This window comes from Parahaemophilus parainfluenzae, from assembly GCF_001053575.1.
GTDB lineage: Bacteria > Pseudomonadota > Gammaproteobacteria > Enterobacterales > Pasteurellaceae > Haemophilus_D > Haemophilus_D parainfluenzae_S.
Window position 1 is genome coordinate 1 of record NZ_JVSL01000038.1, and the last position, 44630, is coordinate 44630.

38 protein-coding genes, 2 tRNA genes, 2 rRNA genes and 1 pseudogene are annotated in these 44630 nt (G+C 39.2%); 10 read left to right on the forward strand and 33 right to left on the reverse strand.

Annotation, left to right across the window (positions count from 1 at the left end):
* The 5 genes from AC979_RS08250 to AC979_RS08270 all read right to left on the reverse strand — a co-directional run.
* On the reverse strand, positions 1-887 hold an 887-nt coding region (locus AC979_RS08250), incomplete at its 3' end, for an Imm49 family immunity protein (protein ID WP_049373797.1).
* 200 nt (positions 888-1087) lie between these two features.
* Positions 1088-1591 carry a contact-dependent growth inhibition system immunity protein gene (locus AC979_RS08255; protein ID WP_049373798.1) on the reverse strand — a complete coding sequence of 168 codons (504 nt, stop codon included), beginning with the start codon at positions 1589-1591 and terminating at the stop codon, positions 1088-1090.
* 261 nt (positions 1592-1852) lie between these two features.
* On the reverse strand, positions 1853-2221 hold the full coding sequence (locus tag AC979_RS08260) for a hypothetical protein (protein WP_049367587.1): 369 nt from the start codon (positions 2219-2221) through the stop codon (positions 1853-1855).
* Between the two features lie 124 nt (positions 2222-2345).
* A complete protein-coding gene (locus tag AC979_RS08265) occupies positions 2346-2729 on the reverse strand; it encodes a hypothetical protein (RefSeq protein ID WP_005694761.1) in 384 nt (127 codons plus the stop codon).
* Between the two features lie 102 nt (positions 2730-2831).
* Positions 2832-5144, reverse strand: a complete 2313-nt coding sequence (locus AC979_RS08270; protein ID WP_049373799.1) for a Tex family protein — start codon at positions 5142-5144, stop codon at positions 2832-2834.
* 106 nt (positions 5145-5250) lie between these two features.
* Between AC979_RS08270 and greB the strand changes: the two genes are divergently transcribed.
* Complete coding sequence (gene greB / locus AC979_RS08275) at positions 5251-5727, forward strand: transcription elongation factor GreB (protein ID WP_005697419.1); 477 nt, start codon at positions 5251-5253, stop codon at positions 5725-5727.
* A 63-nt stretch (positions 5728-5790) separates the two neighbouring features.
* Here greB and deoD read toward each other — a convergent pair whose 3' ends face one another.
* The 5 genes from deoD to trpS all read right to left on the reverse strand — a co-directional run bounded on the left by deoD (position 5791) and on the right by trpS (position 10161).
* The gene (gene deoD, locus AC979_RS08280) at positions 5791-6507 is read right to left on the reverse strand and encodes a purine-nucleoside phosphorylase (RefSeq protein ID WP_049373800.1); all 717 of its coding nucleotides are present in this window, start codon (positions 6505-6507) and stop codon (positions 5791-5793) included.
* Positions 6508-6635: 128 nt separating this feature from the next.
* On the reverse strand, positions 6636-7883 hold the full coding sequence (locus AC979_RS08285; RefSeq protein ID WP_049369746.1) for a NupC/NupG family nucleoside CNT transporter: 1248 nt from the start codon (positions 7881-7883) through the stop codon (positions 6636-6638).
* Positions 7884-7989: 106 nt separating this feature from the next.
* Positions 7990-8778 carry a 4Fe-4S cluster-binding domain-containing protein gene (locus AC979_RS08290; protein WP_049373801.1) on the reverse strand — a complete coding sequence of 263 codons (789 nt, stop codon included), beginning with the start codon at positions 8776-8778 and terminating at the stop codon, positions 7990-7992.
* 32 nt (positions 8779-8810) lie between these two features.
* Positions 8811-9101 carry a YfcZ/YiiS family protein gene (locus AC979_RS08295; protein ID WP_049373802.1) on the reverse strand — a complete coding sequence of 97 codons (291 nt, stop codon included), beginning with the start codon at positions 9099-9101 and terminating at the stop codon, positions 8811-8813.
* A gap of 55 nt (positions 9102-9156) precedes the next feature.
* A complete protein-coding gene (trpS, locus tag AC979_RS08300) occupies positions 9157-10161 on the reverse strand; it encodes a tryptophan--tRNA ligase (protein ID WP_049373803.1) in 1005 nt (334 codons plus the stop codon).
* A gap of 140 nt (positions 10162-10301) precedes the next feature.
* Between trpS and hflD the strand changes: the two genes are divergently transcribed.
* The gene (gene hflD / locus AC979_RS08305) at positions 10302-10925 is read left to right on the forward strand and encodes a high frequency lysogenization protein HflD (RefSeq protein WP_049373820.1); all 624 of its coding nucleotides are present in this window, start codon (positions 10302-10304) and stop codon (positions 10923-10925) included.
* A 16-nt stretch (positions 10926-10941) separates the two neighbouring features.
* On the forward strand, positions 10942-12309 hold the full coding sequence (gene purB / locus AC979_RS08310; protein WP_049373804.1) for an adenylosuccinate lyase: 1368 nt from the start codon (positions 10942-10944) through the stop codon (positions 12307-12309).
* A gap of 89 nt (positions 12310-12398) precedes the next feature.
* On the opposite strand, the gene AC979_RS08315 is transcribed toward purB, so the two are convergent.
* Both AC979_RS08315 and AC979_RS08320 read right to left on the reverse strand, forming a co-directional pair.
* A complete protein-coding gene (locus AC979_RS08315) occupies positions 12399-12824 on the reverse strand; it encodes a PACE efflux transporter (protein ID WP_049365721.1) in 426 nt (141 codons plus the stop codon).
* A 61-nt stretch (positions 12825-12885) separates the two neighbouring features.
* The gene (locus AC979_RS08320; protein ID WP_049373805.1) at positions 12886-13941 is read right to left on the reverse strand and encodes an extracellular solute-binding protein; all 1056 of its coding nucleotides are present in this window, start codon (positions 13939-13941) and stop codon (positions 12886-12888) included.
* Positions 13942-14099: 158 nt separating this feature from the next.
* Here AC979_RS08320 and AC979_RS08325 point away from each other — a divergent pair, with 158 nt between their 5' ends.
* On the forward strand, positions 14100-15395 hold the full coding sequence (locus AC979_RS08325; RefSeq protein ID WP_049373806.1) for an NAD(P)/FAD-dependent oxidoreductase: 1296 nt from the start codon (positions 14100-14102) through the stop codon (positions 15393-15395).
* A 54-nt stretch (positions 15396-15449) separates the two neighbouring features.
* Here AC979_RS08325 and asnC read toward each other — a convergent pair whose 3' ends face one another.
* Positions 15450-15902, reverse strand: a complete 453-nt coding sequence (gene asnC / locus AC979_RS08330) for a transcriptional regulator AsnC (protein WP_049367595.1) — start codon at positions 15900-15902, stop codon at positions 15450-15452.
* A 156-nt stretch (positions 15903-16058) separates the two neighbouring features.
* Between asnC and asnA the strand changes: the two genes are divergently transcribed.
* Positions 16059-17051, forward strand: coding sequence for an aspartate--ammonia ligase (gene asnA / locus AC979_RS08335; RefSeq protein WP_049365717.1), 993 nt, complete (start codon positions 16059-16061; stop codon positions 17049-17051).
* A 63-nt stretch (positions 17052-17114) separates the two neighbouring features.
* Here the strand turns inward: asnA and AC979_RS08340 are convergent.
* The 4 genes and pseudogenes from AC979_RS08340 to glpA form a co-directional block, all read right to left on the reverse strand.
* Positions 17115-18206, reverse strand: a pseudogene (locus AC979_RS08340) (ElyC/SanA/YdcF family protein).
* A gap of 70 nt (positions 18207-18276) precedes the next feature.
* Positions 18277-19554: an anaerobic glycerol-3-phosphate dehydrogenase subunit GlpC gene (gene glpC / locus AC979_RS08345; protein ID WP_049373807.1), complete on the reverse strand. Its 1278-nt coding sequence runs from the start codon at positions 19552-19554 to the stop codon at positions 18277-18279.
* A gap of 9 nt (positions 19555-19563) precedes the next feature.
* Positions 19564-20853, reverse strand: coding sequence for a glycerol-3-phosphate dehydrogenase subunit GlpB (gene glpB / locus AC979_RS08350; RefSeq protein WP_049373808.1), 1290 nt, complete (start codon positions 20851-20853; stop codon positions 19564-19566).
* Complete coding sequence (gene glpA, locus AC979_RS08355) at positions 20843-22534, reverse strand: anaerobic glycerol-3-phosphate dehydrogenase subunit A (RefSeq protein ID WP_049373809.1); 1692 nt, start codon at positions 22532-22534, stop codon at positions 20843-20845. Before glpA ends, glpB begins: the two co-directional genes overlap by 11 nt.
* A gap of 291 nt (positions 22535-22825) precedes the next feature.
* Between glpA and glpT the strand changes: the two genes are divergently transcribed.
* The 3 genes from glpT (at position 22826) to glpQ (ending at position 26373) form a co-directional block, all read left to right on the forward strand.
* Positions 22826-24265, forward strand: a complete 1440-nt coding sequence (gene glpT, locus AC979_RS08360) for a glycerol-3-phosphate transporter (protein WP_049373810.1) — start codon at positions 22826-22828, stop codon at positions 24263-24265.
* Positions 24266-24358: 93 nt separating this feature from the next.
* Positions 24359-25270, forward strand: a complete 912-nt coding sequence (locus AC979_RS08365) for a hypothetical protein (protein WP_049365712.1) — start codon at positions 24359-24361, stop codon at positions 25268-25270.
* A 17-nt stretch (positions 25271-25287) separates the two neighbouring features.
* Complete coding sequence (gene glpQ / locus AC979_RS08370; RefSeq protein WP_005697412.1) at positions 25288-26373, forward strand: glycerophosphodiester phosphodiesterase; 1086 nt, start codon at positions 25288-25290, stop codon at positions 26371-26373.
* A 77-nt stretch (positions 26374-26450) separates the two neighbouring features.
* On the opposite strand, the gene AC979_RS08375 is transcribed toward glpQ, so the two are convergent.
* The 3 genes from AC979_RS08375 to purL all read right to left on the reverse strand — a co-directional run bounded on the left by AC979_RS08375 (position 26451) and on the right by purL (position 32360).
* The gene (locus AC979_RS08375) at positions 26451-27410 is read right to left on the reverse strand and encodes a cold shock domain-containing protein (protein WP_005697357.1); all 960 of its coding nucleotides are present in this window, start codon (positions 27408-27410) and stop codon (positions 26451-26453) included.
* Positions 27411-27648: 238 nt separating this feature from the next.
* On the reverse strand, positions 27649-28278 hold the full coding sequence (locus AC979_RS08380) for a YkgB family protein (protein ID WP_005697450.1): 630 nt from the start codon (positions 28276-28278) through the stop codon (positions 27649-27651).
* Positions 28279-28466: 188 nt separating this feature from the next.
* The gene (gene purL / locus AC979_RS08385; RefSeq protein WP_049373821.1) at positions 28467-32360 is read right to left on the reverse strand and encodes a phosphoribosylformylglycinamidine synthase; all 3894 of its coding nucleotides are present in this window, start codon (positions 32358-32360) and stop codon (positions 28467-28469) included.
* 174 nt (positions 32361-32534) lie between these two features.
* Between purL and AC979_RS08390 the strand changes: the two genes are divergently transcribed.
* Positions 32535-33332 (forward strand): SAM-dependent methyltransferase, encoded by a 798-nt coding sequence (locus AC979_RS08390; RefSeq protein WP_049373811.1) that lies wholly within the window; start codon positions 32535-32537, stop codon positions 33330-33332.
* A 46-nt stretch (positions 33333-33378) separates the two neighbouring features.
* On the opposite strand, the gene AC979_RS08395 is transcribed toward AC979_RS08390, so the two are convergent.
* The 8 genes from AC979_RS08395 to AC979_RS08430 all read right to left on the reverse strand — a co-directional run bounded on the left by AC979_RS08395 (position 33379) and on the right by AC979_RS08430 (position 42066).
* Complete coding sequence (locus tag AC979_RS08395) at positions 33379-34053, reverse strand: phosphoglycolate phosphatase (RefSeq protein WP_049373812.1); 675 nt, start codon at positions 34051-34053, stop codon at positions 33379-33381.
* Between the two features lie 12 nt (positions 34054-34065).
* Entirely contained in the window at positions 34066-34737 is a 672-nt protein-coding gene (rpe, locus tag AC979_RS08400) for a ribulose-phosphate 3-epimerase (protein ID WP_049357791.1), read from the reverse strand.
* 163 nt (positions 34738-34900) lie between these two features.
* On the reverse strand, positions 34901-36565 hold the full coding sequence (locus AC979_RS08405) for a bifunctional metallophosphatase/5'-nucleotidase (protein WP_049373813.1): 1665 nt from the start codon (positions 36563-36565) through the stop codon (positions 34901-34903).
* A gap of 132 nt (positions 36566-36697) precedes the next feature.
* The gene (locus tag AC979_RS08410; protein WP_049373814.1) at positions 36698-37027 is read right to left on the reverse strand and encodes a DMT family transporter; all 330 of its coding nucleotides are present in this window, start codon (positions 37025-37027) and stop codon (positions 36698-36700) included.
* A 38-nt stretch (positions 37028-37065) separates the two neighbouring features.
* Positions 37066-38211, reverse strand: a complete 1146-nt coding sequence (locus tag AC979_RS08415; protein ID WP_049373815.1) for an anaerobic sulfatase maturase — start codon at positions 38209-38211, stop codon at positions 37066-37068.
* Positions 38212-38232: 21 nt separating this feature from the next.
* Positions 38233-38820, reverse strand: a complete 588-nt coding sequence (locus AC979_RS08420) for a Crp/Fnr family transcriptional regulator (protein ID WP_049373816.1) — start codon at positions 38818-38820, stop codon at positions 38233-38235.
* Positions 38821-38858: 38 nt separating this feature from the next.
* Entirely contained in the window at positions 38859-40304 is a 1446-nt protein-coding gene (locus AC979_RS08425; protein ID WP_049373817.1) for a sulfatase-like hydrolase/transferase, read from the reverse strand.
* A 49-nt stretch (positions 40305-40353) separates the two neighbouring features.
* The gene (locus tag AC979_RS08430) at positions 40354-42066 is read right to left on the reverse strand and encodes a solute:sodium symporter family transporter (RefSeq protein ID WP_049373818.1); all 1713 of its coding nucleotides are present in this window, start codon (positions 42064-42066) and stop codon (positions 40354-40356) included.
* A 213-nt stretch (positions 42067-42279) separates the two neighbouring features.
* On the opposite strand from AC979_RS08430, the gene AC979_RS08435 reads away from it, so the two are divergent.
* Entirely contained in the window at positions 42280-43074 is a 795-nt protein-coding gene (locus tag AC979_RS08435; RefSeq protein WP_005694806.1) for a sulfite exporter TauE/SafE family protein, read from the forward strand.
* Between the two features lie 37 nt (positions 43075-43111).
* Here the strand turns inward: AC979_RS08435 and mazG are convergent, their stop codons facing one another.
* The 5 genes from mazG to rrf (AC979_RS08460) all read right to left on the reverse strand — a co-directional run bounded on the left by mazG (position 43112) and on the right by rrf (AC979_RS08460) (position 44462).
* A complete protein-coding gene (gene mazG / locus AC979_RS08440; protein ID WP_049373819.1) occupies positions 43112-43900 on the reverse strand; it encodes a nucleoside triphosphate pyrophosphohydrolase in 789 nt (262 codons plus the stop codon).
* 98 nt (positions 43901-43998) lie between these two features.
* Positions 43999-44074 (reverse strand) — tRNA-Trp (locus tag AC979_RS08445).
* A gap of 15 nt (positions 44075-44089) precedes the next feature.
* Positions 44090-44166, reverse strand: a tRNA-Asp gene (locus AC979_RS08450).
* Between the two features lie 14 nt (positions 44167-44180).
* Positions 44181-44296: ribosomal RNA gene (gene rrf / locus AC979_RS08455) — 5S ribosomal RNA — on the reverse strand.
* A 50-nt stretch (positions 44297-44346) separates the two neighbouring features.
* Positions 44347-44462: ribosomal RNA gene (rrf, locus tag AC979_RS08460) — 5S ribosomal RNA — on the reverse strand.
* Between the last annotated feature and the right edge of the window lie 168 nt (positions 44463-44630).

The following is a 44630-nucleotide window of genomic DNA, read 5'->3' on the forward strand; positions in this document are numbered from 1 at the left end:
GCTTCTTCCATTCTTTGTTTGACATAATTTACCCAAACTTGATGGGGCGCATCAAAATCAAATAATTTCATAAAATCATAAGGAATTTTATATTCTGCTAATGGATTTATATCAATCAATTCTTTGGGTGCTATAGGGCTATCAATACCCAAATCAAAACCGTGGATTGCTGCGATTTTGGCATACATTAAAACTTGCGGTTGCAAGTAAAAATCAAAATGTAAAAGGGTGTCTTTTGCTGCTCGTTTAGCAAGCTTAAGTTCGAGTAATTTATCTAAAGCCTCTTGCATTCCTTTTATATTTTTATCTGCTAGTGTCACATAAAATTCATGATCAGGAATGCGCTTTAAATCACCACGGGCTTTTTTCTCATCATTTAAGAATGTGAGTGCGCGTTCTTTTAATAATTGCCAATCGCCACTTAATGCCAATAAAGTGTTCGCATTAAAAAAAGGTCTCGTATCAGTTCGTTTATAGGGGACTGAAATATCCACAATTTCATCACGATGTTTAATTAAATAATCAATCAACTTTTGATTATCTGAAAGCAAACTCATAAAAAAGAAATTTGTATTAATTCCGTTGTACGCCCATTGAAAATCATATTCAGACAAAATACCTAAGAAACCCGCAATAGAAGCATTTTCTTTAAATCCTAAAATATCATTTTCTAATAAATGCTTAGAGGCTAATGCTACATGATAATCTTTCAGCCAAAATATCAATGAAAATACATTTCCATTGAACTCTTCTATATGACTCAATACTAGTTTCAATTTTTTATTGTCAAATTCTACATATTCTTCAACCCTATCCAAAGTGAATTTCTTTGCATCACTGTAAGTCTTTGCAATATCACTACCTAAAAAAACTTTATACTTTTCCATATTTACACCTCTTACGACTAATTATTATTAGGAACTCTAACTGGTAATAACACAACTTTACCATTTGATTTATCTACACCTGCTATAATAGTTGATTCACTTAACATAAGCATCGTTGAAAATACGAAAGTGCGGTCAGTTTTTGAGAGGTTTAAAAACTCTTTGGAAATTGACCGCACTTTATATTTTGAGGAAATATATTACCGATAAATACTCGTACAATACGTCAGGGCTTCTCTTACAGCTTTTCCTAATTCTTCATCTGAAATATTCTTGTCATATTTAAATTCTAATGGTGAATTATCAGGAAGTGAAATTCCTGAATACCCACCAAGAGAATCCTGGTGAAGTGGCGCTATAATTATAAAACTAGCTTCTTGTTCTAAAGATAAAAAAGACATATCCTTATAGATCGATTTTTTATTTTTGTATCCATAGCGTTTTTTCATCTCCTCTTCGAGATTTTTTTGTAATCCTTTCATTTTTTCAGAATTAAAGATAGCCTGAAACTCTTCGAACGAAATTTCTTTACTTTCATTAAGCTTTTCTTTAATTAACTTTCCTAGATCTAAATCAGAAATATCAACTTCATTAAAAATAAAATCTTGATCTGGATCTGTCATTGCAATCATTCCTCTAATAAAAGAGGTAACTAATAAGAAATCTTTATTAATTCTAACAAAAGCAGCTTTAGGTTTGGTCATATCAATTTACCTTATTAACAATAATATTAGTTCCTTTCGATCTAGTATACATTAAACAATTACCTAATTTACCACTTTGACTTGTTATTCTATCTATAGTGATATTTCTACAGAAAAGTGAATGTGAAATTATAAGGTTTACTTAGAATAATCATCTTTGGAAACAAAAGTGCGGTCAAAATTTCTTATGTTTTTGACCGCACTTTTATTTGAAAAGTACTACATTTTAATTTTTACGTGAGTATTAACTCGCTTAAAACATCACTTACATACTGAAGAATCATATTCATAATGAAATTCAATATTAGGAAAATTGTGGTGTAATGTAATCAAATTACCATTTTTACAGTAAACATTTTCTCTAATTTCGGAATAACCTCGTTTAGACACAAAATCCTTATAATCACTTAACTCACCGAGCAGATGCAAACTAACCTTAACATACCTGAAGTCTACATTTTGATATTGAATTTTATCTTTAAATTGAAGGTTTATTGCCGTATAAAGACGCTCTCCCTCTTGTTTTCTAGTATAGTTTTTAGAAATTCCTCCTGACAAAACTCCATAAGCAAGTATTCCAAGATAAATAATTATAAATAAAGATATGAGATACTTATTCTTTGCTATCATCTTTTACCTTAAATATAAATTTATAGAAAATAATAAAACAGCCATATTTTATAGAAATATAACGTCATCCAGGAGAATATTTTTTAATATTTAAAATTATTGTTCACACTTGGATTTAAATCTATCAACTATACTGCTGCCGATACTTCTCTAAATTATCTTGAAAATGCTGAATATAGTACTCGATATCTTTTTCTCGGTAACCAAGAATTCGGCCAATTTCACGCTCCACTTTTGGATCGAAACCATTCACAGTGCTTGCAGGAAGTAGCACTTCCATTTGTTCAGCGAGTGCAAGAGATTGAGGTAAATAGACAATAAAATCAGTTAAGCAAACATCATTTACATGACGTTGCACCGTTTTTGAATGAAGCATTCCTAGCTCAAGATAAGGGAGAAAGGCGTCAGGAATACCGAGCTCCTGATTAAATAATGCCACTTGCTTTTCGCCCCTTAACATTAATTCCAGCTCCTTGCCTTCATGCGGCCCAAGAATACCTTTTTCCATAAGAATATTCCTTTCGTTGAAATAAAAAAGGGGATTGGATGATTGACCAGATCCCCTTTATTGTACGCCTATTTGGCCACAATGTTCATCTAAATGACGAAATTATTTTTTCCAATTTTTCAACGCATCGGCAAAGGCATTACCCATCGCACTATTTCCTCTTGGATGACGATCTTGGCGAGGTGCATTACTTCTTGGTTTGGCACTTAAAGTGCGGTCAGATTTGCCGTCATTTTTGACCGCACTTTCATCTAATCGCATCGTCAACGCAATACGTTTACGCGGCACATCCACTTCCAACACTTTCACTTTCACGATATCGCCGGTTTTCACTACTTGATGTGGATCTTCTACGAATTTATCGCTTAATGATGAAATATGTACTAAACCATCTTGGTGAACACCAATATCCACAAATGCACCGAAGTTAGTCACATTGGTGACGGTACCTTCTAAAATCATACCTGGTTTTAAATCGGTGATTTCTTCCACGCCTTCTGCAAATACAGCGGTCTTGAATTCACCACGCGGATCGCGCCCTGGTTTTTCCAATTCTTTGAAAATATCTTTGACGGTCGGTAAACCAAATTGCTCATCAATGAATTGTTTTGCATCAAGCTGACGTACCACACCGGCATTACCCATTAAATCTTGAATAGATTGCGCGGTGGCTTGCAAGATTTTTTCCACCACAGGGTAAGCCTCTGGGTGAACACCTGAAGCATCAAGTGGATTTTTACCTTCTGCAATACGCATAAAGCCCGCACATTGCTCAAAGGCTTTTGGCCCTAAACGTGGCACTTTTTTCAATTCGCTGCGGCTTTCAAAACGGCCATTTTCATCACGGTATTCCACAATGTTTTGCGCTAAGGTTTTTGTCATTCCAGCCACGCGAGCAAGCAATGGCGCGGATGCTGTATTCAAATCTACACCTACTGCGTTTACGCAGTCTTCCACCACCGCATCTAACTTACGCGCGAGCTGGCTTTGGTTTACATCGTGTTGATATTGCCCTACACCAATGGCTTTCGGTTCGATTTTCACTAATTCCGCCAATGGATCTTGTAAACGACGCGCAATAGAGACCGCACCACGCAAAGATACATCTAAATTCGGGAATTCATTTGCCGCAAATTCAGAAGCAGAATACACAGATGCACCCGCTTCGCTCACCACGACAGTTTGTGGTTTATTTTCTTTAATTTCTTTAATGACTTCTTTCGCAAAACGTTCGGTTTCACGAGAAGCAGTACCGTTACCAATAGCAATTAATTCCACATTATGCTTACGAATCAAGCTGAAAATCACCACTTGTGCTTCAGCTTCACGCCCCGTGTGTGGATAAATGGTGGTAGTGTCTAATAATTTACCTGTGTTATCCACCACCGCGACTTTCACTCCCGTACGCAAGCCTGGGTCCAAGCCCATGGTGCTTTTCGCACCAGCCGGTGCAGCCATTAAAAGTGCGGTCAGATTTCGAGCGAAAACATCAATAGCCTCTTCTTCCGCTTTTTCACGTAAACTTGCCATTAATTCCGTTTCTAAATGCAACGACACTTTGATTTTCCATGTCCACGCAATCACTTGCTCACGCCATTTATCCGCAGGCTGCCCCGTGAAACGTACATCTAAATAATCACGAATAATCTCTTCACAGTAGCTTTGGCGACTTCCCTCTTCCGCATCAGGATCAGCATTTAAGCTTAATTGTAAAATACCCTCATTACGTCCACGGAACATCGCTAATGCACGGTGAGAAGGCACATTTTTCAATAATTCTTGATGGTCGAAATAATCTTGGAATTTTGCCCCTTCCGTTTCTTTACCTTCGATCACTTTGGATACGATAACGGCATTTTTTGCTAAATAATCACGGACTTTCGCTAATAAACCCGCATCTTCAGCAAAATGCTCCATTAAAATATAGCGTGCGCCATCAAGGGCTACCTTAGTATCTGTTACGCCTTTATCAGCGTTCACAAATTCCGCGGCTGCCGTTTCAGGATCATTTTTCGGCTCATTCCAAAGTAAATCAGCCAATGGCTCAAGACCTGCTTCAATCGCAATTTGACCTTTGGTGCGACGTTTTGGTTTGTACGGTAAATATAAATCTTCTAATTCGGTTTTGCTTTGTGTCGCATGGATTTTGTCACGCAATTCATCAGTCAATTTCCCTTGCTCTTCAATAGATTTCAAAATGGTTTGACGACGATCTTCTAATTCACGTAAATAAATTAAACGGGTTTCAAAATGACGAAGTTGGGTGTCATCCAAGCCACCCGTGGCTTCTTTACGATAACGGGCGATAAATGGAATGGTGTTGCCATCATCTAATAATTGAATAGCGGCGAGGATTTGTTGGGGTTGAACGGTTAATTCTGCCGCAATAATTTGGCTAATTTGTTGATTTAACATTGTCATACTTCTTTGTTATTAAAGGATTCGATAAAAACGGGGATAGAATACTGGTTTTAGACAACAGGCTCAAATATAATTCAAAAAAATTTCTTTTATTTTTATTATGGCAAAATCAAATTACATTACCCGTCAAGGCTGGCTTGCGCTTGACCAAGAACTGAAATTTTTGTGGAAAGAAGAACGCCCAAAAGTTACCCAAGCGGTTTCAGATGCCGCGGCGCTTGGTGACCGCAGTGAAAACGCAGAATATATTTATGGCAAACGTCGCTTACGTGAAATTGATCGCCGCGTGCGTTTTCTTTCCAAACGATTAGAAGTGCTACAAATCGTGGATTACCACCCGAAACAAGAAGGCAAAGTATTTTTCGGTGCATGGGTTGAGCTAGAAGATGAAGAGGGTGAAGTGAAGCAATATCGCCTTGTCGGCTGCGATGAATTCGATCCCGCTAAAAACTGGATCTCCATTGATTCTCCCGTCGCGCGCGCTTTAATCGGGAAAGGCGTTGATGATGAAATTCATGTGGAAACACCCTCTGGTAAAGTTGTGCTCTATGTGAACCGAATTTGGTATGAGAAATAGTTACTCTCAAAACAAAAGAGCGGTCAAATTGACCGCTCTTTTTTATTCTATTAATCGGAGCAATTATGCTTTATCACCAATTAATACAGACTCTAACGCAATCTCAATCATATCATTGAAAGTTAATTGACGTTCTTCTGCAGTGGTTTGTTCGTGTGTACGAATATGGTCTGAAACGGTACAGATACAAAGTGCTTTTGCACCATATTCTGCTGCTACGCCATAGATACCCGCTGCTTCCATTTCTACGCCTAAGATGCCGTATTTTTCCATCACATCAAACATGTCGAAATCTGGCGTATAGAATAAGTCTGCAGAGAAGAGATTCCCTACGCGAACTTGCTTACCTTTTTCTTTCGCTGCTTGAACCGCTGCTTGTGCCATATCAAAATCAGCAATTGCAGCAAAATCGTTATCTTTGAAACGGATACGGTTTACTTTTGAATCAGTACATGCACCAAGGCCGATAACTACATCACGTAATTTAACGTCCATACGTACAGCACCACAAGAACCAACACGAATAATTTTTTTCACGCCGTATTCAGTAATTAATTCTTTCGCATAAATTGAGCAAGATGGGATACCCATACCGTGACCCATAACAGAGATACGGCGACCTTTATAAGTACCGGTATAACCCAACATATTGCGAACGTTAGTCACTTCTTTCGCATCTTCTAAGAATGTTTCAGCAATATATTTTGCACGAAGCGGATCGCCTGGCATTAATACAACATCTGCAAATGCGCCTTCAGGAGCGTTAATATGTGGAGTCATTGTTTTTTCCTCTTGTTGATAAATAAAAAATCATTTAAGCAAACGTTTTCGCCTGCTTTAAAATACAACACCACGAATGATTCGTGGTGTTGAGAGATAAAGTGCGGTCAAAATTCACCACATTTTAATTACATTGCTACGCCGCTTAACTCGATGAATAAACCTGCGATAGTCGCACTCATTAAGTTAGCTAATGTACCCGCTACAACTGCTTTTAAACCTAAGCGCGCAACATCACCACGACGATTTGGTGCCATACCACCGATACCACCGATTAAGATTGCGATAGAGCTGAAGTTAGCAAAACCACATAATGCGAAAGTAATGATGGCTTTAGTTTTTTCACTTAATACAACTGCTGTATCTGGTTGTAAGTATTTCGCGAACTCTAAGTAACCCACGAATTCATTTACGGCTAATTTCATACCAATCATTTGACCCGCGATTGCAGATTCATCCCAAGATACACCAATTAAGTAGGCTAATGGTTTGAAGATCCAACCAAAGATTGATTGTAATGTTAAATCACCGTAACCGAACCAGCCGCCTACACCACCTAAAATACCATTAACTAAAGCAATTAAACCCACGAACGCGATTAACATCGCACCTACGTTTAACGCTAATTGCATACCGGCACTAGCACCACCCGCCATGGCCTCAAGCACGTTGGTTGGTTTTTCGCTATCATCCGTTTCAGGTTGTTTATCGTTAAATTGTTCAGTTTGTGGGAATAAAATTTTCGCAAATAATAAACCTGCTGGTGCAGCCATGAAAGATGCTGCGATTAAGTAAGTCAACGGCACGCCCATTCCTGCATAACCTGCCATGACTGAGCCCGCGATAGAAGCTGTACCACCCGCCATAATAGCGAACAATTCAGATTGGGTCATATTTTTAATGTAAGGACGAACCACTAAAGGTGCTTCAGTTTGACCAACGAAGATATTCGCTGCTGCAGACATTGATTCTGCTTTAGATGTACCTAACGCCGCTTGCAATGCACCACCAATCACTTTGATGACAACTTGCATAATGCCTAAGTAATAAAGCACAGAAATTAAACCAGAGAAAAAGACGATGATTGGTAACACTTTCACCGCAAAGATAAAGCCGGCATTTGAAGGATCCGCTAAGCCACCAAAGACGAAGTTAATCCCTTCATTACCATAGGCGATAACATTTGATACACCATTTGCTGTCGCTTGTAATGCATCGCGACCAAACGGCACATACAAAATAAGGGCCGCAAATCCGATTTGGATCGCCAAAGCCCCTAATACAGTACGTAAATTAATCGCCTTACGATTATTTGAAAATAATACGGCAATGATCAGTAATACGACAATGCCTAAAACGCTACCTAAAATACCCATTTTTTTCCCCTAGGTTGGTTAGATAAGTAAGTGAATAAAATTGTCCTATTCTACTTGTTTTTCGGTAAAAAGTCGGAATATTTTTACTCCTTTTTGTCATGTTTGCTTATAAAATGGTCACAATTTTGGTCAGACCACAAGATTTCGCATAGTTTTCAAGCGTTTGGGTCTGTTCAACAGTTGGGACATAAGGCGTGAGTCCTTCGGCATCTCGTGCACCTTTTGTGTGCATTCGAATAATTTTCAACAAGACATCCGGATAGTCTTTCAATAAGGCTGCGACCTTTTCCACCAATTTTTCTGCATCAAAAAAATTCACCACATAAACTAACCGCACTTCTTCCACTTTATTCAATGGTAATAATTGCGCCAAGTTCTTCAAATTGCGATCTAAGTTTTCTTGCTTGATATGTTGATGAGTGGGGATGATGTTTTTCGGGACAATGCCTTGACGATTTTGTCTATCAAAGCACAAATGTTGTAGGCCAAGTCCTTCTCCTTTCAAATCAAAGAGAAATTTGTCTGTAACCTCAATTAAAGGACGAATTGCGTCAAATTCAAAGAAACCACTGCTATCTAAATAGCAAGTTAGCCCTTCCTCACGTAGTTTTTGAAACAATGGAACAAGCTTTTTATGATGAATAGTAGGTTCCCCGCCAGAAACTGTCACACCACGAATGAAAGGAACTGCATCCATTACTTGCTCATACAAATACTGCAGGCTGACTTGATGAGCGCCTTCTGCATAGCGAGGAATGGTTTCTGGATTATGGCAATAAAGGCAGTTTAACTTACAACCTTGTAAGAAAATACTGGTGCGATTCCCCTGCCCTTCTACATTAGAAAAAGGAATAATACGATGCAGGGGAACATAAATATCAGAAAGTGCGGTCACAAAAAACGCTATTTTCTAAAGTAAGTTATCACTTACACAAGTTTCATTTGGAAAATCACTAATTCCGCTTGGCAGCAGAATGTGAAAACCGCTTTAAGCAAGTATCCATCTTCAACCTGTTGAATTTCAGACTGAATTTGACAAGGTTCACTTTCGATATCACGTGCTTTTAACGTGAAATATTCCAATGCACCTTCTGCATCTTGACGAGTGGCGTAAAACTGTTCGATAGGTAAACTACAATCGCTGTTATCAAACAATGATTTCATATCGAAAGTATTACAACCTACACATTCAATTGGTTTTTCAGTTTGAATAGCCATATTTTTCTCCTTATCTAAAAAAGCCGTGACAGAACACGGCTTATTAAGTTTAAAATTATTTTGCTGCAACAAAGCCGACGGCTTCGTACACTTTATCAAGGGTTGCTTTTGCTCTTACGCGGGCTTTTTCCGCACCTTGACGTAAAATCTCGTCTAAAAGTGCTTCATCATTACGATATTGATAGAAACGTTCTTGTAAACCAGTAAGTAAGTTTGACACTTCATCTGCAACGGCTGTTTTTAAGTGGCCGTACATTTTGCCTTCAAATTCTTTTTCAAGCTCTGCCACAGATTTATCCGTTACTGCAGAAAGGATATCTAATAAGTTAGACACACCCGCTTTGTTTTTTACGTCATAACGTACAACAGGTGGTTCATCAGAATCTGTTACCGCACGTTTAATTTTTTTCGCCACCGATTTTGGATCTTCAAGCAAGGTCACCACGTTATTACGGTTATCATCTGATTTTGACATTTTTTTATCAGGATCTTGTAAAGACATAATACGCGCGCCTGCTTTGCCTAAGAAAATTTCAGGAATCGTGAAAATATCACCATAAAGGGCATTAAAACGAGCCGCAATATCACGGGTAATTTCTAAATGTTGTTTTTGGTCATCCCCTACCGGCACGCTTTTTGCTTGATAAAGTAAGATATCTGCCGCCATTAAAACCGGATAATCAAATAACCCCACGTTAATATTTTCGGCATAACGTGCTGATTTATCTTTAAATTGAGTCATACGGCTCATTTCACCAAAATAGGTGTAGCAGTTTAATACCCAGCTTAGTTGAGTATGTTCTGGTACATGAGATTGCACGAAGATCGTGCTTTTATTCGGATCAATGCCACAAGCCAAATAAAGGGCGAGCACATCAAGAGTTGCCTTGCGAAGTGCCGTAGGGTCTTGACGTACAGTGATGGCATGTAAATCCACCACACAGAAAATACACTCATAATCGTCTTGCATTTTCACCCAGTTGCGAAGTGCACCTAAATAATTCCCGATAGTTAATTCGCCGGAAGGCTGCACGCCACTGAATACAATTGGTTTTGTCATTGGTTATCCTTTTATTCTATAAACTGAATTGGCGCTATGATAACAAAAGATAGGGCGTTTTTTAATGATTGAGTTCAAAACAATGTGTAAAAATGCTATATTACGCCAAAAATTTCTGCAGCTCACAATTTATAATCCCAATGAAAAATTATAATGATATGGCTCTGGCACTTGCCGGTGTTTGTCAATCAGTCTTATTAATCAGTCAATTAGCTCAAAAAGGCGAAGTTGATAACCAAGATGCATTCCAAACCACCATTCATTCTCTTCTCATTACTCAACCCGAAGATACATTAGCCGTATTTGGCGGTGATATTCAACATCTTAAAGTGGGATTAAACACACTTATCGAGCAACTCACCCAATTGAATGACAAAAATTTATTAAATTATTGGGGCAGCTTGTTAGCGTTAGAGAGCAAATTAAACAAACAACCTGAAATTAAACAAGAACTTGGCCGCCGTATTGCTCGTTTACCGGAACAACTTGCTTATCACGACAATCAATTTGATGATGAGATGTTTTCTATCATGGCAAATATTTATGTCGATACGATTAGCCCTTTAGGTAAACGCATCCACATTATTGGTTCGGCATATCATTTACAGCAACAAAACGTGCAAGACAAAATTCGTGCGTGTTTACTTGCCGGCATTCGTTCTGCCGTTTTGTGGCGTCAAGTCGGCGGCAGCAAATGGCAGCTGTTATTTCATCGTAAAAAATTAGTGCAAGCGGCACGACAACTCTACTTAACTTTAAATTAATCCTTGGAGAACTCTTATGCAACTTTCCGCATTAACCGCTCTTTCCCCGATTGACGGTCGTTATCAAGATAAAACCACTGCATTGCGTGGTATTTTCAGTGAATTTGGCTTGCTCAAATTCCGTGTCACCGTGGAAGTACGTTGGTTACAAAAATTGGCGGCGACCGCTGAAATCCAAGAAGTTTCTTCTTTGTCCAAAGAAGCAAACGATTACCTTAATAAAATTGTGGAAGAATTCAGTCTTCAAGATGCTGAACGTATCAAAGAAATTGAACGCACTACGAATCATGACGTAAAAGCGGTTGAGTATTTCTTAAAAGAAAAAAGTGAAGCTTTACCAGAATTAGCCAAAGTCTCTGAATTTATTCACTTTGCTTGTACCTCGGAAGATATTAACAACCTTTCTCATGCCTTAATGTTAAAAACGGCGCGTGAAGAAGTAATCTTACCGGAATGGCAAAAACTGATTGATGAAATCACCCGCCTAGCAAACGAATACAAAACCATCCCATTACTTTCTCGTACACACGGCCAACCTGCTTCACCAAGTACTGTGGGTAAAGAAATGGCGAACGTGGTTTACCGTTTAAAACGCCAATTCAAACAACTCCAACAAAATGAAATCTTGGGTAAAATCAACGGTGCTGTGGGTAACTACAATGCGCATTTATCGGCTTATCCAAATATCAACTGGCACAAATTCAGCGAAGAGTTTGTCACCTCATTAGGTTTAGATTGGAACCCATACACTACTCAAATTGAGCCACATGATTACATTGCTGAATACTTTGATGCCGTGGTTCGTTTTAATACCATCATCATCGACTTCGACCGTGACTTATGGGGCTACATTGCGTTAAATCACTTTAAACAACGCACTATCGCGGGTGAAATTGGTTCATCTACCATGCCACATAAAGTAAATCCTATCGACTTCGAAAACTCAGAAGGTAACTTAGGTTTAGCCAATGCCGTGATGACTCACCTAGGTCAAAAATTACCAATTTCTCGCTGGCAACGTGACTTAACGGACTCCACTGTATTACGTAACTTAGGTGTGGGTTTAGGTTATTGCTTAATTGCGTATGCCGCAACGCGTAAAGGTATCAGCAAATTAGAAGTGAATGAACAACATCTCCGTGATGAACTCAACCAAAACTGGGAAGTTTTAGCTGAGCCAATTCAAACCGTGATGCGTCGCTATGGTATTGAAAAACCATACGAAAAATTAAAAGAGCTTACACGTGGTAAACGTGTTGATGAAAAAGCAATGCGTGAATTCATCGAAAAACTGGATATCCCAGCCGATGAAAAAGCACGTTTACAACAACTCACTCCTGCAACCTATATTGGCGCAGCCATTGAGTTAGTGGAAAAACTTTAATAAAGAAAAGGGCAGTTTTTCATGCCCTAAAAAGTCAAAGTGCGGTCAAAAACATCTTAGATTTTGACCGCACTTTTTTCTTTCTTCTCTTATCTATTGCATCCTTCTCGCTTAATAAACAGCAATCGCGCGTGATCATATACCCAATTAAAAATAAAGGTATAAACGGTCACCATCACCGTTAAGCTGAAATCCATCATAAAAGCTGTAATCCAATCCACTTTTAAAAAGTAAGCAATGATCGGCACGGTGAAAATAAGCAAACCGCCCTCAAATGAAATGGCATGTAAAGTACGAAATATGACACCTCGCTTTTCTCGCGGTCCCGTAAAGACTTTATCAAGAAAATAATTAAAGACGAGGTTCCATAGCATGGCGGTTAAGGAAACCAGTACCATGGACCCAAAGAGAATAGAAACACTTTCTTCTGTAAAGAAATACAAAGCGAAAACAGAAAGCAACACAACCGTGGTTTCAAACAAGATTGCGTGAAAAAGTCGCTCAAGAAAACTCATTTGTCATCCTTTACAAAGCAAAAGTGCGGCCAAATTCACCGCACTTTTCATCAATATTTGATTAATTGGTTTTTAATTTATTCCAATATTTTTCGTAAATGTCCACTGCTTCCCCCACATCGCCTTGCATAATGCCTTTTTCAATGTTTTCAGCAGATGGGAACAAGGTCGGGTTATTCGCCATCTCTGGTGAAAGTAACGCTTTCACGCCTTCATTTGGCATTGAGAAGCCCATTTTTTCAACCACTAATTTCGCATTTTCAGGACGAAGTAAGAAGTCGATAAATTTATAAGCGCCCTCTGTATTTTTCGCACCTTTTGGAATCGCGTAGTTATCCATCCAGAAAATCGCGCCTTCTTTTGGATACACAAATTGGATACTTGGATTTTCTTTGTGTGCTAAATAAGCCGAACCATTCCATAACATACCGATAGAAGCTTCACCTTGAACAAACGGCACTTCTGGCGAGTCAGAGTTAAAAGTCACCACATTTGGTAACAATTTCACTAAGCGCTCGTAAGCCGCTTTAATGTCTTCTTCATTCTTGGTATTGGGTGATTTTCCATCTAATATCAATGCAATGTGGAACACTTCACGCGCATCACTGGTTAATAATACCTTACCTTTAAATTCCGGATTCCAAAAATCAGCCCAACTCGTAATTTTGCTTGGGTCAATATCATCCGCATTCACGCCGATACCGGTTAAGCCATAAACGTAAGGCAGAGAATATTTGTTATTTGGGTCAAATTCCTTGTTTAATAAATTTGCTGGAATTTGTTTAAAATTACTTAATTTGCTGTGATCAAGCTCTTGTAACATGCCTTCTTTCGCCATTTTGTTGACGTAATAGCTTGATGGGAAAACTAAATCATAACCACTACCTGTACTAGAGGTCAGCTTCAATTTAGCATACATTTCTTCATTACTTTCAAATGTTGAATAAATCACTTCAATGCCGGTTTCTTTGGTAAATTCCGCAACCAAATTAGATGGCACATAGTCAGTCCAGTTATAAACATAAAGTTTTTCAGCAGCAAATGCCGCAGAGGTTGCGACGAATGCGACGGCAGACAGACAAAGTGATTTAATGTATTGAACAGCATTTTTTTTCAATTTATTGACCTCCTCAGGACAATCAAAATAAACCTTAAGCAATCGTTTACTTATGTAAACTTAAGGAGTATAGCACCTTTTTTGCAAAAGGTTTGACATATTTTCCCATCAGGGTAAGATTCCCTCAATTTCAATTTTATGTTAATTAGGCATCAATCATGCTCGAATTTGCTCATCAAGAACATATCAAATCTTATTATTTCGACAGTCGAAACCAAACCTTCGAATTGCCCCCTCTCACTCAGCAAGAAGAAGCGGATGTTTGTGTTATTGGTGCGGGTTTCTTCGGTTTATCCGCAGCCCTTGAATTAGCAGAAAAAGGCAAGAAAGTCATTGTGTTAGAAGGTGCAAGAGTAGGATTTGGCGCTTCCGGCAGAAGTGGCGGTCAAGCTATCAATGGTTTTGAAGAAGGCATTGATGAATATATTGCTCAAGTGGGCTTTGATAAAGCGAAAAAACTTTGGGATATGTCGCTAGAAGCCATTGATATTATTGATGAACGCATTGCGAAATATGGCATTCAATGCGATTGGAAAAAAGGCTATGCCACATTGGCGTTAAATGAACGTCGTATGGATGATCTCATTGAAATGGAAAAAGCCAGCCACGCGACTTTTGGCTATGACAAAATGCAACTTTGGGATAAAGCCAAACTGAAACAACATCTAGGCAGCGATATTTATGTAGGCGGTTTATACGATAGCAATTCAGGCCACTTACACCCACTTAACTATTGCTTAGGCTTAGCAAAAGCCTGCTTAGATTTAGGCGTGCAGATTTACGAACAATCGCCCGTTGTGGATTTAATAGAAAAATCAGGTTGTATTGAAGTTAAAACCGATAAAAGTGCGGTCATTTCTCAAGACGTTATTTTAGCCACCAACGCTTATATTGATGCACTACCGAAATCCATTCATCACGGCATTAATCGTAAAATTTTGCCAGTCGAAAGCTTTATTATTGCAACCGAGCCATTAGATCAAGCCACGGCTGATTCCGTAATCAATAATGGCATGTCTGTTTGTGATAACAATATTTTGCTCGATTACTATCGTTTGAGTGCGGATAACCGTTTGTTATTTGGTAGCGATTCAAGCTCCGAAAAAGATATGGTGCAAATTATGCGCCGCAATATGCTGCATGTCTTCCCACAATTAGAAAACGTCAAAATTGACTATGGCTGGGCTGGACCGATTGATATGACAATGAACGCTACCCCACATTTCGGGCGTATCTCACCGCACATTTATTTTGCTCAAGGCTATTCTGGACACGGCGTCGCACTCACTGGACTTGCTGGACGCATTATTGCCGAAGCAATTTTAGGCAATGACGAACGTTTGAGAATTTTTGAAGGGTTGAAAGTGCCTTCGTTTTACGGTGGAAAATCCCTCAAAAACTTAGCCACCAAGATCGGCACACTCTATTACAAATTCCTCGATCGTTATCGTTAATCAAAAAAAAAGCAAAGGCGTGTATCAAACACGCCTTTATTGTTTCGATGACATTTAAGGTTTAATGTCTCGTAAAATTGGATTTTGCATGGAAATCAAGGTTTCCGTTGATTGAATTTCATCAATTAACTGGATCTTAGTCGCCAACACGGAATGTAATTCAGCAATGGTGTGTGTCATCACTTTGATAAAAATAGAATAATTTCCCGTGGTGTAATAGGCTTCCACCACTTCATCAAAGGTGTCGAGCTTTTTAATCACTTTTTCGTAATCTTTTGCGCTTTTCAAAATAATGCCAATAAAGCAGCACACATCATAACCCAGCTTACGCTCATCAATAATCGCTTTTGTGCCTTCAATCAAACCAGACTGACGCATTTTCTCTACACGAACATGAATCGTACCTGGGCTCACGCCAAAGCTTTTCGCCATTTCGGCATAAGGTGTACGCGCATCTTTAGTCAGCACACGGAGAATTTGGCGATCAAGTGTATCGATATTGTTCATAAAACACTCCTTATTAGATCTTTTTCAAAATATCTTCTTTATTTTTGATAATATTCAACATTTAAAACAATGTAAAGAAATTACTTGAAATAATTTGTCATTTTATTGAATAATACGCAACAAATCTTACCAGTTATTATAAAAAGAAGGATAAATATGAAAAAGACGTTTATTTTACAACAACAAGAAATTAGCTTTGTGAAGAACACCTTTACTCAAAACTTGATTGAACAACTTGGCATTATCGAAGTACAAGGTCCAATCCTTAGTGAAGTTGGTAACGGTATGCAAGATAACTTATCAGGCATTGAGAAAGCGGTTCAAGTAAACGTGAAATGTATCCCAAATGCGGTTTATGAAGTGGTTCACTCATTGGCTAAATGGAAACGCCATACTCTCGCTCGTTTCCACTTCAAAGAAGGGGAAGGCTTATTTGTTCATATGAAAGCATTACGTCCAGATGAAGATTCATTGGATCAAACTCACTCTGTTTATGTGGACCAATGGGACTGGGAAAAAGTGATTCCTGAAGGTCGTCGTAACTTTGCTTATTTAAAAGAAACGGTACGTTCTATCTATCGTGCAATCCGTTTAACTGAATTAGCGGTAGAAGCTCGCTTTGACATTCCATCAAGCTTGCCAAAAGAAATCACTTTCGTACATAGTGAAGATTTAGTTAAACGCTATCCGGATCTTTCTAGCAAAGAGCGTGAAAACGCGATTTGTAAAGAATATGGTGCGGTTTTCTTAATCGGTATCGGCGGTAAATTATCAGACGGTAAACCACATGATGGTCGTGCACCAGACTACGATGACTGGACAACTGAATCTGAAAACGGCTACAAAGGCTTAAACGGCGATATTTTGGTGTGGAACGCTGAGTTAGGTAAAGCGTTTGAGCTTTCTTCAATGGGTATTCGTGTGGATGAATCTGCGTTACGTTTACAAGTTGGTTTAACCGGTGATGAAGATCGCTTAAAAATGGATTGGCACCAGGATTTATTAAACGGCAAATTACCTCTCACCATCGGTGGTGGTATCGGTCAATCTCGTATGGCAATGCTTTTACTTCACAAAAAACACATTGGTGAAGTGCAATCAAGCGTATGGCCGAAAGAAATGTTAGAACAATATCAACACATTCTTTAATCGAAAGAGAAAATAAAAAAGTGCGGTGAAATTTCACCGCACTTTTGTTTTTGGAAAGATTAATTAATCTTGCAATGGCCCGCTGTTAAACATTGGTAATCCCATGGTTTTTAAGCTGTCACGATAAATACCCAGCAAGTCTTTCTCCGTAATTTTTTGTAACTGATCTAACGGTTTATCTAACGCAGCGACAGTTTCAATTACAAGACCTTGTGGACCAGATTCTTGCGTGGCAATTTCAAATAATGCTTGTCCACGACGAACATGACTACCCGAACTAATCAACACAGCATGTTTGATTTTATGTTTCGCTAAAGAGTAACGAGAGAAAAGCGCATTTTCGACTGTTGAACGCGCATAGTTATCAGAATAAATACGGCTTGCATCAACGCCTTTCTCAATCAACCATTGCTTCATTAAATCCCCTTCGGTTTTATTGTTTTGTGGCACTCCGCCTGTCACAATAATTAACGCATCTGGATTTTGATTCGCAATTTCTAAGGTTTTCTCTAAACGTTGTACCAAAATATCATGCATACTGCCATCTGGATTTAAAGCGTACCCCAACGTAATAATCGCCGATTGCGCCGGTAACTTGGCTTCAAGTTTGTCAGTAATTGGCTGACTAGCCGCTTTATCAATCACCGTAAAGACTTTTTCTAATTTACTTGCGCTTTCTGGTGAAAGTTGTTTTAAGCGGTCTAAATGTTTAGTTGCTTCCGCTTGATTGCCTTTAAAACGATTCCAGGCAGCCAAGTAAGTATGTGCTTTCACATCATCTGGCGCCACATCAAGCACTTTTTGGTAAAGCTCAATCGCTTTATCTGTATTACCGTTATAAATATTGGCATTCGCTGCACCAAATAAAAAATCCACACGATAAGGCTCGAGCTTGTACGCTTCTAATAAAAGATCCGCAATACGCTCCATATTGGAAGGAAGTTTCGCGGTAAAACCTGCATTTGAAACACGAGCGGGCGAGTTTTGGATTTTCACCGCTTGTTCAAGCAACTCATCCACAACCTATCTTTGAGTAAGAAGTTGTTGATAATTTAATTGAGGCTCAAGCACTTTCACTTCTGCCGTGCTGGCGAAGCTGTTTACTGCAAGAGATGAAAGCACAGCAAGTAAAGAAACCTTGAAGATTTTTTGCATAATTGATTCTCCATATTGGATTGAATAACAAAAAGAGCGGTCACTTTTTTATCAGTTTCCGCTCTTTTCACTAAGCTTGATTCATCGACATACACAATAACGTCAATGGATGGATACAAGTCACGTTAGATGACATATCGATCTGCCATTTACAAGTTTGGCATTCAGAGATCACGTAATCAAATCCGCCTGCATTGATGTTATCGAATAAGTTTTTACCGATAGATTGGGAAACCTCGTAGTTTTCTTCTTTGAAACCGTATGTCCCTGCGATACCACAACATTGTGATGGTAGCATCACCACTTCTAAACCTGGAATTTGTTTTAACACTTCCAAGGTGTATGGTGCCCAACCCGCTTTATCCACGTGACATGCGGTGTGATAAGCCACGCGCAATTTCAATGGTTTAAGCGGTAAGGTTTTACCTTCTTTAAAGAGTTGATATAAGAATGGTGTCACCATGTGAATATGCGGACGAACTTTCGCATTATCGATACCTAAAATATGATGATATTCATCACGTAAATTTAAGGCACAACTTGATGCTTCACTGATCACATCCAAGCCATTTTCATCCACCATTTTACCGATATAATCGGTGTTAAATTGCGCGATTTTTTTCGCACGTTCTGGGAATTGGTTCACGCTTAATGGCAAGCCACAGCATTTTTCTTTTTCCAATAACACCACGCCAATATCCATGGCATTGAACACTTGAATAAATTCTTTACCCAATTGTGGATTATTGTAGTTCACATAACAACCGTGATAATACGCCACTTTGCGTTCGAATTTTTGTTGGCTTTCCAACATTTTTTTCATATACCAGCTGCGGAACGTACCAAAGGAATATTTTGGTAACGTACGATGACGGCTAATTTTTAATGCTTTTTCCAACACAAATTTTGTCGCTTTCAAGCCCGTAATCGTATTCACAATCGGGGCAAGCGGTGTATTAAGTGACCCCATAATATCGGTGTTACTTAAAATCGCATCACGTAATTTTTGCACTGCTGGTTTATGTTGTTGAGCAAGATATTTGTTTCTTGCGCGAACGATAATGTCACCAATTTTTACATCAGACGGACAGGCAATTTCACAACGTTTACAGTTAGTACAGTATTTCAATGCTTCATCATAAAGCTCGGCTGATTTTAAGCGTAAACGCTCACCATCCGGACCCGATTGTTTTGGACCTGGATAGTTTGGATTTTGACGCGAAACCGGACATACCGCGGTACAAGCCGTACATTTAATACAGCTCTCAAAACTTTCATCAAATGCATGATTGTGTTGTGGTGCATTAAGGGATTGTTTTGCATTTTCAATTAATTGTTGAATGTTCATAACGCCTCCTTAATGTGTGTTGTGAAGAATTTCATCAGCAACAGCAAGCGCTGTTACCACTGCCACGCCAGAACCACAACCGAGTTCTAGTGCATTGAAACCACCAATCACATTACCCACCGCATATAAATTCGTTAAAAATTGACCGCTCTTTTTCACTTGGCATTGCGCGTTAATCGCCACACCTGCAGATTGGTACGGTTGTGGATTTGAGAAACGGTGATCTGTCCAAGTAAAACGATCGGTATCGTTAAAGCCTTCCACACCAATGATGTCAGAATGGAATACGGGTTCGTAGATTTTATCGAATTCAGAAACTAAACCTTTACTGAAGAAGCTGCCGGAAGCTAAGACGAAATGCTCAGCCGTGATTTCTTCCTCTTCGTGCAAACGCGTTTGAATAGCACGAACTTTGTTGCCATGAAAATGTGCTTTTAATGCGCTATCACCATTCATCATGAGTCCGCCTAATTTCTCAAAACGATGACGTAATTGAATACGTTGACGCATACCTAATAAAGACGGTGGTAAAGTTGGCAATTCAAATAATGGCAAGCCAGTTGCTTTACGAAGTGACTCCATAAACTCTTGATTTTCTAACCCGAAACAAGCGGGTAAGAAAATTGCTTCGGTGCCTTTCGCGGCTTCTTTCATTTCAGCCACAAGATCATCAAATTTCAGTTTATATTCTAAAACTTGTGCAATGTTCACACTGCGGAACTCACGAGAGTTTGCACGTAACTGATCTAATTCTGGAATATTTAAAAAGCCTGTTTTTACTTCACAATGTGCAAACTGTGGATTCAGCGTAAGGTTATCCGCCAATAATTCTGGTTGGAAATCGTGATAGCCTTCAATGCCTAAAACCGCAATTTTTTTATATGGGAATGGGGTTTCGCCTTGTACGGTTGGCACACTATTTGGTGAAAGCCATGCACCACGTAAGCTACCTAAACCCGTTACGCGAAGATGATTTTCGGCACTTGAGCCAATTAAATCTAAATTTAACGATTCCGCTAATTTTTCGAAATCTTGCGCTTTCGCTAATACTCGGTCAGCCCCCATGATGCTATAAGGGTGTTGCGGTAATTGAGCGGAAAGTGTGGTCAAATTTTCAGGAATATTTTTAACAAACGCACCATTTGGTAAACGGCTTAATAAATCCAATGAGCCAGATGCAAAATCAATCGCCGCTTGGCCGTTATTAATAATGACACAACGTTTGCCTTGTTCTTGTAGGGCGATGCCGCAAGTTAAACCTGCAAGGCCACCACCAATAATCACTACATCAAAATTCATTGTTATCCGTCCCTTGCTGTTTCTCAGTTTCAAGCGGTTGAACATCATTTAAGCCCAACACACTGCCATACATCCATGAAGTAAATTCCGCTTCACGAATCGCTTCGCCCCATGCAATAGGTTCAATACCACGCCAACGCTCTTCCATAAAGGAGGTTAATTGTGTGGTCGATTGACGAGGTGTTGCCACTTCAAAACGGTTCATTAAGCCCGCCGCACGGCATGCGCAAAGCTCAGCTTGGCAAGTCCCCATCCCCACACGAGTACGGCGACGTAAATCTACTAAGTTATTCACATTTAATTCATCAACGGCATAACGTACTTCACCTGCTGTCACTGCTTCACATTCGCACACCATTGAACGATCAAGACGTTCTTTATCTAATAAACGAGTTGCACGAGAACCATGACGATATACGGCTGAATAACGAATCGTACTTGGAAGTGAAATGACTTTCTGATTGGTTTCTGCACGACTTTCACTTGAACCCGGTAATGGACGCTCTGCAGTTGTACAACGTGCTGTTTTATTGAGTTTTTTACAAACAAGATCTGTTGCCCATTCAGCCATTAAGCGATAAGTCATTAATTTACCGCCAGTGATAGTAATAAAGCCGTCTAAGCCATCACGCTCTGCGTGGTCAAGTAACACGATACCACGACTCACATTACGACCTGATGGGTCATCATCAGACGCTACTAACGGACGCACACCTGCATAAGCACGTAATACGCGAGTATGACGCAAGCTCGGCGCGAGTTTTTCCCCTTCACGGAAAAGAATATCCACTTCTTCTGGAGTTACTTCCATATTGTCGATTTGATCGTAAGGAATACGGCTAGAGGTTGTACCGATAACGCAAATAGTATCACCCGGTACAAGAATGTCCGCATCTGCCGGTTTACGACAACGGTTAATCACCATTTTGTTGATACGGTGCCCCATAACAAGCAATGCACCTTTTGCTGGGAACATTTTGATTTTGAGATCCGCATATTCTGCGATGCCTTGTCCCCAAATACCACCCGCATTAACGACTAATGGCGCAAAGAATTTACGATTTACGCGATTTTTGTGATCGTAGACATCCACACCGATTACTTTGCCACCTTCGCGAATTAAGCTTTTCACTTCGCAATAAGTGAACATTTTCGCGCCATTTTCGGTGGCATCCATCACGTTAGAAGCCGTTAAACGGAAAGGATCGATTGAACCATCTGGCACCACAACGGCACCCACTAAATCTGGGTTTACCGATGGTTCCATAATTTGGGCTAGTTTAGGATCAATGGCGACAGCTTCAATACCGGATTTGGTACAACTTTCGATGAAGGTTTTTTGATAATCAAGGGAATCTTCAGGTAAGGTAATAAATAAACCTTCTGTTTCATCCACACAGTGACGAGCGATATTGCGCAGAATTTTATTTTCTTTAATACATTCTTCTGCTGATTCTTGATCGTTTACGGCATAGCGGGCACCACTATGTAACAAACCATGGTTACGGCCTGTTGCGCCTGTCGCAATATCACGACGCTCTAATAAAATACAGTTAATTCCACGCAATGCACAGTCACGAGCAATCCCCGCACCTGTTGCACCGCCACCAATGATAATCACATCCGTCGAGATAGGTGAAAAATCACCCACATCACGATACATATTAGGCGATAATCCCATTGTTACCCCCAAAGCCAAAATATTAATAAAAAGAAACGTAAAAACTGTTACAAATTCCATGGCTATTGTATGGGAGAGCGGTTAAATTCACAACATTCTGAGCGAAAAAGAAAGCTGTTTTGTGAGATAGATCACACAATTTTCGAATTCGCTCATTTGTTAAAAAATATTTTGTGAAATACATCACATTTTTGAATTATTTCTCTTTTTAATTTCTATTTTTATTTTATCATGCACGCTATCCCCATCATGGGGGTGGACTCATAATTAAAATGATTTTGGAGAGAAATTATGTTTGGACCATTTAAACCCGCTCCGCATATTGCGGAACTTCCAGCGGAGAAAATTGATTCCACGTATAAACGCTTACGTTGGCAAGTGTTTGCAGGGATCTTCTTTGGTTATGCCGCTTACTATTTTGTACGTGCAAACTTTGACTTGGCACAACCTGGTTTAATTCAAGCCGGCTTGTACTCAAAAGCGGAATTAGGTGTTATCGGCTCAGCGGCTGGTCTTGCCTATGGTTTATCTAAGTTCGTCATGGCAGGTATGTCTGACCGTTCGAACCCTCGTGTATTCTTACCATTTGGTTTATTGCTTTCTGGTCTTTGTATGACCATGATGGGTTTATTCCCATGGGCAACTTCAGGCATTGCCATTATGTGGGTAATGATCTTCTTAAATGGTTGGTTTCAAGGTATGGGTTGGCCTCCATGTGGTCGTACAATGGTACACTGGTGGTCTAAATCAGAACGCGGTACTATCGTATCTATCTGGAATACCGCGCACAATATCGGTGGTATGATGCCGGGTGCAATGGTGCTATTAGCAAGTGCAGTGTTCTTCAGCACTCATGGTATCGAAGCACAAGCAAAAGACATTTGGCAACAATCCCTCTACTATCCGGGTATTGCGGCAATGATCTGTGCAATTCCAGTTTACTTCGTGATGCGTGATACTCCACAATCTTGTGGTTTACCGTCAATCGAAAAATGGCGTAATGACTACCCAGATGACTATAACGAAAAAACTTACGAAAACGATTTAAGCACAAAAGAAATCTTCGTAACTTATGTATTGAAAAACAAATTGTTATGGTACATCGCGATTGCTAACGTATTCGTATACTTAATCCGCTACGGCGTATTAAAATGGTCTCCGGTTTACTTAAGTGAAGTAAAACACTTCAACATCAAAGGTACCGCATGGGCTTACACAATCTATGAATTAGCAGCGGTTCCAGGTACATTATTATGTGGTTGGGTATCAGATAAAGTCTTCAAAGGTAAACGTGGTTTAACCGGTTTCATCTTCATGATCTTAACTACAGCAGCAGTTGTAGCATACTGGATGAACCCAGCTACACCAGAAGCTGAGCTTGCAAACTACTCTGCTTGGTATGAAAACCCATATCAATTAACTGACTTCATCTTAATGACCTTAATCGGCTTCTTAATCTACGGTCCTGTAATGTTAATCGGCTTACACGCTCTTGAGCTTGCACCGAAAAAAGCAGCAGGTACAGCAGCAGGTTTCACCGGTTTATTCGGTTACTTAGGTGGTACTGTTTCAGCATCAGCTGTTATCGGTTGGGCAGCACAACATTATGGCTGGGACGGTGGTTTCTATGTCATGATCGGTGGTGGTGTCTTAGCGGTGTTATTACTCTTCATCGTAATGGTTGAAGAAGGTAAACACAAAGCGAAATTAGGCGACACCTACGGTAAATAATCTATAAATTAAAGGCGACAGGCGAAGGCTTGCCGCCTTTTTTATTACAAAAACAACTGAATTTTTAACCGCACTTTAAAAGGAGATAATGTGATGAAATTGAATAAATTAACCATTATGTTAGGCGCGGCAGTTATGGCAAATGCAGCATTCGCAAATCAAACTTGTGAAGCGCCCTATCGTTCAGCCCTCCCCGCTTATACTTATAAATTAGACAAGGTGATCGAAGTCAACGGACGTCAAGGCATTACCACTGATGGCAAATATTTATATGTATCGGGCAGCAAAACGCTCGCCAAATACGATATGGATGGAAAACTGATTAAAGAAAATAAAGATCCTTTTGTCGGCTACCAAAAGGAAGCCAATCACATTGGCGACATTGATATCTACAACAATGAACTTTATGTTTCCTCCGAATGGTTTGATGCCGGCGTAGGTAAAAATATTCAAATTGCCATTCACGATCCCGAAACCCTCGCATTAAAAAGATCGGTTGATTTTAATCCTGAGTCAGGTCAAGTCGAAGTTTCCGGCATCACCGTAGATACCGTTCATAATTCAGTTTGGATGGCATCTTGGGTGGGTGAGGAAAGCGGCCGTTATTTATATGAATATGACCTTTCAACCGGCAAATATAAACGTAAAGTACATTTACAACCTGTTCCACAATGGATTCAAGGGGTTTATGCCTACAACGGTGATCTCTACGTCACATCTGATGATGGTACGGCAGATGAAAAAGAACCTGATCATATTTATCGTGTAGAAATTTCAGATAAAAATAATGAAGCTCGCGTTGTTTTAGAAAAAACATTGAATGACATTCGAGATGTCGGCGAAGTCGAAGGCTTGAATGTGAATCCAAAAACGAAACAACTACTTGTCCATGCAAACCGAGGCAAACAAATTGTGCTAGGGATGCCAAAAGGATTTTATCCAGGATATGACCGTGAAATTAGTGAAATCTATTTTTACGACATGAAACCAAGATGTAATAAGTAAATCAAGGAGAACACACCATGAAACTCAAAACTTTAGCGCTTTCTTTATTAGCTGCAGGCGTACTTGCAGGATGTAGCGCACACTCTTCTGTGGACACTATGAAATCAGACAAAATTATCATTGCTCACCGCGGCGCAAGTGGTTACTTACCAGAGCATACACTTGAGTCTAAAGCGCTTGCATTTGCACAACATGCAGACTACTTAGAACAAGACTTAGCGATGACAAAAGATGGTCGTTTAGTGGTTATCCATGACCACTTCTTAGATGGTTTAACTGACGTCGCGAAAAAATTCCCAAATCGTCATCGTAAAGATGGTCGTTACTATGTCATCGACTTCACCTTAAAAGAAATTCAAAGTTTAAATATGACTGAAAACTTTGAAACTAAAGACGGTAAACAAGTTGCAGTATATCCGGGCCGTTTCCCACTTTGGAAATCACACTTCAAAATCCATACTTTTGAAGATGAGTTAGAATTTATCCAAGGTTTAGAAAAATCTACCGGTAAAAAAGTGGGTATCTATCCTGAAATCAAAGCCCCTTGGTTCCACCACCAAAATGGCAAAGACATTGCAGTTGAAACCCTTAAAGTGTTGAAAAAATACGGTTACGATAAGAAATCTGACATGGTTTACTTACAAACCTTCGACTTCAATGAGTTAAAACGTATCAAAAACGAATTGCTACCAAAAATGGGCATGGATTTAAAACTTGTTCAATTAGTGGCGTACACCGACTGGCATGAAACCGAAGAAAAAGATGCGAAAGGCAAATGGGTGAACTACGATTACGATTGGATGTTCAAACCAGGTGCAATGGCAGAAGTGGTGAAATATGCTGATGGTGTTGGTCCAGGCTGGTACATGTTAGTGGATAAAGAAAAATCTAAACCAGGCAACATCGTGTACACCCCATTAGTGAAAGAACTCGCACAATACAAAGTGGAATTACACCCATACACTGTGCGTAAAGATGCTTTACCTGAATTCTTCACTGACGTAAATCAAATGTACGATGCGTTATTGAATAAATCTGGCGCAACTGGTGTATTCACCGACTTCCCAGATACTGGCGTTGAGTTTTTGAAAAAACAAAAATAATACGTAAGTAAAAGTAATAAAAAGAGCGGTCAAAATTCGTTGTGATTTTTGATCGCTCTTTTTATTACTTGATAAACTTAACTTCCTAACTCTAATAATCTAGTCATTAAATTATCATATTTTAAATTACTTAATCTTTCTTCTAAAACATCAATCAAATCATTTAATGATATTTCTTTAACCAAAATATTATCACTATCTTTGATTATTCTAGTTTTATTTTTAGTAATGATCCACACTTGCTTATTGTTAGTTGTGTTGAGACTAATCTCTTTAGTATCTATAGTTATTTGAGTCTTATTTAACCTAGCAATATAATTTTCTATCTGATCTTTTTTGTAATCCTGGTAATACTCGGACAATGTACAATCATAAAGAACTTCAAGAGCCTTAATTTTGAAGAAACCATCTGCATTTCCTGCTTGCTTAGCTCTTGGATATTGATATGTATCAGTCAAGCCTAGTAGCTTTAATATTGTAAAACAATAATCTTCAAAGACATATGGATCTGAAATCAGATTAGCATTATCCCTTACTGTCTTTATGATGTTATGTATTGTTTCCATTAAAGTAATATTCGTTTTTCCTCCAACCAGTGAATTATCTTTTCTTATATTTATTGCAGATAGAAAACCATCCTTACCAACTCTAATCTCAAAAAAAACAATATCGTCCTTATTTAGAGATGAAAAAGATAATCCATCAATAAGATTAGCTCTTTGGAAATATATATCTCTCTTTCCATCTACACTAAGAATAAATCCACTTTCTTTTTCTACATTAATTATTTTTATTCTGCTCTGCTGAATACCAATAGGAATCGTACTTTCTATGCTATTAGCATAACATTGTTCATCAGATATATTTGGAATAAAGCTAACTTCCATTCCTTCTGATAGTTGTTCAAAGCTAATATTGCTTAAATTAGACTCTATAAAATAAAAATCTTTTTCAGAACCCCCCTCTACTTTATGAATAAATCCCGAACGTTTATTTGCCAATAATTTCTTAATTTTCCCTTGAATTCTTTTTGACATAAATAGTCCTTATTAATATAAAGATGGATAAAAATTATTATCCAATAATATAACCCAAAACCATCCTAATACAACACCTAACATACCTAAAACCCACATTTAAGCAACCATCCTTGATGCTCACATTTTGGATAGCATGAATTATTCTCTACACTGGAATATACGATACATGATTCATCAATTTTTAATAACAAAAAAGCTTGCTGTTTATCCCAGCAAGCCTTTTAAAATCCAGCTATTACGCAAACTGCTTTTTATTCTCTAAATAGCGTTTCGCACATTCTGCTGCAGCAACTAAGCCGCCTGCCATCATAATAATATCTTTAATCACGAGTCGGCCAGCACCTGAGAGATATGGGAAGCCATAATTAGGTGTTGGGAAGTCCCCGCCTAAATTCGGCACCCAGGTTTCTGGCGTAAATATCAGGAACGACAGCGTGACTATCGACATACCAAACGTGAGTAAGCCTCCAAATAAACCTAATGTTGGAGACCAAATCCCCGCTAATACTAAAATACCAATTGTCACAATGATTGCGCCAATAATATAAGAAGCGGTATAGGTGCCATTGGCTTTATGCCATTCAATATTTTTTGCGACCATTTTGCCTTCAGGGTTTTTATATAAGGTATATTCTTTTACTAAAACACCCTTATCATTTGTCACTTCATTTGCACCGTTTTTGTAAAGGAAACTTAAGAAAGGACTATTTGACACAAAGTGTGCGATACCATCTGCCTCATATTGGCAAACTTTTAAACCTCCAATCCAAACCATCACAACACAAATCGCAATGCGGATAAAGTTAATAAATTGACGTTGCAATGGCGCAACAATATTAGCTAGCAATGTAACTAATGCACTCATGTAGAACTCCTCATATAGTTCAATTGATATTACGGACATAATGTCCAAGAATTTTTATATAAACATTAACAATATTACTCTCTAATATTGTTGGCATTTTTTTATTACTCAGGTTTATGTAATAAAAAAGAGATACCAATTTAATAGTATCTCTTATTTTTAATTAATTTTCTGTGAGCAATCTCACATTATTTAAAATTCACTCTCGCGTTTCTAAAAATTCGCATCCAAGCACCATCTTCAGACCAATCTTCTGGATACCATGAGTTGCTCACGGCACGGAATACACGCTCTGGGTGTGGCATCATCGCGGCAATACGACCATCGACGTTAGAAATTGCAGTAATCCCTAATGCCGAACCATTTGGGTTGGCAGGATAAGTTTCAGTCACGTTTAAATGGCTGTCGATATATTGCGCCACAATCAAGTTTTGCGCTTGAAGTGCGGTCAAATTCTCAGGAGTTTTGAATTCCACGCGTCCTTCACCGTGAGAAACGGCAATCGGCATATGTGAACCAGCCATGCCTTTAAACCACAATGAGTTGGTGTCGTTGATTTTCACCATCGCAGCACGCGCTTCAAAACGTTCTGATTTATTACGCACGAAACGTGGCCAGTTTTCTGCACCAGGAATAATTTCCGCAAGGGTGGAGATAAATTGACAGCCGTTACATACCCCTAATGAAAGGGTGTTTTCATTGGCGAAGAATTGGCTGAATTGATCGCGTAATTGTGGGTTAAATAAAATGGATTTCGCCCAGCCGCCACCTGCGCCCAATACGTCACCGTAAGAGAAGCCACCACAGGCTACCATCGCGTTGAATTCGTTTAAGTTGTAACGGTCAGTCATTAAATCACTCATGTGAACATCAATTGCCGCAAAGCCTGCACGATCAAAAGCGGCTGCCATTTCAACATGACTGTTTACGCCTTGTTCACGTAATACTGCCACTTTTGGTTTCACGCCTTTGCTGATATAAGGCGCAGCAATATCTTCATTCACATCATAAGTTAAGTGAGCAGATAAACCTTTATTGTCCGTTGCTTTTTTCGCTTCAAATTCTTGGTCAGCACATTCTGGATTATCGCGTAAGCGTTGCATTTGGTGAGTGAGTTCTGCCCAAATACTGCGTAATTCAGAGCGTTTTTCGCTTAATAATTTTTTGCTGCCACGTGTGATTTCAAAACGATCTTCTGAGCTTACAGAACCGAGTTCATAAGTTAAGCCAAGCAAGTCATGGGCTTTTAACACCTCACGCACGGCGCTTAATTCACTTTCTGATACTTGGATCACCGCACCTAATTCTTCATTGAATAACACGGCTAAATCATTGTCGCCTAATGCCGAAATATCCACATCCACGCCACAGTTACCCGCAAATGCCATTTCTGCAAGGGTGGTAATTAAGCCACCGTCTGAACGGTCGTGGTAAGCCAATAATTTACGTTCTGCTACTAATGCTTGCATTGCATTGAAGAAGTTTTTCAATGTGGCGACATTTACCACATCGGCAGGTTTATCACCTAATTGTTTATACACTTGTGCAAGTGCGGTCGCGCCTAAGCGATTTTTTCTTTCGCCTAAATCAATCAATAATAAGCGGCTTGCGCCTTTGTCTGTGCGTAATTGAGGTGTCACGGTTTTTCGGACATCTTCCACGCGCGCAAAAGATGAAATCACTAAAGAAAGCGGTGCAGTAACGGATTTTTTCTCACCGTTTTCTTCCCAAGTGGTTTTCATCGACATGGAGTCTTTACCCACTGGAATGGTAATGCCTAATGCCGGGCAAAGTTCTTCACCAACTGCTTTCACCGCTTCATATAAGCCTGCGTCTTCACCACCGTGACCCGCTGCAGACATCCAGTTTGCAGACAGTTTGATGCGTTTAATATCACCAATGTTGGTGCCCGCAATGTTGGTAATGGATTCAGCCACCGCTAAACGTGCAGATGCACCAAAGTCTAATAACGCTACTGGTGCACGTTCGCCCATTGCCATGGCTTCGCCGTGATAGCTGTCTAATGAAGCGGTTGTGACGGCCACATCAGACACGGGAATTTGCCACGGGCCAACCATTTGATCACGCGCCACCATACCGGTTACCGAACGGTCACCAATGGTGATTAAGAAAGTTTTTTCTGCCACCACCGGTAAGCGTAATACGCGATGGAAAGCTTCTTTTAATTGAATATTTTCCGTTGCAAGCGGTCGATTTTCGACAGTTTTTGACGAAACCTCACGCGTCATTTTCGGCGTTTTGCCTAATAACACATTCATTGGCAAATCAATAGGATTATTGTCAAAATGGCTATCGTGTAAGGTTAAATGTTTCTCTTCCGTTGCCTCACCAATGACCGCAAACGGCGCACGCTCACGTTCACAAAGTGCGGTAAATAATTCGAGTTTTTCTGGCGCAACCGCTAAGACATAACGTTCTTGCGATTCGTTACACCAAATTTCCAATGGCGACATCCCTTTTTCATCACAAAGGATGGAACGTAAGTCAAATTTACCGCCACGTTCTCCATCATGAACTAATTCAGGCATTGCATTGGATAAACCACCCGCACCCACGTCATGAATAAAGAGAATTGGGTTTTCATCGCCTAATTGCCAGCAGCGGTCAATCACCTCTTGGCAGCGGCGTTCCATTTCTGGGTTTTCACGTTGAACAGAGGCAAAATCTAAGTCTTCTTTTGATTTCCCGCTGTCCATAGAAGAAGCTGCGCCACCGCCTAAGCCGATGTTCATGGCTGGACCGCCTAATACGATCAATTTCGCCCCGACTGGAATTTCGCCTTTTTGAACGTGTTCGCCACGAATGTTACCGATACCACCAGCCAACATAATCGGTTTGTGATAACCACGCACTTCTTCACCATTGAAGCTATTGACTTTCTCTTCATAGGTACGGAAATAACCTAATAACGCAGGACGACCAAACTCGTTGTTAAATGCTGCGCCACCTAATGGGCCTTCGATCATAATATCTAAGGCTGAAGCAATACGGTTTGGTTTGGAAAGTGGATTTTCCCAAGGTTGTTCAAAGTTTGGAATGACAAGGTTTGATACCGAGAAACCGGTTAAACCTGCTTTTGGTTTTGCACCACGACCCGTTGCACCTTCATCACGAATTTCACCGCCCGAACCTGTTGCAGCACCCGGGAATGGCGAAATTGCGGTTGGGTGGTTGTGAGTTTCCACTTTCATTAAGATATGCGCATCTTCATTGTGATAGCGATATTGCCCATCTTGATCCGCAAAGAAACGGCCGACTTTTGAGCCTTCCATTACTGCAGCATTATCTTTATAGGCTGAAAGCACGAAATCAGGGGTTTTCTCAAAGGTGTTTTTAATCATTTTAAACAGGGATTTATCCTGTTTTTTGCCATCAATAATCCAATCTGCATTAAAGATTTTATGGCGACAGTGCTCAGAGTTGGCTTGCGCGAACATATAAAGTTCAATATCGTGCGGATTGCGCCCTAATTGGGTGAAATTTTCCACCAAATAATCAATTTCATCTTCTGCCAGTGCCAAACCTAATTCTACGTTGGCTATCACTAAAGCTTCACGTCCACCTTTCAAAATATCCACGGTTTTAAACGGTTTCGGCTCTTGATGACGGAATAAGATCTCTGCATCTTCAGGACGACGCACCACGGTTTCCATCATTCGGTCATGTAAAAGTGCGGTCAATTTTTCTGTTGTTTTTTCATCAAGCGGTTGGCTTAACTCAAAATAATACGCCAAACCACGCTCAATACGCTCCACTTCACTTAAACCACAGTTATGTGCAATATCCGTTGCTTTAGAAGACCAAGAAGAAATGGTGCCAACGCGTGGAATCACGATAAAAGTTTCGCCTTTGGCATCGTGTTCTGCCAAAGTTGGGCCGTAATGTAACAACGCTTTTAGTTTTGCTTCCTGCTCGCTAACAAGCGGTCGATTTAATTCCACAAAATGCAAATATTCCGCGTAAACCGATTTTACCGGTAATTGATTTTGTTGGAATTTTTGCATTAAGCCTTGGATACGGAATTCAGAAAGGGCGGGGGAGCCACGAAAAGTTTGAAACATACGGGTACCTTTGAGTTGTGTTTGAGGTAAAAATCGCGGGCTATTATAAAGGAAAAACACCAAAACGAAAACGTTTGCGTCAATCATTTTAAAATGATTTTAAATGGGAGAAAGCATATAATCATCAAGCTATTTAAAACAATCCTAAAACTAACCGCACTTTGGGGCATAACAATGATCATCAATGACATTAATTTCAACGATCTCTATCAACAACATCTGAAAGCCTGTAATCACTATAATCTTCCACCGACAAAATGGGATAAAAAAGCCCCTAAAATGGCTGAGAATTTAGTGGGCAAGCCAAGCCGCTATAACGAGATGTTGCTTAAAGCCATGAATGTGCAACCCAATGAAACAGTGTTAGATATCGGCTGTGGCCCCGGCACCTTTGTGATTCCTTTAGCCCAACAATGCCAAGCCGTATATGCCCTCGATTACAGCCAAGGCATGTTGGATATGGTGCAACAATATAAAGAAAAGCATCAACTGAATAATATTACCCTTCTGCACAAATCATGGTCGGATAACTGGGATGATGTACCTCAAGCAGATGTAATACTCGCCTCTCGGTCGACGCTTGTGGACGATTTAGATGACATGATTGAAAAGCTTCAAAGTAAGGCAAAAAAACGCGTCTTTTTAACCTCGGTGACACAACGTCATTTTCTCGATGAAGGCGTATTTGAAGCCATTGGTCGTGATGATGTAGGATTTCCGACTTATATTTATTTAGTCAATCGTCTTTACCAAAAAGGCATTCACGCAAATGTGAGTTTTATTGAAACCGAATCAGGTCATTTCCAAGGTGAAACCTTTGAGGATTTGTTAAATTCTGTGGAGTTTTCTCTCGGCAATCTCACCGAAAAAGAAAAACAAAATTTGGCTCAATTCTATCAACAAAAACAAATAAACAATGAACCAATAAAACACGGACAACGCAAATGGGCGTTGATTTGGTGGGAGGTTTAAGAAAAAGTGCGGTCATTTTTGACCGCACTTTACGCTTTAAGATAGATTAAAGAATTTCTAATAACTTCGCAAAGTCATCAAATACCCAATCTGGGTCTGATTCAGCAATTGGAATGTTGTAATTGTATCCGTAAGTTAATCCTACAACCGGGCAACCTGCTGAATGTGCAGCGAGAATGTCATTTCGAGAGTCACCTACAAACAATACTTGGCGAGGTTCTACGCCAAATTTACCGCATAAATAATACAATGGACCTGGATGTGGTTTAATCGCGGGTAATGATTGTCCACCAAGCATTTCACTGAATAGATGATCGATGCCAAATGCCGCCAATACAGGCTGAACGTGACGAGTTGGTTTGTTCGTTACCACCGCTAAGGTATAACCACGAGCTTTCAACGTTTCCAATGTTTCTTTTACATTTGGATATAAACGACTCACATTACAAAGGTTCTCCGCGTAATACACGTTAAAACGCTCTTTCACTTGCTCCATTTCAGCATCTGAAAAGTCTTTACCTGTTTGTACTTTTGCCCATTCTAAAGCACGAGCAATCAATACAGGTGCCCCATTACCAATCCAAGTTAAAACCTGTGCTTCTGATGCAGGTGCAAAACCAAAATCAGCCAATGCAGAATTCACGGATAACGCCAAATCCGGCAAGCTATTCACGAGCGTACCATCTAAATCAAAACCGATAACTTTAAATTGAGTCTTCATTACTACTACCTTTTATTTTACTGATGCTAATTGCGTACGCATTTGATCAATGATTTGTTTATAATCAGGTTTACCAAAAATCGCTGAGCCTGCCACAAACATATCTGCACCAGCTGCGGCGATTTCTGCAATATTATCCACTTTTACCCCACCATCAACTTCTAAACGAATATCTAAACCGCTTTCATCAATCAGACGACGAGCTTGTTGTAATTTCTTCAATGTTGAAGGTAAAAAGGATTGTCCACCAAATCCTGGATTCACGGACATTAACAAAATTACATCTACCTTATCTAATACATAATCCAAATAACTTAATGGCGTGGCAGGATTAAACACTAAACCCGCTTTACAGCCGTGATCTCGAATGAGCTGTAAAGAACGGTCAATATGTTCACTGGCTTCAGGATGAAACGTAATGTAATCCGCACCCGCTTTGGCAAAATCAGGAATAATACGATCGACCGGTTTCACCATTAAATGCACGTCAATGGGTGCTTTAATGCCATAATCACGCAAAGCTTTACACACGGCTGGGCCAAAGGTTAAATTCGGCACATAGTGATTATCCATTACATCAAAATGAATCACATCCGCACCAGCATTCAATACGTTTTGCACATCATCACCAAGACGAGCAAGATCTGCAGAAAGGATAGAAGGGGCGATTAAATAAGGTTTCATTTGTCATCTCCTAAAGGATAAAAGTGCTTGTAGTTTACTACGTTGAGCTCAATTTTACCTTGATTATTTACAAGTTTTATCTGAAAACAAAGAAAAAAATAACCGCACTTGATTCAATTGCCTCAAAGTGCGGTTAGTTTTTATCGTATTTTAAAAAGACCGATTAGTTTAATCCAATGATTTCCCAACGGTTGTGAGATTGACCATCGATTTTACCTTTTTTCACGTTGGTGATGTAATCAATCATCATATTTTGGATAGTGCCTTTTTCACGGCCCATTGCCACTTTAGATTCCCAAAGTACCGGAATTTGTTGGCCTTCCCAAATACCACCTTTACCGTTTAATTGAGCGAAACGATATGAGTTCATACCCACTTTTAATTTCATATCATCAGTTACCGGTTTGCCGTCAGCAAGGGTTAAACCAACGATTTTGCTACCTTGAGGATTACGTAAGTCAATTTTGTAATTTACGCCACCGAAAATGTCGTAAGTCACATATTTTGATTTTTTACGTTCTGCATTGTAACGGTATTCGGTGTCACCTGGTTGGATGGTATCGAAGTAGTTAGCCGACCATTCCATATATTCTTTCAATTGTTTACCGGTCATTTCATAAACAGTGACATCACCGCCCGCATAACGATAGTTAAAGATGATATCTTTTTTCTTGATATCGCCTTTATCCATACGTGCTTTTTGATGGTCGAAAGAGAAAGTGACAACATCTGCGCCACTGTAATATTGTTCAACATCATTAATGAATGAAGATAAACCGGTATCTTTTGAGAATGCAGCAGATACACCGTGTTTAGTCTCTTGAGGTACCATTTCATTCGCAGTTTGACCGATTACTACGTTGTTTAATTCACGTAATTTCTCATGGTAAGGCTTGTAAATTTCCTCAATTTTCTTATCTGCTTCAAGTGCTTTAACTGGAACCGTTTTAGATTCTTTCTTCACTAATTTCACTTCTTTTTTATCATTGATATCAAAAGTTAAATCCACTTCAGATACCACGGTACCGTAACGGTGTGGTTCAGTGATTAGTGTATTTTTGATGGTTTCACTTGGCACATCTTTATGCATGTGACCAGCGATAACTACATCAATTCCATCTACCGCATTGATCACATCACGCATACCAGTATCAGGAATATTATTTTCATTTTCGATACCCATGTGAGTCACCGCAATAATCGCATCCACGCCTTTTGCTTTTAATTTCTCAACTTGTGTACGCGCTTCTTCTGTCGGTGAAGTAAATTTCATGTCTTTTAAGTTGCCCGTGTCTTCTTCAAATTTTGCTGACATTGGGGTACTTAAACCAATAATCCCTAACTTCACGCCATCTTTTTCGATGATGGTTGTCGCATCGATATAACGTTTGTCATTTTTCTTATGATAGAAGTTTGCGGTTAATTTTTTCGCTTTGATATCTTTTAGGATTTCATCTAATGCTTTCATCCCAAAGTTAAACTCGTGGTTACCCAATACGAAAATATCATAATTCATTTCGTTTAATACTTTTGGAATTGGGTGATCTTTGTAATATTTTTTATCTTTTGCGAACACATCGATTTGGTTGTCTTGGATCGCATCACCGACTTCCACTAACACCACGTTTTTATTATTTTTACGCACATCTTTCACATAAGTTGCAATTTGTGCATAAGAACCAGATTTGTCCTCTACGTCTGCACCATAGCTCCAAGGTACGATACGACCGTGAACATCTGAGGTCCCTAATAATTTAATATTCACTTCTTGTGCCATTGCTGTGCTAACAGCAGAAAGCGCACATAATAAGCAAAGTAATTTTTTCATAGAATTTCCTTTAAAGTTGCACAAAGTGCGGTTAAAAATGCCGGAGAATTATAGCGGTGAATCGATTGCTTACATAATTTTATTTTGAAGAAAAATAAAATTTGTGAGCTTGATCATATTTCATTTGGAGGATTAATGCCCTGTTTGAGAAAACAAGTTAATCACTAAAACACCACTGATAATCAACACTATACCTATCAGCCCAGCGGTATCAATTTTCTGACCAAATGCGAAATACGCCACAATGGCCGTCAAAACAATGCCAACGCCCGACCAAATGGCGTAAACCAAGCCCACGGAAAGTGTTCGGAAAACAATGGAGACAAAATAAAACGAAATAGCATATAACGCCAATGAGCCAACGGTGGGTAAAAGTTTGGTAAAGCCATCACTGACTTTTAATAAATTCGTTGCCACGATTTCAAGGCAAATAGAGATAGCGAGTAATGTCCAAGGATTCATATCAATTAAAAAGTAAAATAGAAAGACACCATTCTACCTTAAGCAGCGGATGGATGTAACCGAATTTGACGAGCCATGGCTTGCATATAAGGTGCCGTTTGCTCAAAGAAATAACGGTAAGAGGCACATAAATAATTATGTGGATTAGGTTCATTTTCGAGAGAAATAAAACGATGTTTCGTGCAGCCGCCATAACAGAGTTTACGAAACTCGCAACGCCGACAAAGTGCGGTCAATTTTTGTGATTTTTCTAAACCAAATTGTTGCTGTCTGCTGGAAAGCACAATCTCCGTTAAAGGTTGCTGAGTTAAATTGCCGACCTTATATTCGGGGTACACAAAATGGTCGCAAGCATATACATCACCATTGGCTTCCGCCACAAGAGATTGACCGCAAGTGGGTTGATGAACACAAGTTGTAGAAGGATAACCGAGCCATTGTCCTAGCAAATTATCAAACTGCGACACATAAATTTTTCCCACATCATGAGCATACCATTCATGAAAGACATCTACGAGAAATTGCCCGTAGCCTTCTGATGGTACCGAGAAATCAGTTACTGATTGTGTTTGGGCATGACGTTCAACGATAGGAATAAACTGCATATAAGTTGAACCAAGCTGTTTGAGCGCTAAATAGGTTTCTCTTCCTTTTTGCCAGTTTTGATCGTTAATGACGGTTAAGGTGTTAAATTCCACGCCATATTCTTGTAGCAGATTTAACGCTTTTACGACTTTTTCAAAAGTGGGATTACCGTTACCCGAAATACGATAACGATTATGCACAGCACTTAAACCGTCAATAGAAAGCCCAATGAGAAAATGATGTTGTTTGAAAAATGCAGCCCATTGCTGATTAAGGGCAATGCCATTGGTTTGAAAGGCGTTTGTGATCTGTTTGCCTTGGGCAAATTCCTGCTGATATTCAACGGCTTGTTTATAAAAATCTAAGCCTAAGAGAGTGGGCTCCCCCCCTTGCCAAGCAAATTCAACCACATTACCGACATGAGATTGGATATAGTTTTTGACATAATGTTTTAAGGTGTCTTTCGACATAAAAGGGGCATGTTGCCCAAACTGTTCTGATTTTTCCAAATAGAAGCAATATTCACACTGAATGTTACAGTGAAAACTGCTTGGTTTCGCCATTAAGTGAAAATGAGCTTGTGGTGGAAAAACAGACATCAACCATCCTTTGTTACAACATTATTGATGACCTGATATTCGGTCTAATGCGCCATTTTGTTTGAGTTCTTTTGCAATACGAATCGCGGTTTCAGTTTCACAGCCAGCATATTCTGCAATTTCACGATATGTCCAATTATAATCAGGAAAATGTTGTTTGAGAAAATACAAACTATCCATCACGCGATCTAAAGTACGCAAATAGGCACTTTTTGCCAAACGTTCTTCTGCTTCGCGTAATTCATCTGCCAAAATCTGTAATAAACATTGGCTCATCACGGTATTATGCGTAAAAAATTCACTCACTACATTAGGTTTGATGCGAGTAATCTCCGCATCAATTAAGACTTTTGCATTGCAATGATAATGTTTATCCGCCATCGAAAACAAAGTTCGAAAACCAAAATAATCGCCCTTGGAATATAATCGCACTAAGCTTTCCTTGCCATTTTCAAGGGTATGAAATAAGCCAACCAAGCCTGCTTGCACATAATAAAATTCATGTGCTGACTCACCTTGTTGATACAAGAAGGAACCTTTCGGCAAGTGATGCAGCTCAGTAAACTGACAATGTGATAATTCAGTAGGCTTGATTGCGCAATTTTCCATAATCCTCCCTTAAAAGTGCGGTCAATTTTTTATTGGTTTTACACTTCGTTTATAATCCGATATACCCAGTTTTCTAATGGATCATTTAAGCGTTTCATTTCTTGACGCATTTCTTCCAGCATCTCTTTTTTGACCGCCTCATACTCTGGCTTGTAGAACAAATTATGCATTTCAGCTGGATCATTTTTTACATCATAAAGCTCGCAAATGTCCGAAGCATTAAACACTAATTTATAGTCTTTACGGTGCCACATGCGCTGTTCAAAATAAACAAAATGCCCTGCTAACTGTGCCAATATCCCTTTGCGTTGATTATCTTGATGTTGACGAACGATCGGCAAAATACTCTCCCCTTCAAAGGCTTGAGGAATAGGCTGATTAGCGAGATCGTAAACTGTTGAGGTTAAATCATGGAGATAGACAAGATTATCATCCTGTTGATTAACACGATTTGAATTCGGGTCTTTAATAATCATCGGAATGTTGTAGGTGGTATCAAACATGAATTCCCCTTTCTCAATCATTCGATGAGCGCCCATCGCATCACCATGATCAGCGGTTGCCACAATAAAAGTGCGATCATAAATACCGTTGTTTTCTAAGAAGGTAAATAGCTCACCAATTGCATCATCAATCAAGGTGATATAACCCCAGAATTTTGTGATCACTTCTTTCCAATGATCTTCGCTCGCTTCCCACATGCCCCACATTTTAGAGATGGTACGATAATGTCCTGGTTTACCTTCTAGTGGCTTGAAGAAGCTTTCATCTAGCACCACATCTTCTTTTCGATACATGGAATAATAAGGCTCTGGCACGATACAAGGCGTATGCGGTCCCCAGAAATTAATCCATGTAAAGAACGGTTTATTTTCAGTAAGTGATTCACGAATATAACTTTTCGCTTCATCAATGATGAAATACGGGATAGTTTGTTCTTTTGTGCCTGAAAGCAAACCACACAGTTCTTGTACACGTAAATGAGGGTTATCACCGAAATAAGCACGGCTCACTTCAGGAATTTCATAGCCTTTTTCATCTAACCATTCTTTATAACGATTGGAATGTGTCGGCGGTTGGTTGAACACTAAATTTTTATACACACCACTGCCCGGATAACCATAGCCATCAAAGTTATGCCCTTTAATGCCATAATCTTCCGGTACGGATTTTGTACCCACGTGCCATTTCCCCACAACATAGGTGTTATAGCCGTCTAGTTTACCAATATTGGGGGCGGCTTCGCTCACTTCACCTGTACCGCCTTTTTCACCATTACGAATGATGCCATGGGTAGATGGCATTAAACCGGTAAAGAGCGAAGTCCGAGCGGGCCCACAAACGGAAGCTGGCGTAAAAGCATTATTAAAACGTACACCATCTTTAGCTAGACGGTCAATATTCGGGGTTTTAACGATCTGATGACCATAAGCCCCCAACATATCTTTACGCACTTGGTCGAGTAAAATATAGATAATGTTCATACACAATCCTTATCTATTTTAAGGGCGTACGTGATGTACGCCCGACTGCTTAATGTTGGTTAGAAAGATGTAATTGATGTTCTGTTTTTTCATTTTTTGGTCTAAAGACAATCAACACAATGAGTTGTAATACCGCATACACTTCCAACACTAACATTGGATTGCCATCTGGTGAAGCAATACCAATTGGTGATAAGAATGCATAAAGCGCAATTAAACCAAGAATTAATGAAACAGATGTTACTTTAATGTATTTCCAATTGGTTAAGTCTACATCGCCTTTATTGATGGTATTTTCCACATAAGGTTCACGTTTTAAGAATAGACCTAGAATCAACATGAAAACAACATCAAATACGAATAATCCACCCATCACATACACGAAATTGATTTTCACATTGAACACCCAAACAATACTGAAATAAAGTACTACGTGTACAAGTAAAGCAATACGTGCAGCCAAGCCAGAAACAGTTTTATTAAATAAACCCACAGCAAATAACGCCACGATTGGAATATTCACAAAACCGGCAAAGCGTTTAGTGATTAAGAAAATACCATCTGTACCGAACATCAAAAGTGGGCCAATAATCATGGTCACAATCGCCATAATGGTTGAGACTTTTTTCGCATAGACGATCAACTCTTGATCGGTACGTTGTTTTTTACTAATAGATGGTAATAAGTCTTTACAATAAATGGTCGCTGCAGAGTTTAAGAATGAATTAAAGGTACTTAAAATTGCACCGAAAAGTGCCGCAATAAAGAAGCCTTGCAATGCAGTCGGCATCACTTTATTAACCAATAATGGATAAGATGTATCAATTGGATTTAAGCCTTCACCTAAAATATGGAAACTCAATAAACCCGGTAAATTAAGAATAATCGGTAATGTGAGTAGGAAAAGTGCTGCAATTAAAATCCCTTTTTGACCCGATGCTAAATCCTTCGCCCCTAAACAACGTTGTACGATGGCTTGGTTCGTTGTCCAATAGAAGAAGTGAACAACCATAATACCGGTAAAAATTGTTGGCCAAGGAGTAGAATCTGTTGAGCTACCAATGGCGTTCCATTTTTCAACGTGAGTGGTGGTGATAATATTCAAGCCTTCAGAAATGCTACCATTACCTAAATAAAGCAATGCAAATACAGGCACAAGCAATGCACCAATCACTAAGATTACGGCATTGATAGTATCGGAAACTGCCACCGCTTTTAACCCGCCAAAAATCGCATAAATCGCACCGACAACACCAATAGCAATCACCGTATAGACAATTGCTTGAGCGTAGCTTAATCCAAAGATCGTTTCTAGATTGAAGATTTTGTTAAAGGCAATTGCCCCAGTATAAAGTGCGGTCGGAATAACGATTAAAAGATAGAAGACCAAGAATAATCCTGACATAATCAAACGAGTTTGACGGTCAAAGCGATTTTCAAAGAATTCAGGAATAGTGGTATAACCGTTACGCAAATATTTCGGCAACATATAAAGCGCCAAGAAACAAAGCGGAATCACCGTTGGCACAGTCCACGCAATAATAGAAAAGTTGTTTTGATAAGAAACGGCATTCACGCCAATCAATTGCTCAGTAGAAAGTGAAGTTAGCACCATTGAGCAACCAATCACAATACCGCTTAATCCTCGTCCCGCTAAGAAATAACCTTTCGAGGTGGTTAAATCATCGTTTTTCGTCCGTAGCCATGAAATATAGGCTACCAAAGCTGTTACGATGAGGAAACTCGAAACTGTTAATAGCATACGCTCCTCCTTGTAGAATCCATTATTAATATCCATTTATAGACTACTGCTAGGTGTATAAAGAGCATATGATAATTGTCATACTGATTGTGTGAGAAGGATCACAAAATTAAAATAAAGTCTGTTTTTATAGATAATTATGAGCAAGATCATAAATTATTTATTTATCCAAAAGAATAATAATGCCGTACTCCCACAAAAAAGGAGTTTGAAATGAGTTTACAGTTAATTTTTATTTTAATTTTATGTGGTGTGATGACAAATATAATGTCCGCTATTTTTGGCATCGGTGGCGGCGTATTGATGGTACCTATTCTCTACACCTTATTCCCACAGTTCCCTTTACAAATGATTGCTGCAACATCATTGACGATTGTCATGGGGTCATCCTTTATTAACTTAATTTATTTTTACAAACAAAAAGTATCGATTAATTACAAAGCGATGCTCATTTGGTCTGTGGGTATGATTATTGGTGTGCAGCTAGGATTCGAATCCAGTTTTTATGTACCTGATATTGCCATCATCAGTGTGTTTGTTATCACACTTTCCCTATTAGCAATTCGTACTATTTTTAGTAAAGAAACCGCAATAATTCAGCAATCTACAGCGGATGAAACGATTAAAGGAATCGGTCTTTCAACTATAGGTGGATTTATTGCTGGCATGACCGGCATTGGAGGTGGCTCAATTATGGCACCTTTAATTGGACAATTAAAATCCGTTAAAGCCCACCAAATTGCGCCTTATACCAATGCGATGATGTTTATTGGTGGGCTAGGTAGCCTTTATGGCTATCTTTCAAAAAACTCGACTTATCACTTTGGTTGGCAAATCGGTTACGTCAATTTTTCGATTGTGATTATTGTTGTACTAAGTGCTTTTGTAACCGGATTTTTCTCAATGAAAATCCGAGGTAAATTATCACCGCACTTAGTCAAAAAACTATTGGGTATTATTTTATTAGTAATCAGCGCTTATATGTTACTTATCCATTCCATAAAATAAAAAATGGCAGAGTAAAACACGCCCTCTGCCATTTCGGTTATTTTTCTTCTTTTTTCACTTCATCCCACAGAATATCCATTTCGATTAAAGAAAGATTTTTAAGTGATACGCCTCGTTCTAATGCCTTTTCTTCGACTTTACGAAAACGTTGTTCAAATTTATTATTCGCCTTACGTAAAGCCTCTTCTGCGTTACATTTAAGGTGACGAGACAAATTGACTGTCGCAAAAAATAAATCCCCAATTTCCTCTTCTATTCTTTCTTGATTACGAGGTGTTTGGTTGACCTCATCTCGTACTTCCTTCAATTCTTCTTCAACTTTAGCAAATACAGGCTCAAGTTCATTCCAATCAAATCCAATCTTTGAACACTGTTTTTGCATTTTCTGAGCTCTTAACAATGCAGGAAAAGCATTCGGAACATTATCTAAAATAGACTGTTGTTTTTGAGCTGATTTTTCTTGTGCTTTGATGCTATTCCAACGGGCTAAAGCTTCTTCTTCATTTCCTGCTGTTGCATCACCAAATACATGAGGATGGCGACGTACAATCTTTTCAGAAACATCATTAAGAACGTCATCAAATGTAAAATAACCATCCTCTGAAGCAAGCTGACTGAAGAATACTACCTGTAATAAAAGATCACCAAGCTCTTCCCTTAAATTCGCAATATCTTTCTTTTGGATGGCATCAATAACTTCATAAGTTTCTTCAGTTAAACAAGGAATCATGGAGTCATAATTTTGTTTAAGATCCCAAGGACAACCGCCATTAGGATTGCGTAATTGTGCAATTAATTGAATAAAATCTTGAATAGAATAACGCATAAGAATATCTCTGAAATACTAAAATGCAATTAGTATAAAACGAATAACAAAATAGACAATATTCTTACAAAAATTAAAGATAAATTGATACGAAATAATGGCAGGGGCGGAGAGGCTCGAACTCCCAACACCCGGTTTTGGAGACCGGTGCTCTACCAATTGAACTACGCCCCTATTGGTATTAAGAATTGGCGGAATGGACGGGACTCGAACCCGCGACCCCCTGCGTGACAGGCAGGTATTCTAACCAGCTGAACTACCACTCCGCTAAATGAGGTATAATTGGCAGTGACCTACTCTCACATGGGGAAGCCCCACACTACCATCGGCGTAACAATGTTTCACTTCTGAGTTCGGTATGGATTCAGGTGGTACCATTGCACTGTTGCTGCCAAAATTTTTATTTTGTTAATTTACTCTAAAAATAAACTAACAAAATAAAAAGTACCTGGCGGTGTCCTACTCTCACATGGGGAAGCCCCACACTACCATCGGCGCATCGGCGTTTCACTTCTGAGTTCGGTATGGGGTCAGGTGGGACCACCGCTCTATCGCCGCCAGGATTATTCCTTTAATAACTTCTTCTATCTCTTTCTGCTCTCACTATCTCTAGTGCTCACAACCAAACAAGCTGATTTACTTCAAAACTTTCTCTTTATTCTCTGAGTTTCGTCTTTTTATCACTACAACACCCAAAACCCTTGAGCGTTGTATAGTTAAGCCTCTCGGG

Excerpts from the sequence above, each read along its gene's own strand:
- AC979_RS08255 (WP_049373798.1), bottom strand. The coding sequence starts at position 1,591 with ATGACCAAACCTAAAGCTGCTTTTGTTAGAATTAATAAAGATTTCTTA.
- AC979_RS08260 (WP_049367587.1), bottom strand. The coding sequence starts at position 2,221 with ATGATAGCAAAGAATAAGTATCTCATATCTTTATTTATAATTATTTAT.
- AC979_RS08265 (WP_005694761.1), bottom strand. The coding sequence starts at position 2,729 with ATGGAAAAAGGTATTCTTGGGCCGCATGAAGGCAAGGAGCTGGAATTA.
- AC979_RS08270 (WP_049373799.1), bottom strand. The coding sequence starts at position 5,144 with ATGTTAAATCAACAAATTAGCCAAATTATTGCGGCAGAATTAACCGTT.
- greB (WP_005697419.1), top strand. The coding sequence starts at position 5,251 with ATGGCAAAATCAAATTACATTACCCGTCAAGGCTGGCTTGCGCTTGAC.
- deoD (WP_049373800.1), bottom strand. The coding sequence starts at position 6,507 with ATGACTCCACATATTAACGCTCCTGAAGGCGCATTTGCAGATGTTGTA.
- AC979_RS08285 (WP_049369746.1), bottom strand. The coding sequence starts at position 7,883 with ATGGGTATTTTAGGTAGCGTTTTAGGCATTGTCGTATTACTGATCATT.
- AC979_RS08295 (WP_049373802.1), bottom strand. The coding sequence starts at position 9,101 with ATGGCTATTCAAACTGAAAAACCAATTGAATGTGTAGGTTGTAATACT.
- trpS (WP_049373803.1), bottom strand. The coding sequence starts at position 10,161 with ATGACAAAACCAATTGTATTCAGTGGCGTGCAGCCTTCCGGCGAATTA.
- hflD (WP_049373820.1), top strand. The coding sequence starts at position 10,302 with ATGAAAAATTATAATGATATGGCTCTGGCACTTGCCGGTGTTTGTCAA.
- purB (WP_049373804.1), top strand. The coding sequence starts at position 10,942 with ATGCAACTTTCCGCATTAACCGCTCTTTCCCCGATTGACGGTCGTTAT.
- AC979_RS08315 (WP_049365721.1), bottom strand. The coding sequence starts at position 12,824 with ATGAGTTTTCTTGAGCGACTTTTTCACGCAATCTTGTTTGAAACCACG.
- AC979_RS08325 (WP_049373806.1), top strand. The coding sequence starts at position 14,100 with ATGCTCGAATTTGCTCATCAAGAACATATCAAATCTTATTATTTCGAC.
- asnC (WP_049367595.1), bottom strand. The coding sequence starts at position 15,902 with ATGAACAATATCGATACACTTGATCGCCAAATTCTCCGTGTGCTGACT.
- asnA (WP_049365717.1), top strand. The coding sequence starts at position 16,059 with ATGAAAAAGACGTTTATTTTACAACAACAAGAAATTAGCTTTGTGAAG.
- glpC (WP_049373807.1), bottom strand. The coding sequence starts at position 19,554 with ATGAACATTCAACAATTAATTGAAAATGCAAAACAATCCCTTAATGCA.
- glpB (WP_049373808.1), bottom strand. The coding sequence starts at position 20,853 with ATGAATTTTGATGTAGTGATTATTGGTGGTGGCCTTGCAGGTTTAACT.
- glpA (WP_049373809.1), bottom strand. The coding sequence starts at position 22,534 with ATGGGATTATCGCCTAATATGTATCGTGATGTGGGTGATTTTTCACCT.
- glpT (WP_049373810.1), top strand. The coding sequence starts at position 22,826 with ATGTTTGGACCATTTAAACCCGCTCCGCATATTGCGGAACTTCCAGCG.
- AC979_RS08365 (WP_049365712.1), top strand. The coding sequence starts at position 24,359 with ATGAAATTGAATAAATTAACCATTATGTTAGGCGCGGCAGTTATGGCA.
- glpQ (WP_005697412.1), top strand. The coding sequence starts at position 25,288 with ATGAAACTCAAAACTTTAGCGCTTTCTTTATTAGCTGCAGGCGTACTT.
- AC979_RS08375 (WP_005697357.1), bottom strand. The coding sequence starts at position 27,410 with ATGTCAAAAAGAATTCAAGGGAAAATTAAGAAATTATTGGCAAATAAA.
- AC979_RS08380 (WP_005697450.1), bottom strand. The coding sequence starts at position 28,278 with ATGAGTGCATTAGTTACATTGCTAGCTAATATTGTTGCGCCATTGCAA.
- purL (WP_049373821.1), bottom strand. The coding sequence starts at position 32,360 with ATGTTTCAAACTTTTCGTGGCTCCCCCGCCCTTTCTGAATTCCGTATC.
- AC979_RS08390 (WP_049373811.1), top strand. The coding sequence starts at position 32,535 with ATGATCATCAATGACATTAATTTCAACGATCTCTATCAACAACATCTG.
- AC979_RS08395 (WP_049373812.1), bottom strand. The coding sequence starts at position 34,053 with ATGAAGACTCAATTTAAAGTTATCGGTTTTGATTTAGATGGTACGCTC.
- rpe (WP_049357791.1), bottom strand. The coding sequence starts at position 34,737 with ATGAAACCTTATTTAATCGCCCCTTCTATCCTTTCTGCAGATCTTGCT.
- AC979_RS08405 (WP_049373813.1), bottom strand. The coding sequence starts at position 36,565 with ATGAAAAAATTACTTTGCTTATTATGTGCGCTTTCTGCTGTTAGCACA.
- AC979_RS08410 (WP_049373814.1), bottom strand. The coding sequence starts at position 37,027 with ATGAATCCTTGGACATTACTCGCTATCTCTATTTGCCTTGAAATCGTG.
- AC979_RS08415 (WP_049373815.1), bottom strand. The coding sequence starts at position 38,211 with ATGTCTGTTTTTCCACCACAAGCTCATTTTCACTTAATGGCGAAACCA.
- AC979_RS08420 (WP_049373816.1), bottom strand. The coding sequence starts at position 38,820 with ATGGAAAATTGCGCAATCAAGCCTACTGAATTATCACATTGTCAGTTT.
- AC979_RS08425 (WP_049373817.1), bottom strand. The coding sequence starts at position 40,304 with ATGAACATTATCTATATTTTACTCGACCAAGTGCGTAAAGATATGTTG.
- AC979_RS08430 (WP_049373818.1), bottom strand. The coding sequence starts at position 42,066 with ATGCTATTAACAGTTTCGAGTTTCCTCATCGTAACAGCTTTGGTAGCC.
- AC979_RS08435 (WP_005694806.1), top strand. The coding sequence starts at position 42,280 with ATGAGTTTACAGTTAATTTTTATTTTAATTTTATGTGGTGTGATGACA.
- mazG (WP_049373819.1), bottom strand. The coding sequence starts at position 43,900 with ATGCGTTATTCTATTCAAGATTTTATTCAATTAATTGCACAATTACGC.